This window comes from Ancylobacter aquaticus (assembly GCF_004339465.1).
In the GTDB taxonomy this organism is placed as follows: Bacteria; Pseudomonadota; Alphaproteobacteria; order Rhizobiales; family Xanthobacteraceae; genus Ancylobacter; species Ancylobacter aquaticus.
Genome location: NZ_SMFY01000003.1, coordinates 517,271 through 559,343, shown reverse-complemented (window position 1 = coordinate 559,343; position 42,073 = coordinate 517,271). Strand labels below are relative to the sequence as shown.

40 protein-coding genes (1 of these 40 only partly in view) are annotated in these 42,073 nt (G+C 67.9%); 22 read left to right on the top strand and 18 right to left on the bottom strand.

What is annotated here, in order from left to right; translation table 11 throughout:
- Window positions 1-303: 303 nt before the first annotated feature.
- Together EV667_RS18555 and EV667_RS18550 are read right to left on the bottom strand one after the other, a co-directional pair.
- Window positions 304-507: a DUF1737 domain-containing protein gene (locus EV667_RS18555; protein ID WP_131836807.1), complete on the bottom strand. Its 204-nt coding sequence runs from the start codon at window positions 505-507 to the stop codon at window positions 304-306.
- 26 nt (window positions 508-533) lie between these two features.
- Window positions 534-1,433, bottom strand: a complete 900-nt coding sequence (locus EV667_RS18550) for an HpcH/HpaI aldolase/citrate lyase family protein (RefSeq protein ID WP_131836806.1) — start codon at window positions 1,431-1,433, stop codon at window positions 534-536.
- A 107-nt stretch (window positions 1,434-1,540) separates the two neighbouring features.
- Between EV667_RS18550 and EV667_RS18545 the strand changes: the two genes are divergently transcribed.
- The 5 genes from EV667_RS18545 (at window position 1,541) to EV667_RS18525 (ending at window position 6,460) form a co-directional block, all read left to right on the top strand.
- A complete protein-coding gene (locus EV667_RS18545; RefSeq protein WP_131836805.1) occupies window positions 1,541-2,713 on the top strand; it encodes an NAD(P)/FAD-dependent oxidoreductase in 1,173 nt (390 codons plus the stop codon).
- Between the two features lie 519 nt (window positions 2,714-3,232).
- The gene (locus tag EV667_RS18540; protein ID WP_131836804.1) at window positions 3,233-3,541 is read left to right on the top strand and encodes a DUF2849 domain-containing protein; all 309 of its coding nucleotides are present in this window, start codon (window positions 3,233-3,235) and stop codon (window positions 3,539-3,541) included.
- A gap of 24 nt (window positions 3,542-3,565) precedes the next feature.
- Complete coding sequence (locus EV667_RS18535; protein ID WP_131836803.1) at window positions 3,566-5,221, top strand: nitrite/sulfite reductase; 1,656 nt, start codon at window positions 3,566-3,568, stop codon at window positions 5,219-5,221.
- Window positions 5,208-5,720: a DUF934 domain-containing protein gene (locus EV667_RS18530; RefSeq protein WP_131836802.1), complete on the top strand. Its 513-nt coding sequence runs from the start codon at window positions 5,208-5,210 to the stop codon at window positions 5,718-5,720. Before EV667_RS18535 ends, EV667_RS18530 begins: the two co-directional genes overlap by 14 nt.
- A complete protein-coding gene (locus EV667_RS18525; RefSeq protein WP_131836801.1) occupies window positions 5,717-6,460 on the top strand; it encodes a phosphoadenylyl-sulfate reductase in 744 nt (247 codons plus the stop codon). The genes EV667_RS18530 and EV667_RS18525 overlap by 4 nt, the downstream gene beginning before the upstream one ends.
- Window positions 6,461-6,555: 95 nt before the next feature.
- Here the strand turns inward: EV667_RS18525 and EV667_RS18520 are convergent, their stop codons facing one another.
- Complete coding sequence (locus tag EV667_RS18520) at window positions 6,556-7,350, bottom strand: SapC family protein (protein ID WP_131836800.1); 795 nt, start codon at window positions 7,348-7,350, stop codon at window positions 6,556-6,558.
- A gap of 649 nt (window positions 7,351-7,999) precedes the next feature.
- Here EV667_RS18520 and EV667_RS18515 point away from each other — a divergent pair.
- The 3 genes from EV667_RS18515 (at window position 8,000) to cysW (ending at window position 10,874) form a co-directional block, all read left to right on the top strand.
- On the top strand, window positions 8,000-9,031 hold the full coding sequence (locus EV667_RS18515; protein WP_131836799.1) for a sulfate ABC transporter substrate-binding protein: 1,032 nt from the start codon (window positions 8,000-8,002) through the stop codon (window positions 9,029-9,031).
- 155 nt (window positions 9,032-9,186) lie between these two features.
- Window positions 9,187-10,041 carry a sulfate ABC transporter permease subunit CysT gene (gene cysT / locus EV667_RS18510; protein WP_207907807.1) on the top strand — a complete coding sequence of 285 codons (855 nt, stop codon included), beginning with the start codon at window positions 9,187-9,189 and terminating at the stop codon, window positions 10,039-10,041.
- Window positions 10,038-10,874: a sulfate ABC transporter permease subunit CysW gene (gene cysW / locus EV667_RS18505; RefSeq protein WP_131836797.1), complete on the top strand. Its 837-nt coding sequence runs from the start codon at window positions 10,038-10,040 to the stop codon at window positions 10,872-10,874. The genes cysT and cysW overlap by 4 nt, the downstream gene beginning before the upstream one ends.
- Before the next feature lie 28 nt (window positions 10,875-10,902).
- Here the strand turns inward: cysW and hisE are convergent, their stop codons facing one another.
- Entirely contained in the window at window positions 10,903-11,340 is a 438-nt protein-coding gene (hisE, locus tag EV667_RS18500) for a phosphoribosyl-ATP diphosphatase (RefSeq protein ID WP_131836796.1), read from the bottom strand.
- Window positions 11,341-11,568: 228 nt separating this feature from the next.
- Between hisE and EV667_RS18495 the strand changes: the two genes are divergently transcribed.
- Together EV667_RS18495 and EV667_RS18490 are read left to right on the top strand one after the other, a co-directional pair.
- Window positions 11,569-12,858 carry a D-alanyl-D-alanine carboxypeptidase family protein gene (locus EV667_RS18495; RefSeq protein WP_245516255.1) on the top strand — a complete coding sequence of 430 codons (1,290 nt, stop codon included), beginning with the start codon at window positions 11,569-11,571 and terminating at the stop codon, window positions 12,856-12,858.
- A gap of 66 nt (window positions 12,859-12,924) precedes the next feature.
- Window positions 12,925-14,067: a CobW family GTP-binding protein gene (locus tag EV667_RS18490; RefSeq protein ID WP_131836795.1), complete on the top strand. Its 1,143-nt coding sequence runs from the start codon at window positions 12,925-12,927 to the stop codon at window positions 14,065-14,067.
- An 18-nt stretch (window positions 14,068-14,085) separates the two neighbouring features.
- Here EV667_RS18490 and EV667_RS18485 read toward each other — a convergent pair whose 3' ends face one another.
- The 4 genes from EV667_RS18485 to EV667_RS18470 form a co-directional block, all read right to left on the bottom strand.
- Window positions 14,086-14,715, bottom strand: a complete 630-nt coding sequence (locus tag EV667_RS18485; RefSeq protein WP_131836794.1) for a CAP domain-containing protein — start codon at window positions 14,713-14,715, stop codon at window positions 14,086-14,088.
- Window positions 14,716-14,845: 130 nt separating this feature from the next.
- Window positions 14,846-17,377 (bottom strand): DUF3772 domain-containing protein, encoded by a 2,532-nt coding sequence (locus tag EV667_RS18480; RefSeq protein ID WP_245516253.1) that lies wholly within the window; start codon window positions 17,375-17,377, stop codon window positions 14,846-14,848.
- Window positions 17,378-17,547: 170 nt separating this feature from the next.
- Complete coding sequence (locus tag EV667_RS18475) at window positions 17,548-18,189, bottom strand: GNAT family N-acetyltransferase (RefSeq protein ID WP_131836792.1); 642 nt, start codon at window positions 18,187-18,189, stop codon at window positions 17,548-17,550.
- Between the two features lie 280 nt (window positions 18,190-18,469).
- Window positions 18,470-19,309, bottom strand: coding sequence for a trypsin-like peptidase domain-containing protein (locus EV667_RS18470; protein ID WP_245516251.1), 840 nt, complete (start codon window positions 19,307-19,309; stop codon window positions 18,470-18,472).
- 327 nt (window positions 19,310-19,636) lie between these two features.
- On the opposite strand from EV667_RS18470, the gene zapE reads away from it, so the two are divergent.
- The 6 genes from zapE (at window position 19,637) to lpdA (ending at window position 28,924) form a co-directional block, all read left to right on the top strand.
- A complete protein-coding gene (zapE, locus tag EV667_RS18465) occupies window positions 19,637-20,857 on the top strand; it encodes a cell division protein ZapE (protein WP_131836791.1) in 1,221 nt (406 codons plus the stop codon).
- An 83-nt stretch (window positions 20,858-20,940) separates the two neighbouring features.
- Complete coding sequence (locus EV667_RS18460; RefSeq protein WP_131836790.1) at window positions 20,941-21,663, top strand: DUF1003 domain-containing protein; 723 nt, start codon at window positions 20,941-20,943, stop codon at window positions 21,661-21,663.
- Between the two features lie 178 nt (window positions 21,664-21,841).
- Window positions 21,842-22,807: a malate dehydrogenase gene (mdh, locus tag EV667_RS18455; protein ID WP_131836789.1), complete on the top strand. Its 966-nt coding sequence runs from the start codon at window positions 21,842-21,844 to the stop codon at window positions 22,805-22,807.
- A 328-nt stretch (window positions 22,808-23,135) separates the two neighbouring features.
- The gene (locus tag EV667_RS18450) at window positions 23,136-26,117 is read left to right on the top strand and encodes a 2-oxoglutarate dehydrogenase E1 component (RefSeq protein ID WP_131836788.1); all 2,982 of its coding nucleotides are present in this window, start codon (window positions 23,136-23,138) and stop codon (window positions 26,115-26,117) included.
- An 86-nt stretch (window positions 26,118-26,203) separates the two neighbouring features.
- Window positions 26,204-27,460 carry a 2-oxoglutarate dehydrogenase complex dihydrolipoyllysine-residue succinyltransferase gene (gene odhB, locus EV667_RS18445; protein WP_131836787.1) on the top strand — a complete coding sequence of 419 codons (1,257 nt, stop codon included), beginning with the start codon at window positions 26,204-26,206 and terminating at the stop codon, window positions 27,458-27,460.
- Between the two features lie 63 nt (window positions 27,461-27,523).
- Window positions 27,524-28,924 carry a dihydrolipoyl dehydrogenase gene (lpdA, locus tag EV667_RS18440; RefSeq protein ID WP_131836786.1) on the top strand — a complete coding sequence of 467 codons (1,401 nt, stop codon included), beginning with the start codon at window positions 27,524-27,526 and terminating at the stop codon, window positions 28,922-28,924.
- Between the two features lie 87 nt (window positions 28,925-29,011).
- On the opposite strand, the gene EV667_RS23095 is transcribed toward lpdA, so the two are convergent.
- The 3 genes from EV667_RS23095 to EV667_RS18430 form a co-directional block, all read right to left on the bottom strand.
- The gene (locus EV667_RS23095; protein ID WP_280960232.1) at window positions 29,012-29,134 is read right to left on the bottom strand and encodes a hypothetical protein; all 123 of its coding nucleotides are present in this window, start codon (window positions 29,132-29,134) and stop codon (window positions 29,012-29,014) included.
- 111 nt (window positions 29,135-29,245) lie between these two features.
- Window positions 29,246-29,680 carry a VOC family protein gene (locus EV667_RS18435; RefSeq protein ID WP_131836785.1) on the bottom strand — a complete coding sequence of 145 codons (435 nt, stop codon included), beginning with the start codon at window positions 29,678-29,680 and terminating at the stop codon, window positions 29,246-29,248.
- 7 nt (window positions 29,681-29,687) lie between these two features.
- On the bottom strand, window positions 29,688-30,680 hold the full coding sequence (locus EV667_RS18430; protein WP_131836784.1) for a tyrosine recombinase XerC: 993 nt from the start codon (window positions 30,678-30,680) through the stop codon (window positions 29,688-29,690).
- A 186-nt stretch (window positions 30,681-30,866) separates the two neighbouring features.
- Between EV667_RS18430 and EV667_RS18425 the strand changes: the two genes are divergently transcribed.
- From EV667_RS18425 to EV667_RS18405, 6 genes are all read left to right on the top strand, one after another.
- Complete coding sequence (locus EV667_RS18425; RefSeq protein ID WP_165901647.1) at window positions 30,867-31,577, top strand: class I SAM-dependent methyltransferase; 711 nt, start codon at window positions 30,867-30,869, stop codon at window positions 31,575-31,577.
- 115 nt (window positions 31,578-31,692) lie between these two features.
- Window positions 31,693-33,963 (top strand): primosomal protein N', encoded by a 2,271-nt coding sequence (locus tag EV667_RS18420; RefSeq protein WP_245516250.1) that lies wholly within the window; start codon window positions 31,693-31,695, stop codon window positions 33,961-33,963.
- A gap of 234 nt (window positions 33,964-34,197) precedes the next feature.
- Window positions 34,198-34,353, top strand: coding sequence for a DUF5993 family protein (locus EV667_RS22630; protein ID WP_165901646.1), 156 nt, complete (start codon window positions 34,198-34,200; stop codon window positions 34,351-34,353).
- A gap of 10 nt (window positions 34,354-34,363) precedes the next feature.
- Window positions 34,364-34,978 (top strand): disulfide bond formation protein B, encoded by a 615-nt coding sequence (locus tag EV667_RS18415; protein ID WP_131836782.1) that lies wholly within the window; start codon window positions 34,364-34,366, stop codon window positions 34,976-34,978.
- A gap of 206 nt (window positions 34,979-35,184) precedes the next feature.
- On the top strand, window positions 35,185-35,478 hold the full coding sequence (locus tag EV667_RS18410) for a hypothetical protein (RefSeq protein WP_131836781.1): 294 nt from the start codon (window positions 35,185-35,187) through the stop codon (window positions 35,476-35,478).
- Window positions 35,479-35,481: 3 nt separating this feature from the next.
- Window positions 35,482-36,426, top strand: coding sequence for an AEC family transporter (locus tag EV667_RS18405; protein WP_131836780.1), 945 nt, complete (start codon window positions 35,482-35,484; stop codon window positions 36,424-36,426).
- A 12-nt stretch (window positions 36,427-36,438) separates the two neighbouring features.
- Here EV667_RS18405 and EV667_RS18400 read toward each other — a convergent pair whose 3' ends face one another.
- The 7 genes from EV667_RS18400 to sdhA form a co-directional block, all read right to left on the bottom strand.
- Window positions 36,439-37,695, bottom strand: coding sequence for a glycerophosphodiester phosphodiesterase family protein (locus tag EV667_RS18400; protein ID WP_131836855.1), 1,257 nt, complete (start codon window positions 37,693-37,695; stop codon window positions 36,439-36,441).
- 79 nt (window positions 37,696-37,774) lie between these two features.
- Entirely contained in the window at window positions 37,775-38,443 is a 669-nt protein-coding gene (locus EV667_RS18395; RefSeq protein WP_207907804.1) for a DUF2161 domain-containing phosphodiesterase, read from the bottom strand.
- Window positions 38,444-38,465: 22 nt separating this feature from the next.
- A complete protein-coding gene (locus tag EV667_RS18390; RefSeq protein WP_131836778.1) occupies window positions 38,466-39,182 on the bottom strand; it encodes a spermidine synthase family protein in 717 nt (238 codons plus the stop codon).
- Between the two features lie 87 nt (window positions 39,183-39,269).
- Window positions 39,270-40,139: a tRNA glutamyl-Q(34) synthetase GluQRS gene (gene gluQRS / locus EV667_RS18385; protein WP_131836777.1), complete on the bottom strand. Its 870-nt coding sequence runs from the start codon at window positions 40,137-40,139 to the stop codon at window positions 39,270-39,272.
- A 7-nt stretch (window positions 40,140-40,146) separates the two neighbouring features.
- Entirely contained in the window at window positions 40,147-40,761 is a 615-nt protein-coding gene (locus EV667_RS18380) for a LysE family translocator (RefSeq protein WP_131836776.1), read from the bottom strand.
- A 65-nt stretch (window positions 40,762-40,826) separates the two neighbouring features.
- Window positions 40,827-41,609: a succinate dehydrogenase iron-sulfur subunit gene (locus tag EV667_RS18375; RefSeq protein WP_131836775.1), complete on the bottom strand. Its 783-nt coding sequence runs from the start codon at window positions 41,607-41,609 to the stop codon at window positions 40,827-40,829.
- Window positions 41,610-41,630: 21 nt separating this feature from the next.
- Window positions 41,631-42,073, bottom strand: partial view of a succinate dehydrogenase flavoprotein subunit gene (gene sdhA, locus EV667_RS18370; protein ID WP_131836774.1) — the 3' end only. 1,396 nt of this gene lie beyond the right edge of the window; only the last 443 of its 1,839 coding nucleotides appear in the window; its start codon lies beyond the right edge, outside the window; it ends in the stop codon at window positions 41,631-41,633.

Sequence of the window (42,073 nt, the reverse complement as noted above, 5' to 3'; positions counted from 1 at the left end):
CGCCAAACCCGCCGTTGCGGTGGCGCCGCGTCGATGGGCGCTTTATAGGGGCACCCCCCCAGAACTGTCAACGCCCTTTTTCAGAAAAATGACAGGTTCACGACCTTGTTGATAAACCCGTCGCAAAAGGGAATAAACACTTACCTTTCAATTGGTTAGTCTTGCTGTCCCAGTTTTCCGCCGGCCCCATTGCTCCTCCCCGGCCGGTGATTTTCCCTTCTCGCCGGCCGGCCGCGCCGGCCCTCAAAACCGGGCCGAAAGCCGGCAGATCCAGCATCCGCAGGCCCCCGCGCCCCCGGGGCGTCAATGGTCGGAGAGCACCACCTCCTCGTTCCATTCGCCCTCGACCTCTTTGACGATCGCCTGGCCGCAGATCACCCGTCCCTTCACCGGGTCGAAGGTCAGGGTCGGGTCGCCCTGCAACTGCCAGCCCTTGTTGAGCGCGGCCGAAACGCGCTTGCAGAAGGCCTGGTCGTCCGGTCCGGTGAGATAGCGATAGAGCTTCATGGACATCTCTTCCTCAGTTCCGCTGTTCAGTTCCGCCGGTCGATCGCATCGGCGAGTGCCACCGTCTTGCGGGCGATGTCGGCATGCATGCGCTCCACCATCCGTCCCTCGACCTGCACGACACCCTTGCCGGCATGCTCCGGCCGGTCGAACAGCGCGATCAGCGCCCGCGCTGCCTCCACCTCTTCCTGCCGGGGCGAGAAGGCGGCATTGCAGGGGCCGATCTGGTCCGGGTGGATCAGCGTCTTGCCGTCGAACCCCATATCGGCGGCTTCCCGGCATTCGCGCGCAAAGCCGTCGACGTCGCGAAAATCGTTCCACACCGCATCGAGCACGCCGACCCCGCCGGCGCGGGCCGCCAGCACGCAGTGGGAGAGCCAGCTCGCCATCGGCGCGCGCCCGGGCACGATGCGGGCGCCGGTTTCCTTGGAGAGATCATTGGTGCCGAGCGCCAGCACGGCGAGCCGGCTCCCCGGGTTCTTCGCCGCCAGCGCAATGTCGAGCGCCCGCAGCACCGCGATCGGCGTCTCGATCATCGCCCACACCCGCAGCGAAGGTGCCGCGCCCAGCGCCTCCAGCGCGCGGCCCACCAGCAGCAGCGTCTCGGGGTCGTCCACCTTGGGCAGCAGCACCGCGTCGGGACCCTCCTCCTTCGCGCTGGCGGCGGCGATCATGGCGAGGTCCTGCGTGAACCAGGGTGTGTCGACACCATTGGTCCGCACCACCACCTCGCGCGGGGCGAAGCCGCCCTCGCCAAGGGTCGTCGCCACGCGCTCCCGGGCCTGCGCCTTGGCATCGGGCGCCACCGCGTCCTCGAGGTCGATGACAATGGCGTCGGCGGGCAGGCTGCGGGCCTTCTCCAGCGCGCGCGGGTTCGAGCCCGGCATGAACAGCACGCTGCGGCGCGGACGGACGGGTGTGGACATGATTCGCTCGGCTCATTGGCAGGAAAGAGCGAAGAGCCTATCCCGCTCACTGGCGGGCTGCCAATCGGGCGCCGGTGCCCGGTCGCGCCGCCTTACGGGTCAAGGCCATGGACGAGACTTACGACGTGCTCATTGTCGGCGGCGCCATCATGGGTGCCGCCTCCGCCTATTTCCTCACCCTTGATCCCGCCTTTCGCGGCCGCGTCGCCGTGGTCGAGCGCGACCCCAGTTTCGCGCAGGCGTCCACCGCCCTGTCGGCCGCTTCGCTGCGCCAGCAATTCTCGATTCCCGAAAATATCCGCATGTCGCTGTTCGGGCTGGAATTCCTCCGCAGCGCGAAGGAGCGGTTCGGAGCGGACACCGATCTCGCCTTTCACGAGGGCGGCTATCTCATCCTCGCCTCGGCCGCCGGCCTGCCGATCCTCGCCGCCAATCACCGCACGCAGCAGGCCGAGGGCGCCGACATCGCCCTGCTCGATCCTGCCGCGCTGAAGGCCGCCTTCCCCTGGCTGAATGTGGACGATCTCGCTGCCGGCGCGTTTGGTCGCTCGGGAGAGGGCTGGTTCGATGCGCACGCTTTGCTCGCTTGCCTGCGCAGCGCGGCGAAGGCGCAGGGAGCGCATTTCATCACCGGCGAGGTGGTGGGGCTCACCCGCGAGGGTTCCCGCATCACCGGCGCGACGCTGGCGGATGGGCGCCGGCTCGGCTGCGGCGCGCTGGTTAATGCCGCCGGGCCGCAGGCGGGGCGCGTGGCGGCGATGGCCGGCATTCCCCTGCCGGTGGAGGGAAAGAAGCGCTGCGTCTTCGTGGTGCATTGCCGTACGCCGATCGCGAAGCTGCCGCTGTTGGTCGACCCTTCCGGCTTCTATATCCGCCCCGAAGGCGCCTACCAGATCTGCGGCGCGCCGCCGGCGGAAGACAACGACCCCGACGCGGCCGGCGATTTCGAGGTCGATTGGTCGGTGTTCGAGGAAACCATCTGGCCGAACCTCGCCCACCGTATCCCGGCGATGGAGGAACTCAAGGTCGTGCGCGCCTGGGCCGGGCATTACGAGATGAACCTGCTCGACCACAACGCGGTGATCGGCCCGCACCCGGAAGTGGCGAATTTCTACTTCATGAACGGCTTTTCCGGTCACGGCCTGCAGCAGGCCCCCGCCGCCGGCCGCGCCATCACCGAATGGCTGGTGCATGGCCGCTCGCTGTCGCTCGATCTCGACGTGTTCTCCTATGAGCGCATCGCGAGCGGCCGCCCGCATGCGGAACTGAACATTATTTGAGGGGGTGGGGGCGGGGCAGCCTCCAGTCCCATCGGGGCTATCGTCATCCCGGACGGCCGCAGGCCGATCCGGGATCGTGTGCCAGCGCATCGAACGGCCGGGATGACGGGGCGGAGAGAGGTGTGCCCGGGGCACGAGGCGGCCGGTTTCACGACGCGGGCGGCATGGTTTTCCCTGGGTCCCGGATCGTCGCCGCGCTGCGTGCGGCTTGTCCGGGGAACACGCCGCGCAACGCTGGGGAATGAGCGCCCCGTTTCCCGGACGCCTGCAGCGCCAGCGGGGGGCGATACGGGACCCAGCGCAAGACTCCTCGGCGGATGTCTCTTACCCGAATGTCTCCGGCTGACGCGTTTGCGAGCACGTCGTCGCCACAAATGGCTCCAAACGCCCGCCCGAAAAATCCACGCCGCCGAGCGCCGCGCTCCTAATTACACGTCATTTTTGTGCATTTATTCCTTTTGTACGTTCTAAATTGGTGTGATATACGAATACCCCGACTACCCACAGGGATTAGCCGACATGGCCGCGCCGCAGCAGCAGAAACTGAAGGTCAATGGCCCCGTCGCCGTCACCGCCAACCGTCTAACCGACGGCGCCGTGGTGTGGCGCACGAAGGCCGGCGGCTGGTCGGTCGAGCTGGCGGACGCCGCTGTCGTGACCACCGCCGATGCCGCCCTCGCTTTGCTCGCGGAAGCCGGAAAGCGTGATCTCGATGCCGTCGGCCCCTATGTGGCGCCGGTGCTGGTGGGCACGGATGGCGCGCTCGCCCCGGGCAATCTGCGCGAACGCATCCGCGTCGCAGGCCCGACTTTTGAACTGCCCCATTGAAGACGCACAAGGCCCGCCCCGCCCATGTATGCCTATGATGAATTCGACCGCGCCTTTCTGGCCGAACGTGTCGCCGAGTTCCGCGACCAGGTCGGCCGCCGCCTGTCGGGCGCGCTCTCGGAGGACGAGTTCAAGCCGCTCCGGCTGATGAACGGCGTCTATCTCCAGTTGCACGCCTATATGCTGCGCATCGCCATTCCCTATGGCACGCTGAGCGCCGCGCAGTTGCGCCGCATGGCGCATGTCGCGCGGGTCTATGATCGCGGTTACGGCCATTTCACCACCCGGCAGAACATCCAGTTCAACTGGATCAAGCTCGACGAGCTTCCCGAGGCGATGGCCGCGCTGGCCGAGGTTGGCGTCCACGGCATCCAGACCTCGGGCAACTGCATCCGCAACGTCACCACCGACCAGTGGGCCGCCGCGACGCCGGAAGAATGCGACGACCCGCGCATCTGGGCGGAAATCCTGCGGCAATATTCGACCCTGCACCCGGAATTCACCTACCTCCCGCGCAAGTTCAAGATCGCTGTCACCGCTGCTGGTCACGACCGTGCGGCGATCAAGGTGCACGATGTCGGCCTGCGCCTGCACCGCAATGAGGCCGGTGAGCTCGGCTTCGAGGTGCTGGTCGGCGGCGGTCTCGGCCGCACGCCTTTTGTTGGCAAGTCGATCCGACCGTTCCTGCCGGCACGCGAACTGCTCAGTTACATCGAAGCCATCATGCGCGTGTACAACCAGTACGGGCGCCGCGACAACATCTACAAGGCGCGCATCAAGATCCTCGTCCACGAGATCGGCGCCGAGGAATTCTCCAAGGCGGTCGAGGCCGAATGGGCGGCGATCCGCGACGGGGCGCTGCACCTCACCGACGAGGCCATCGCCGATATCCGCGACCGCTTCATCTATCCCGCCTTCGAGACGCTGGAGAACGAGCCGGCCGAACTCATCGAGGCGCTGGCCGACCCGCGCTTCGCCACCTGGCACCGCAATTCGGTGCACACCCACAAGGTGCCCGGGCACGCCATCGTCACCATTTCGCTGAAGCCCGTCGGCGCTCCTCCCGGCGACGCCACGGCGGACCAGATGGACGTCGTCGCCGACCTCGCCGAGCGTTACGCCTTCAGCGAAATCCGCGTCGGACACGAGCAGAACCTGTGCCTGCCGCACGTAGCGCAGCGCGATCTGCCGGCGCTGTGGGCCGCGCTTGACGCCGCCGGCCTCGCCACGCCGAACGTCAACCTCGTCAACGACATCATCTCCTGCCCGGGACTGGATTACTGCGCGCTGGCCAATACCCGCGCCATTCCGGTGGCGCAGGAGATCGCCAAGCGCTTCGCCGATCTCGACCGCGCCCGCGGCGTTGGCCGGCTCCACATCAATATCTCCGGCTGCATCAATGCCTGCGGCCACCACCATGTCGGCCATATCGGCATTCTCGGCGTGGAGAAGAACGGCCAGGAATTCTTCCAGATCACCCTGGGCGGGCGTGCCGACGAGCACGCCCAGCTCGGCACGCTGCTGGGGCCGGCAGTGTCCTATGAGCAGGTGCCCGGCCTCGTGGAAGACGTGGTCGACACCTATATGGAGCTGCGCGCCGGGCCGCATGAACTCTTCATCGACACCGTCGCCCGCCTCGGCGTCGAGCCCTTCAAGGAGCGCGTTTATGCCGCTCATTGAAAAGGGTGAGATCGTCGCCGACGCCTATGTCCGCGTGGCGGATGACGAGGCGCTGCCGGAAGGCGCGCCGGTGCTCATCGGCATCGACCGCTTGCTCTCGGAGGCCGAGGCGCTGAAGGGCCGGCAGGCTCCGGTCGGAATCATCTGGCCGAACAACCGCCCGATCGCCGAAATCGAACCGTATTTGCCCCAACTGGCGCTTATCGCGCTGAACTTCCCCTCCTTCCGCGACGGGCGCGCCTACAGCCAGGCGCGGCTGCTGCGCGAGCGGCTCGGCTGGACCGGCCCGCTGCGCGCTATCGGCAATGTGCTGCGCGACCAGTTCCTGCTGATGGAGCGCTCCGGCTTCGACCAGATCGAGGCGGTGAAGCCCGCCGATGCCGAGGCCTTCGACGAGGCGACCCACCGCTACACCGTGTTCTACCAGCCGGCCACCGATGCGCGCCCGAGCCTGCTGCGCCAGCGCCTCGGCCGCACCATTGCGGGAATACGTTCATGAGCTTCCAGCGCCCCGGCCTCGATTTCACTCCCGCCACGCCCTGCACGGATGAAGTGGGCGGGCTCGCCTGCGCGCTGGTCGATGCCGGCCCGGTCGAGATTATCGAGGCCGCGCTGCGCACGGTCGGGGCCGGCCGGCTCTGCCTGGTGTCGTCCTTCGGCACGGAATCGGCCGTGCTGCTGGCCTATGCGGCAGAGGTCGACCGCTCGATCCCGGTGGTGTTTCTCGACACTGGCTGGCTGTTCGAGGAAACGCTGGCCTATCGCGACATGCTCACCGCCCGCCTCGGCCTCACCGATGTGCGCAGCCTCCAGCCGGACGCGGCGCGGGTGGCCGCGCTCGATGGCGGGCGCGACCTTTGGTTCACCGACCCCGACACCTGCTGCCGCATCCGCAAGGTGGAGCCTCTCGCGCGGGCGCTGGACGGTTTCGACGGCTGGTTGAACGGGCGCAAGCGCTATCAGGGCGGCCTGCGCGCCTCCATTCCGGTGGTGGAGCGCGACGGCGTGCGCCTCAAGTTCAACCCGCTCGCCAATCTCGACCGCGCGGGCGTGGAAGCCGCGCACAAGGCGTTCGCCCTGCCGGACCATCCGCTGGTGGCGAAGGGCTTCGCCTCGGTGGGCTGCATGCCCTGCACCAGCCGCGCCGCCGAGGGCGAGGATTCCCGCGCCGGCCGCTGGCGTGGCAAGGCCAAGACCGAGTGCGGCATCCACACCCTGCTGAACACCGTCGGGAACTGAGCCGGCCCGTTCCCCTGGCTCAAGCCATGGCAAGCGGCCACGGGCGCAGGCCTGCCCTCGCCCCGCGCAAACGCCGGGCGAGGGGGTTACGTCGCTCAGGCGGCAGCGACGGCCTGGGAGGCCTTCGCGGCGGAGGCATCCACCAGCGCCTGCCAGCCGAGCTGCGAGGCGAGATGCAGCACGACGAGGTCGGTCCAGCCTTCGGCATGGAACCTCGCCACCACCTCCGCCGGCAGCGCGCGGAAAGCCGCCTCGTCCACCATGCGGAAACCGTTGACGGTCGCTTCGGGGGGCGGCGCGGCGGCGGAATCCCTCCTGGCGTGATAGTTGATCCGCACCGAACGATCGACCAGCAGCTTGTGGTCCAGCAGCGCCTTGCCGAAGGCGGCGATCCGCACGGCCTCTAGCCGATAGCTCTCGCAGAACGCCATCGCCGCCTGGCTCGTCGCCGTCGGCCGGCCGGCCGTGTCGAAGAACGCGTCCACATCCTCCCCCGACGCCCCGTTGACGACGCGCGGAGAAGCGCTGTCCACCGCCAGCATCGGCGCCCCGCCGCTCGCATTGGTCATGGGCACGAAGGGGTAGCGGCGCACATAGCCGGGCACATAAGTTCCCGCCCGCCACTGGCCCTCGCCATCGACGAACAGGTTGCGCCCGGCCGCCACGCCGAGCACCGCGAGCGGGGTAGCGGCGGCGTCGGGCGCAAAGACGATGGGGTAGTGACGGCTCGCCGGAGCGAATTCGCTGGCCACCAGCGGCACCACGGCGGTGTCGGCGGCGAAGCGGAAATCGTGCGCCCGGCGCAGCCCGAACGTGCCGTGTTCCTGGCTGCGCAGCAGCATCGGGTTCCGGTAGAAAAGCGGCAGGGTGGCAGCGGTACTGGGTGGCATCGGGGTTTCCTCACGTCACAATCGTTTATGGGCCGGGCATCCGGCGGGCGGCGAGGGCATCAGCCGGCACGATACGCCCGCCAGGGCGCCCCCGCGAGGCGAATGGCACACCATCGGGCGGGCGGGGCGCGACGTGCCCAGGCACCGCTAGGCTTGGCGGATGAAAACCCTCGGTAGCTGAAAGGCTCAATAGCTGAAACGACGGCGGAATTGAACCGTGATGTCGCCCCGCCGAATGAGGATCGCAACGGTCTTGTCGATACCGGCGACGAGGCGGCGGTCAGGTTCCGGCCGAGCGCGTTGACGACGCCGAGGTGCCCGGCGGGGTGGAGGACACCCTCCCGACCTGCGGCGACAGCTTCCCCCCTCGGTCGAACGCCTCGTCCCGGAATTCGCCCGCCCGCCTGGTTCTCGCCTTGCGGGGCAGAGCCGCACGCCGCGCGGTGGCTTGTCGGGGTCCCGCCCCCGGCACCTCCCCGTCTCAGCGCCGCCCGACAGCGCCGACGATTGGAGCCGCCCACAGCGCAGCCAACAGCCCCCGGCTGTTTTCTAGTAAATCGGTAGATTTAATGTTGACCCTGTCTGCCGGCTGTGAAAACCTCTCCCCATCGCATTCACCAGCGCCACCGCGCTGCCGGAGAAATCGCCCATGTCCTTCCCTTTCAAGCCCGTGGCGAAGGCCGCGCTCTTTGCCGCGTTCGTCGCCGCGCTGGCAGCACCGATCGCACTGGCGCCGGCGGCCCGCGCCGCCGATGTCACGCTGCTCAACGTTTCCTACGACCCCACCCGCGAGCTCTACGCCCAGTTCAACAAGCTGTTCGCCGCGCGCTACAAGGCCGACACCGGCAAGAGCGTCGAGATCAAGACCTCGCATGGCGGTTCGGGCAAGCAGGCGCGCTCGGTGATCGACGGGCTCGACGCCGACGTCGTCACCCTGGCGCTGGCCTATGACATCGACGCCATCGCCGACCGGGGCTTCCTGGCGCAGGACTGGCAGAAGCGCCTGCCGGACAATGCCTCGCCCTACACCTCGACCATCGTTTTCCTGGTGCGCAAGGGCAACCCGAAGGGCATCAAGGACTGGGACGACCTCGCAAAGCCGGGCGTGCAGGTCATCACCCCCAACCCCAAGACCTCGGGCGGGGCACGCTGGAACTACCTCGCCGCCTGGGCCTATGCGCTGAAGACCTACGGCTCGGAGGAGAAGGCCAAGGAGTTCGTCGGCGAGCTCTACAGGCACGTTCCCGTGCTCGACACCGGCGCGCGCGGCTCCACAGTCACCTTCACCGAGCGCGGCGTCGGCGACGTGCTGCTCGCCTGGGAGAACGAGGCCTTCTTGTCGAAGAAGGAATTTGGCGACGACAGGTTCGACATCGTCGTCCCCTCGCTCTCCATCCTCGCCGAGCCGCCGGTCGCCGTGGTCGACAAGAATGTCGCGCGCAAGGGCACGGGCGAGGCCGCCGAAGCCTATCTCAAGCTACTCTACAGCAAGGAAGGCCAGAAGCTGGCCGCCGAAAACTTCTACCGTCCGCGCGACCCGGACGTCGCCAAGGACTATGAGAAAGTCTTCCCCAAGGTCGATCTCGTGACCATCGACGACCCGGCCTTCGGCGGCTGGCGCAAGGCGCAGCAGACCCATTTCGCCGATGGCGGCGTGTTCGACCAGATCTATTCCAACTGACGATGTGACGGGCCGGCGGGGCCGGCTTCCGCCGCCCCCAGCGTCCGCGACCAAACGAACCTCCAAGGCCGTGCCGCAGGGCACGGCCTTCGCCGTGAAAACCACCCGCCCGGAGCGCCGCCTTGAGCGACATCACGCTGGACCGAACCACCTTCGTGGGAAGCCCTCCCCCGCCCGTCGCGCAGCGGGCCCGGAGCGTCGTCCCCGGCTTCGGCCTCACATTGGGGCTGACGCTGCTCTGGCTGTCGCTGGTGGTGCTCATTCCGCTGGCGGCACTGTTCCTGAAGACCGCCGAACTGTCGCCGGATCGGATCTTCGCCATCCTCACCGCGCCGCGCACGCTCAACGCGCTGAAAATCTCCTTCGGCCTGTCGCTTGCCGCCGCCAGCATCAACCTCGTGCTCGGCGGCATTATCGTCTGGGTGCTGGTGCGCTATGACTTCCCCGGCCGGCGGGTGCTCGACGCGCTGATCGACATCCCCTTCGCCCTGCCCACGGCGGTGGCCGGTATCGCGCTCACCACGCTCTATGCCGAAAATGGCTGGATCGGCGCCCTGCTGGCGCCGCTCGGCGTCAAGGTCGCCTTCACCCCGCTGGGCATCCTCATCGCGCTGATCTTCATCGGCCTGCCCTTCGTGGTGCGCACCGTCCAGCCGGTGCTGGAAGACCTCGACCACGATCTCGAAGAAGCAGCGGCCACGCTCGGCGCCGGGCGCTGGACCACGGTGCGGCGCGTCATTGCCCCAGCGGTGTTGCCGGCCTTCCTCACCGGCTTCGCTCTCGCTTTCGCCCGCGCGGTGGGCGAGTACGGCTCGGTGATCTTCATCGCCGGCAACCTGCCGAACGTATCGGAAATCGCCCCGCTGCTCATCGTCATCCGGCTGGAGGAGTTCCGCTACGCCGACGCCACCGCCATTGCCGCGACGATGCTGGTGGCGTCCTTCCTGCTGCTCTTCGTCGTCAACGGGTTGCAGCGCTGGTCGCGCAGCCGCACCGGGAGGCTGGCATGACCCCCGCGCCCATCCGCGACGAGCCCGCTCTGGTGCGCGGCATCCTCATCGCTCTCGCCGTCCTCGTCATCGGCCTGTTCATCCTGCTGCCGCTGGTCAATGTCTTCGCCCAGGCCTTCTCCAAGGGCTGGGAGGCCTATCTGGCGGCGCTGGTCGAACCCGACGCGCTGGCGGCGGTGCGGCTCACCTTGCTGGTCACGGCGCTCTCCCTCACGGCCAACACCACGATGGGGCTGGTGATGGCATGGTCGCTGACGAAGTTTGAATTTCGCGGCAAGAGCCTGCTCATCACGCTCATCGACCTGCCCTTCTCCGTGTCCCCGGTGGTGGCCGGCCTGGTCTTCGTGCTGCTGTTCGGGGCGCAGGGTTATTTCGGCGAATGGCTGATCGACAATGGCTGGAAGATCATCTTCTCCTGGCCGGGCATCACGCTGGCGACGATCTTCGTCACCTTCCCCTTCGTCGCCCGCGAGTTGATCCCGCTGATGCAGGAGCAGGGTACGATGGAGGAGGAAGCCGCCGTTACGCTCGGCGCCGGCGGCTGGCGGGTGTTCTCGCGCGTCACCCTGCCCAATATCAAATGGGCGCTGCTCTATGGCGTGCTGCTGTGTAACGCCCGCGCCATGGGCGAGTTCGGCGCCGTCTCGGTGGTGTCGGGCCACGTGCGCGGCGAGACCAACACCATCCCGCTGCAGGTCGAGATCCTCTATAACGAGTACCAGTTCCAGGCGTCTTTCGCCGTCGCCTCGCTGCTGGCTTTGCTTGCCATCGTCACGCTTCTGGCCAAGACGCTGCTGGAGGCCCGCCTCGGCCGCAGCGGCGGGCGCCACTGAACCAATCCCCGCGAGCGCAGGCAAAAAATCAGGCGCGCTTGCCGCGGGTCGCCGCTGCCGGCACGACAGGACCGCCCGCCGCGCCGGGTCCCTCGGACGCGTCCCAGAGCAGGGGCGCCGCGCCCTCATGCAGTGGCAGGCCGATCCCGGCCCGGCGCTTGGGCAGCTTTTCGGCCATGCCGAGCAGTTTCTCGCGCCGACGCATTTCCGCCCACACATCGTCCGGCTCGATGCCGAGTTCGACCCACAGGACGACCAGATTGTAGAGTAGATCAACGCTCTCGCGCACGGTGGCGGCGCGGTCGCCGACCACAGCGTCGAGCGCCACCTCCACCGCCTCCTCGGCCACCTTCTTGGCCATCGCAGCCCGGCCCTTGCGGAACAGCTTCTCCGTCCGCACCGAAGGGTTGGTGCCCTTCCGTGTCGCGGCCACGGCGGCGTGCAGGCGGCGGATCGCATCGCTCATGCTGGATCGCTCATGCCAAATCACTCATGTCGAATCACTCGTGAAGCGATTCTAGAACCATTTACGTGAAGCCTGTGCGGCAGCCCGTGGGTCGGATGGCGCCGGTGTGATCCGTCGGCCGGGCTTTGCCTTTTGCGCCGCCGCGGGGTTCGGGTTATGCAAGGGGCGAGATACCTTCTCGGGCCGGCCTTGGCCCGCCGTCCCCGGTTTGAAACGGATATTGGAAGCGTGCTGAACCTTTCCCTGTTCCGCCCCCGCCGCGCCTGGCTCGTGGCCGGGCTTGTCGGCGCCGCACTGCTCGCACCGCTGACGGCGCGCGCCACGCCGGCGCTGGTCATCGAGGTCGACAGCGGCAAGGTGCTGCTGGCGGAGGATGCCACCAAGCCGTGGTACCCCGCCTCCATCACCAAGCTGATGACCGCCTATGTCACCTTCAAGGCCATCCGCGCCGGCCGGCTGACACCGGAGACGCTGATCACCGTCTCCAACTACGCGACGACCCAGAAGCCCTCCAAGATGGGCTTCAAGGCCGGCACTCAGGTGACGGTCGACAATGCCCTCAAGATGATGCTGGTGAAATCGGCCAACGACATCGCCGTGGTGCTCGCGGAAGGCGTCAGCGGCAACCTGCCCGCCTTCATCGACGAGATGAACGCCACCGCCGCCGAACTCGGCATGACCGGCACCCATTACGCCAACCCGAACGGCCTACCCGACCCGGCGCAGGTCTCGACCGCGCGCGACCTCGCCATCCTCGCCCGCGCCATATTCCTCAATTTCCCCGAACAGGCCGACCTGTTCCGCATTCCGGCGATCAAGGTCGGCCCGGCCGTCATCCGCAGCTACAACAAGCTGATCGACCGCTATCCCGGCGCCGACGGGATGAAGACCGGCTTCATCTGCGCCTCTGGCTTCAACCTGGTAGCCAGCGCGACGCGCGGCAACCGGCATCTTCTCGCCGTCGTGCTGGGCACCGAGTCCGGCAAGGCGCGCACGGAGGAGGCCGCCCTGCTGCTGGAGCGCGGCTTCCAGCAGTCCGGCAATGTGTTCGGCTCGCTCGCCCCGTCGGTGGATTCACTGCGCAATGAGAGCGGCCCGCCGACCGACATGCGCGCGCAGGTCTGTGGCGGCAAGCGCAAGAACACCGCCTCGGAAGCCGATGATGACAGCGGCCCGGCGCCCACCGGCTATGTCGCCGCCGGCATGGCCCGGCTCGACGGCACCGTCACCGGCGCCAGCCTGCTGCAGAAGCTGCCGCCCTCCATGCCCCCGGTCGAAGTGTTCGTCGGGCCGTTCCCCAGCGCAGAGGCGCTCGCCGCCGCCTACCCGCCGCCGCCCGCACCGAAGAAGCAGACGGCAAAGAAGCCGGCCGGCAAGAAGGGCCAGACGACGGCGATCATCGACCCCGCCGATCCCGCCGCGCCGGCCCCGAAGCCCAAACCGAAACCCAAGCCCAAGCCTGCGTCGAAGCCGGCGTCCGGGCCGGCCAACCTCGCCGTTCCTCCCCCGCCGCAATAGAGCGGGCGTGTTGCTCGCGGGCGCGAACGCGGCACCGCCGGGCCGCGCCCGAACAGGATTTCGCTCATGAGCGAGGCGACCCACCTCCCCCCGGAACCCATTCCGGTCACGTTGCTCACCGGCTTTCTCGGCGCCGGCAAGACGACGCTGCTCAACGCCCTGCTGCAACAGCCGGGCATGGCGGACACCGCCGTGCTGATCAACGAGTTCGGCGAGATCGGGCTCGACCATCTCCTCGTCCAGCATTTCGACGACGCCACCGTGCTGCTCGCCTCCGGCTGCCTGTGCTGCACCATTCGCGGCGACCTGTCCGAGGGGCTGGAGCAGCTTTTGCGGCGCATGGACAATGGCGCCATCCCGCCCTTCCACCGCGTGCTGATCGAGACCACCGGCCTCGCCGACCCGGCGCCGATCCTGCACGTCCTGATGATGCACCCCTATCTGGTGATGCGCTTTCGGCTGGACGGCGTCGTCACCGTGGTCGACGCGGTGAACGGCCTCGGCACGCTCGACGCCCACCCGGAATCCGTCCGGCAGGCGGCCATTTCCGACCGTATCGTGCTCACCAAGACCGATCTGGTCGACACGCCCGAGCGCGAGGTCGGCCTCGCCGCGCTGCGCCGGCGCCTTGCGCGCCTGGCGCCAGGCGCCCCTGTGCTCAATGCGGCGAAGGGCGAAGCGACGCCCGAGGCGCTGCTCGGCGCCGGACTTTACAATCCCGCGACCAAGATCCCCGACGTGTCGCGCTGGCTCGCCGACGAGGCGGTGACGGCGGCGGAGGAGGCCTCGCGCGCCCACTCCCTGAACGGGCATGTCCATGACGAGAACCGCCATGACGAGCGCATCCGTGCCTTCACCGTGGCCACCGACGCGCCGGTCTCCGCCGCCGCCATCGACATGTTCCTGGAGTTGGTGCGCGGCACCCATGGGCCCAAGCTCTTGCGGCTCAAGGGCATCGTGAAGCTGGCCGAGGACCCCGAGCATCCCCTCGTGCTGCACGGCGTCCAGCATGTGCTGCACCCGCCGAGCCAGCTCGCCGCCTGGCCGGACGACGACCGGCGCACCCGGCTCGTGATGATCGTGCGCGATGTCGAGCCGGCGGTGATCCGCCGGCTGTTCGACGCCTTCATGGGCTTGCCGGCCATCGGCCAGCCGGACGGCGTCGCCATGACCGACAACCCGCTCGCGCCGGCCACGCTCCGGCGCTGAGCCACGAGCACCGGCGGGCTATTGGCTCGGCAGCGGCGCGCCGTTGAGCAGAACCTGCGTGCTGCCGGCCGCCGGCGGAGTGGCTGTCGCTCCGGCGGGGCTCGCGGCCGCCTCGGCGGCTTCCGCCCTCGCATCCGGCACGGCGATCACCATCGCCCAGTAGACGCTGTACTTGCTGCGCGGCGAGCGAACGGCGGCGATGCCGAGGCGGGTAGCACCCGCGAGCAGCATGTTCTTGTTGTGGGAGGGCGAATCCCGCCAGCCGGAAAACGCCTCGGCCAGGGTGTGATAGCCGGCGCCCACATTCTCCGCCGCCTTGAGTCCGCTGAACCCGCCCACCTTCAGCCGCGTGGTCAGTCCGCGCCCGCCAATATTGTGCGAGAGCTTGTCCGCCGACGCCATCGCCTTGGCCTGTCGCTCGGCGACGTTCATCAGCACGGGGTCGATCGTCACCGCCGGCAGGCCGCGCCCGCGCCGGTAATCGCTGATCAGCGCGGCAGCCGCCTGCGGGTCGAGCGCGCCGCCCTTCGCGATGTTGGCATAGAAGGTCTCGTCCACCGGCAGGGTGGTGGGCCCGGCGGCACAGGCCGCGAGCATCAGGGGCACCAGCAGCAGACCGGCAAGGCGCTTCAACAGCAAGGTGGACATGCGCGACTCATCTCAAGGAGGAGCGGATAAGGCACGGTGCGAACCGGACCCGGCCCGATTGAATCCGCCCGGATCGGTAAACCAATCCTTAACGCGCCCCCGGCGAGCGGAGCGTCCCGCGAATTTTACCCTAGGCGTCGTCATCTCCGGCCGCCGGTTCGTCGCCGATCGGCCCGCCGCGATAGATGGCCCACGGCGTGTAGGGAATGCCGATCTTCGCCGTCTTCAGCCGGTCCAGCACGGCGAAATGCAGATCGCTCTTCACGGTGAGCGCATAATCGACATTCGCCACCACGCAGCGCAGCTCGAATTTCAGATAGCTGTCGCCGAACGCCATCAGGAAGACGCGCGGCGGCGGCGAGCGCAGCACCTGCGGGTGGTCGCAGGCGCAGCCGATGAGGATGTCGCGCACCTCGTCGGCATCCGCGTCATAGGCGACATTCACCGCCACGATCACCCTGCCGCTGGTGTTGGCATGGGTGAAATTCTTCACCATGCCGGTGATGAGGTCGGAATTGGGGATCAGCACCGCCGCGCGGTCGAAGGTCTCGATCTCGGTCGCGCGCACGCTGATGCGGCGCACATAGCCCTCCTCGCCCTTCACCGCGATGGTGTCGCCGACCCGGATCGGCCGCTCGGCCAGCAGGATCAGGCCCGAGACGAAGTTCGAGACGATGGATTGCAGGCCAAAGCCGATACCGACCGAAAGGGCACCGGCGACCAGCGCGATGTTCTCCAGGTTCAGCCCGAGCTGCCCCATCGCCATCGCGCTCACCGCGATGAAGCCGATATAGCCGATGATGGTGGCGATGGAATTCTGCAGGCCCTGGTCGAAGGCGGTCCTGGGCAGGATCGCCACCGCGAACCAGCGCTGAACGGCCCGGGCGATGACGATGCCGATCACCAGGAACAGCAGCGCGCTCAATATGTCGCCGAGCGCGATGGTCGAGCTGCCGATGGTGAAACCAAGCGTGACGCGGCTCGCCAGATCGGCGAAATCCGAGGTGGAGGTGCCGAAAGTGCCCACCACCACAATGACGATGCCGATGATCGCCACCGCCTTCAGGACGCCGGCAACGAGCACCGAGAGCAGTTCGAGGCTGGCCGGCCTGATGCCCAGCGTCTTCGCCGCGTGGCGCGCCCTCGGGCCGGTGGCGAGGGAGTCGATGAACAGCGCGTTTATCAGCGCCACGACGAGATAGAGCGCCCCCGCCATCACCACGCCGATCAGCGTGCGCGAGGACAGGAAAGAGGCGATGCTGACATAGCCTGTGATCAGCGCGCCGAGGATGGCGAGGTTCAGCACCCAGAAGGGAAACTTGATCCAGTTCAGCAGGGAGGACGAAGGGGCGTCGCGGCCATCCTCGGCCTTGCTGTCCGGAATCTTGCTGTCCGGGATTTTGCCGTCCGACGCCTTGGCCTCGTCCTCGTCATTGTCGGCGGACAGCGCATTGAGGGCGCGCATGGCGCGCGAGGCCACCACGACGAGGCAGAGCGACATCGTCGCGCTGGTCGCGACCGAGAGCGGCACCGGCACCACCAGCGCGCGGTGTACCGCGCCGAGCACCACCGCGATGCCGAGAATCCACAGGCCGACCGCCGCATGGCGGTAGATCAGCCGGACCATGTCGTCCGAGAGCGGCACCACGCGGCGCTGCGGTTCCCCCGGCGCCAGCGCGCCGTCGAGCAGCCCGCGCCCGACGGCGAGGATGTAGACGGCGAGCAGAACGCCCTGCGCGATCTCGTTCACCCGGGGCGGCAGCAGGTCGAAACTGTTCAGCAAGGCCAGCACGGCACTCACCGCCAGCGGCGCCGCTGCCATGCGCAGCAGGGCCACCAGCGCTGAAAGCCCGCATGCCCTCAGACGCGAGAGCGGCTCGCCCTCGGTGCCCAGTTCGGCACGGTGCAGCGGCCGCGCGAGCATGTGGCGCGCCAGGAAAATGAGAGCGACGATCACCAGCGCGCCGAAGGCCACCGCGACCTGCCCGAGAAACGGCATGCGCGCATTGGCATAGGCCGCCCAGTCGCTCAGCAGGTAATTGATGCCGCGCAGTTCCACCGGCACCGCCGCGGCGGCCTGCAGCCAGAGCGACGGATCGAGCACGCTGTAGGAGCGTGCGAGCAGCGTATCGGTAAACAGCGCCCGCCGTCGGCTGGTGATGCGATCGGAGAGCTGGTCCGCCCGCACCTTCAGCAGCTTGGCCTGCTTGAGCACGCCGTCGAGTTCGGTGGCGCGGGCGGTCAGCGCGTCGCGCTCGGAGGTGATCGAGCCGTCTTCCGGCGCCGCATCCTCGGCCGGCTTGGGGCCGATTTCCTTGACGCGATGATTGAAATTGGCGAGCAGCGGCTCCAGCAGGGCGATGCCGGCGGTCAGATCGGTCCGCACCGGGTCCAGCCGGTTGCGCAGATCGTCGAGGTCGATCGAGCGCAGCCCGTCGCGCCCCAGCGCCGCCTCCACGCCGTCGACAATGGCGCGCTGCCCCTCCAGCTTCTGCTGCACCTGCACCTGTTCGAGCGGTGCCTGTGCCCAGCCGACGCTGGCGCTGGCCAGCAAGGCCAGCGCCATGAGCACCGCCAAAAAGAGAGGCGCGACGCCCAGCAGCGGGCGGCGGCGCCGCCCGAAGGCGGACAGCGCGGCGGCGCGGGTCGGGGGCGTCGGCAAGCGGAAGATGGGATACCGGGAGCTGGGATACATCGTGCCGGGCGGATTGGAGCCAGTGGCCGACCTGTCTCAGTCCCGATCAAGGCCAAGTCAAGGCCGGGTCAAGGTCGAGGTGCTACCGAGGGCGGCCGCAACGGCGCACGCGGCCCGCCCGCTCCCGGCGCTCGGCATCAGTTGCCGCGCAGATGCGGCGGCAGCATCCGGCCCTGAAGGGCGGAGGCGGAGGACAGCACGGCGAAGATGTCGCCGATGAATTCGCGGGCCCGCGAGAAGAAGGTGGCGCGCGGGGCGCGCATGCGCCCGACCGTTTCCTCGTCGTCGAGCTGGAGCTCGGCCGCGTGGTGGACGGCAAGATTCCGCATCGGCCCGTTATTGGGCAGGAACACCACCTGAAGTTCTTCGATTCCGCGATTCTGCGCCAGCAGCACGAGATGACGCATGAGCGCGGAACCGATGCCCTTGCCCTGAAAGGGCCGCTCGACGCTGAACGCCGCCTCGGCCGCCGCCGGCTTTCCCAGCCGCGTGCCCAGCGGGTGAAGCTCCGCAACCGCCCGCAACTCGCCGTCCACGAAATAGCCGATGGCGCTCGCCTCGCCGGAGACCAGCCGGGTCGCGTGGCGGGCGAGCGCGCCATCGGAAACCACACCGCCGAAGCGCATGAAGCGGCTCAGCGGATCGAGCCGCAGCAGATGCGCCAGTATCACCTCGCGTTCCGCCGGCACCAGCTTGCGGATATGGCCTGGGAGCCTTGCCATCGCCGCCGGAGGCGCGACAGATGGTGCGGGAGACGAAGGGGCGGCGGACGGTGTCATGGGTTCGGTCTCGACGGGACCGCGATCATTGTTGCGGCGCAGCAAAAATATGCGCGTCGCACCATGAGACAACTCCGGCATCTGCATGGCTCGCATGCGGCGGCGCAAGCCACGCCCCACCTTACGCCGTAACCGCCGCCGCGCCAATCAAGGACCGGCAAGCGAGCCGGCCTCGACATTCACGACGAATTTCACACCGAGGCGCCCATCGCGGCTCGCTGCCGAGGAACGATACCGGGTCGGCGGTGCCGATCTATCCGCGACGGTCAGTCGGCGACGATCAGCGGCTGGCGCTCAGCGTGCGGGCCCGCGTCACCACCTCGGTGATCGCCTCGCGCAGGGCGCCATCGGCGGACAGGCCGAAATTATAATGGCTCATCGAGAACGGACCGACCTTGCCGGGATGGGCCGAACGGAAGCCGACATAGAGCCCGAGAAACACCCCGTCCGGCGACAGCATGGCCGCACCGGAGACGCCACCTTCAGCGTCGCAGTCGATCGCCACTTCGCGCACGCCGCTCGACGCCGTGGTCGTGACCTTGCGGGCCTGGCAACTCTGCAGCGAATAATCTTCCTGGCCGCCGCTCCTCGCCGCCGCCGCCAGCACGATATTTCCCGGTACCTGCATCGTGCCTGGCATGTAGGGCTTCACGCCCTTCACCGGCCCGGCGAGCGGCACCACCGCCCAGTCCTTTACTGCCGGCTGGCCATAGGGCTCGCGGGCGCCGCACACCACCTTGTCGACATCGACCGACACCTTCTGCCGGTTGCCGCCGGCAGTGGTCTCGAACGTGCAATTGGCGCCCCGCCCGCGCGGCTCGCCGCCGGGGGTGAACAGCACGTGCGAGGCCGTCACCAGCACATTATTGGCGCCGACCAACTGGCCGGTTCCCACCGCCGACCCGCAGCGCACCACACCGGTGGCGCCGAAGCGCGAGGCCATGGCAGCGGGCGACAGGCCGGCGACGCGGGAGTAATCGTCGCGGCTGAGCCGGTCGTCGCGGTCGATGATGATGGCGGAGGAAGGCAGGTTGGCGGAGGTCGAGGCCTTGCGCTCCACCGCTGCCGCTGGCGCGCTGTACGCGACGATCCCGCACGCCAGCATCAATGCTACGGTCATGGCCCTTACCGGGGCCTTTCCGCCTAGATCGCCAAAGCCCCGCACCCGCATTCCGGTCTCACCTGCTGGAGAAGCACGGGGAGTGTGCCGGCAGGAAGGCGAGCGCGTCAAGGCAAACAAGGAATAACGCGGAACCCTTCCCTTCGGTTCCCGTCTATCTGCCATGCATTTTCTGCGGAGATCGTCGCGGCTTCCCGCCACAGTCCGCCTCGCCGGCGGCACGCCGACCGAGCGGGAGCGGACTTTCCATCGGTAGCCTTTCGCAACGCTTGCCGCAACGGCCAGCTAGCGATAAGCGTGCGCTGCAACATTGCGGGGTGGCCCAATATGGCGGAAACGGTGGCGGCGGAAGCGGGCGGATCGGTGCTCGCCGCACGATATGTCGCCCGCATGGCGGCCGGCGACATCACGCCCGATGCCGGCCAGGCTCGTGTCGTCGGCGCCCTCGCGAGCCTGGAGCAGCGCATCGCGTCCCGCCGGCTCGCCCGCAAATCCTCGGCGCTGGGCTGGCTGTTCGCCCGGCGCGAGGACGCCATCCCCCGCGTGCGGGGCCTCTACATCCACGGCGCCGTCGGGCGCGGCAAGACCATGCTGGTCGACCTGTTCTATGAGAGCGTGGCGGTGCGCAAGCGCAAGCGGCGCGCGCATTTCCACGAGTTCATGGCCGATGTCCACGCCCGCATCTTCCAGGTGCGCAAGGACATGAAGGAAGGCCGGGTGAAGGATGGCGACCCCATCGCCCCGGTCGCCGCCGCGCTCTACGAGGAAGCGTGGCTGCTGTGCTTCGACGAGTTCCACGTCACCGACATCGCCGACGCGATGATCCTCGGCCGCCTGTTCGAGAAGCTGTTCGATCTCGGCGTGGTCATCGTCGCCACGTCGAATGTCGCCCCCGACGACCTCTACAAGGGCGGCCTCAACCGGGCGCTGTTCCTGCCCTTCATCGCGATGATCGAGCAGCACATGGAAGTGGTGCGGATCGAATCGCCGACCGACTACCGCATGGAGAAGCTCGGCGGCGCCCGCACCTGGTATGTGCCGGCGGCGCACGAGACGATGGCCGACATCGACCGCGAGATGGACAAGGTCTGGCATCGCATCGCCGGCATTGATGGCGGCGCCCCCACCCACCTCGCCTCCGGCGGGCGCACCATCCCGGTGCCGCGCGCCGGCGGCGGCGCCGCCCGCTTCACCTTCGCGGATCTGTGCGGCGTGCCGCTGGGCGCCACGGACTATCTGCGGCTCGCCCGCAGCTTCCACACGCTGGTCATCGACCACATTCCCCAGCTTGATCAGGACACGCGCAACGAGGCCAAGCGCTTCATCACGCTGATCGACGAATTGTACGAGAAGGGCGTCAAGGTAGTGGCCTCCGCCCCCGCCGAGCCCGAGCAGCTCTATCTCGGCACCGAGGGCGCGGAAGCCTTTGAATGGGCGCGCGCCGTCTCGCGCCTGCACGAGATGCGCTCGGACGACTACATCGCCCGCCCGCATGGCCGGGGCGATTCGCACGCCAGCGGCAACACCACCGGCCTCGTCGAGACCTGAGCGGAGGGTTGCATGGCGGCCCGGCCCTTCCAACATGCACAAGACGCCCGCCACGCGGACGGCACCCTCACGGACGCTCCGGCATGAGCAGTCATTCCCACCATACGCACGAAGCGCCGCCCCATCACAGCTGCGCCCTCACCGGGGCCATCGTTTCCCCGCGCGACGGCCTGCGCCTCGACATGCTGCGGCCGGGCCTCGCCGATCACATCCGGGCGCTGCACCCCGGCATCGCGCCCGATGCCTATATCTCGCGCAAGGCGCTGGCCCGGGAGCGCAGCGCCTATATCGCCGAAACGCTCAGGGCCGAGCGCGGCGACCTCAGCCAGCTCGACCACGATGTGATCGCCAGCCTCGCGGCCAACGACATCCTCACGGAGAATATCGAAGACGAGATCGAGAGCGGCCGCACCCTCGGCGAGCGCGCCGCCGACGCCATCGCCTCCTTCGGCGGCAGCTGGACCTTCATCATCTCTTTCGTCGTGTTCATCAATCTCTGGATGGCGGTCAGCATTGCCGGGCTGATGGGGATGTTCGATCCCTACCCGTTCATCCTGCTGAACCTCGTCCTGTCCTGCGTTGCCGCCCTTCAAGCGCCCGTCATCATGATGAGCCAGAAACGTCAGGAGGCGAAGGACCGGCGACGCTCCGAGAATGATTACCGCGTCAATCTTAAGGCCGAGCTGGAAATCCGCCATCTGCACGAGAAGATCGACCACATGCTCACGCGGCAATGGGAGCGTCTGGCTGAAATCCAGGCAATCCAGATCGAACTGATGGAAGAACTCGCCGGTCGGCGCCGTTAGGACCACCGCCTGCGCCTCCGATGTCATGTATTTCGTATACCAGTACTTTCTCCGAAAGTCGTACTCCCACGCATTTACCTCAACGGCCTTCATCGCTTGAACCATGCGGCGATAAGGTCTATCGGAACCCCGGCGCGGCGGAGCGCCGCACCCTCCCCTCGGAAAGTCAGGAAATCTCATGGCTCGAGCAAAGATTGCACTGATCGGGGCTGGCCAGATCGGCGGTACTCTCGCCCTTCTCGCAGGCCTCAAGGAACTTGGCGACGTCGTGCTTTTCGATGTGGCCGAAGGTATCCCGCAGGGCAAGAGCCTCGACATTGCCGAAGCCGCGCCGGTCCTCGGCTTTGACGCCGCGCTCTCGGGCGCCAATGGCTATGAGGGCATTGCCGGCGCCGACGTGGTGATCGTGACCGCCGGCGTGCCGCGCAAGCCCGGCATGAGCCGCTCCGATCTCCTCGGCATCAATCTCAAGGTCATGGAGCAGGTCGGCGCGGGCATCGCCCAATACGCCCCCGACGCCTTCGTCATCTGCGTCACCAACCCGCTCGACGCCATGGTGTGGGCGCTGCAGAAGGCCTCGGGCCTCCCCACCCACAAGGTGGTCGGCATGGCCGGCGTGCTTGATTCTGCCCGCTTCCGCTATTTCCTGGCCGACGAGTTCGACGTGTCGGTGGAGGACGTCACCGCCTTCGTGCTGGGCGGCCATGGCGACGACATGGTGCCGCTCGTGCGCTATTCCGGCGTCGCCGGCATCCCGCTGCCGGACCTCGTCAAGATGGGCTGGACCAGCCAGGAGAAGGTCGACGCCATCGTCGAGCGCACCCGCAAGGGCGGCGGCGAGATCGTCAACCTGCTCAAGACCGGCTCGGCCTTCTACGCCCCCGCTGCTTCGGCGATCGAGATGGCGACCTCCTATCTCCGGGACAAGAAGCGCCTGCTGCCCTGCGCCGCCTATCTCACTGGCCAGTACGGCATCGACGACCTCTATCTCGGCGTGCCGGTCATCATCGGCGCCAATGGCGTCGAGCGGATCGTCGAGATCGAGCTGGATGCCACGGAACGCGCCATGCTCGACAAGTCGGTCGCCTCGGTGAAGGAACTGGTCGGCGAGTGCCAGAAGATCGCCCCCGGCCTCGGCGCCTGATCAATGCCCGGCCTCCGGCGTGGGCGCAGCGGTGCCCCTGTCGCGAGGACGTGAACGGCCTTCGGGCCGATTATGGGCGGCGGGAGGGTCCCGCCGCTGGTGCCGGGAGCGCCGCTCCCGTTATGGCTTATGCGTGATGAACGGCGTTTTCGCATCCCCGTGCCGCATTCCTGCGGCATTCCCGAGGTGAATACGCGACCTATATAAAGCCTAACCGACTTTCGCTTCGCGTTGCGGGGCACCGCAGTGAGCCCGGGGCACCGGCCTCGGGCGCTCTTCGGCAAGAAAGCACTGCCACCGGACCCGAACGGTCCCCCAGGAGCCGACGATGTCGCGCGCGGACGTGAACGAGACCTTTCTCAATACCTCCTTCCTTTACGGAGCCAATGCGGCCTGGATCGAGGACCTCTATGCCCGTTACGAGGCCGACCCGAATTCGGTGGATGCCGAGTGGCAGGCCTTCTTCGCCGGGCTGAAGGACGCCCCGGCCGATGTCGAGAAGAGCGCCCGTGGCGCCTCCTGGAAGAAGGAGGGGTGGCCGATCCACGCCAATGGCGAACTTGTCTCGGCGATGGACGGCCAATGGATCGAGGTGGAGAAGGCGATCGGCCGCAAGGTCGAGGCCAAGGCGAGCGAGAAGGCGCAGAAGGCCGGCGTTGAGCTGACCACCGCCGACGTGCAGCAGGCCACCCGCGATTCCGTCAAGGCGCTGATGATGATCCGCGCCTACCGCATGCGCGGCCACCTCCATGCCAAGCTCGACCCGCTGGGTCTTGAGCCGGTGCGCGCTGCGCCCGAGCTCGACCCCGCCTCCTACGGCTTCCGCGAGGCCGATCTCGACCGGCCGATCTTCATCGACCATGTGCTCGGCATGGAATTCGCCACCGTCCGCCAGATGGTCGCCATCCTCCAGCGCACCTATTGCGCGACGCTCGGCGTCGAGTTCATGCACATCTCCTCCCCCGAGGAGAAGGCTTGGATCCAGGAGCGCATCGAGGGCCCGGACAAGGAAATCACCTTCACCCGCGAGGGCAAGCGCGCCATCCTCAACAAGCTGGTGGAGGCCGAGGGCTTCGAGAAGTTCCTCGATGTCCGCTACACCGGCACCAAGCGCTTCGGTCTCGATGGCGCGGAGAGCCTGATCCCCGGGCTCGAACAGATCATCAAGCGCGGCGGCAATCTCGGCGTGAAGGAGATCGTGTTCGGCATGGCCCATCGCGGCCGCCTGAACGTGCTCACGCAGGTGATGGGCAAGCCCCACCGCGCGCTGTTCCACGAGTTCAAGGGCGGCTCCTGGGCACCCGACGAGGTCGAGGGCTCCGGCGATGTGAAGTACCATCTCGGCGCCTCCAGCGATCGCGAGTTCGACGGCAACCAGGTCCACCTGTCGCTCACCGCCAACCCCTCGCATCTGGAAATCGTCGACCCGGTGGTGCTCGGAAAGTCCCGTGCCAAGCAGGATCTGCTGCGCGACACCGAGCGCACCCAGGTGCTGCCGCTGCTGCTGCATGGCGATGCCGCCTTTGCCGGCCAGGGCGTGGTGGCGGAATGCCTCGGCCTGTCTGGGCTGAAGGGACACCGCACCGGCGGCTCGATCCACTTCATCATCAACAACCAGATCGGCTTCACCACCTATCCGCGCTTCTCGCGTTCCTCGCCCTACCCGTCCGATGTGGCCAAGACCATCGAGGCGCCGATCTTCCACGTGAATGGCGACGACCCCGAGGCCGTGACTTTCGCCGCCAAGATCGCCACCGAATTCCGCCAGCGCTTCCGCAAGCCGGTCGTGGTGGACATGTTCTGCTACCGCCGCTTCGGCCATAATGAGGGCGACGAGCCGGCCTTCACCCAGCCCTTGATGTACAAACTCATCAAGCAGCACCCGACCACGCTGGAGCTGTATTCGCGCAAGCTGGAAGCCGAAGGCGTCATCGCGCCCGGCGAGATTGACGCCATGCGCGCCGAATGGCGCTCCAAGCTCGACATCGAACACGAAGCCGGCCAGGCCTACAAGCCGAACAAGGCTGACTGGCTCGACGGTCGTTGGGCCGGCCTGAAGGCGGCCGCCGCCGAGGACGACCCGCGCCGCGGCGTCACCGGCGTCGATTTCGACGAGCTTCGCACGATCGGCGAGCGCATCACCACCGTGCCGGAGGGCTTCCACGTCCACCGCACCATCCAGCGCTTCCTCGATTCCCGCCGCAAGGCGATCCTGCAGGACGGCGCCGGCATCGACTGGTCGACCGCGGAGGCGCTCGCCTTCACCTCGCTCCTGCTCGATGGCCACCCGGTCCGGCTCTCCGGCCAGGACAGCGAGCGCGGCACGTTCTCTCAGCGCCATTCGGTGCTGATCGACCAGGAGACTGAGGAGCGCCACACCTCGTTCAATCATGTGCGCGAGGGCCAAGCCCATTACGAGGTCATCAACTCGATGCTCTCGGAAGAGGCCGTGCTCGGCTTCGAATATGGCTACTCGCTGTCCGAGCCGAACGCGCTGACGATTTGGGAAGCCCAGTTCGGCGACTTCGCCAATGGGGCGCAGGTGGTCTTCGACCAGTTCCTGTCGTCCGGCGAGCGCAAATGGCTGCGTATGTCGGGCCTCGTCTGCCTGCTGCCGCACGGCTATGAGGGCCAGGGGCCGGAGCACTCCTCCGCCCGTCTGGAGCGCTTCCTGCAGATGTGCGCCGAGGACAACATGCAGGTCGCCAATCTGACGACGCCGGCTAATTATTTCCACGCCCTGCGCCGCCAGCTCAAGCGCGACTTCCGCAAGCCGCTGATCCTGATGACGCCGAAGAGCCTGCTGCGCCACAAGCGCGCCGTCTCGACGCTGGCGGAATTCGGGCCGCAGACCACCTTCCACCGCGTGCTGTGGGACGATGCCGACCGCAACTTCGCGGCCGCCCTGCCGGCCGAGGCGGTGAAGCTGAAGCCGGACAGCGAAATCCGCCGTGTCGTGCTGTGCTCGGGCAAGGTCTATTACGACCTCTACGAGGAGCGCGAGCGCCGGGGGCTGGACGACGTCTACATCATGCGCGTCGAGCAGCTCTTTCCCTTCCCGCTCAAGACGCTGGCGCAGGAGATCGGCCGCTTCAAGCAGGCGGAAATCGTCTGGTGCCAGGAAGAGCCGAAGAACCAGGGCGGCTGGGCCTTCGTGCAGCCCTATCTCGAATGGGTGCTGGAGCAGGCCGGCTCCGCGTCTTCTCGGCCGCGCTACACCGGCCGCCCGGCCTCCGCCGCCACGGCGACGGGGCTGATGTCCAAGCATCTCGCGCAGCTCAAAGTGTTCCTGCAGGACGCCCTGGGCTGAGCATCGCGACGATTAGTAAGACCTGAGTTCGCAAGACCCGAGGGAGTGCCGGCCCCGCAGCCGGCAAACGGTGAGGAAGAACGAGCATGGCCACCGAGATCCGCGTTCCGACGCTGGGCGAATCGGTCACCGAGGCAACCATCGGCAAGTGGTTCAAGAAGGCGGGCGACACCGTCGTCGCCGATGAACCCATTGTCGAACTGGAGACCGATAAGGTCACGATCGAGGTGCCCGCGCCCTCGGCCGGCGTGCTCTCGGAGATCATTGCCAAGGACGGCGAAACGGTCGGCGTTGGCGCGCTGCTCGGCTCCATCGGTGAAGGCTCCGGCGCGGCGAAAGCCGCTCCCGCCGCCGCTCCGGTCAAGGCGGAAGCTCCGAAGGCCGAAGCTCCGAAGGCGGAAGCACCCCCGGCCGACGCCCCGAAGCCGGCTCCGGCCGCGGCCGCGTCTTCCGGCTCCAATGGCCCGGCGGTCGCCAAGCTGGCTGCCGAGAGCGGGCTCAACCCCGCCATGCTCGCCGGCACCGGCAAGGATGCGCGCGTGACCAAGGGCGACATGCTCTCGGCGCTGGCCGCCGGCGGTTCCAGCCCCGCAGCCGCGCCGGCCCCCGCTGCCGCCCGCGCCCCCTCAAGCGCCGATGACGCCTCGCGCGAAGAGCGCGTGAAGATGACCAAGCTGCGCGTCACCATCGCGCGTCGCCTGAAGGAAGCCCAGAACGCCGCGGCCATGCTCACGACGTTCAACGACGTCGACATGTCGGCGGTGATGAACCTGCGCACCCAGTACAAGGACGTGTTCGAGAAGAAGCACGGCGTGAAGCTGGGCTTCATGGGCTTCTTCACCAAGGCGGTGATCCAGGCCCTCAAGGACGTGCCGGAAGTGAATGCCGAGATCGACGGCACCGACCTCGTCTACAAGAATTACTACCACATTGGCATCGCCGTCGGCACCGACAAGGGCCTCGTGGTCCCCGTGGTGCGCAATGCGGATGAGCTGTCCATCGCCGGCATTGAGAAGGCCATTGCCGGCCTCGGCCGAAAGGCTCGCGACGGCAAGCTCGGCATCGAGGACATGCAGGGCGGCACCTTCACCCTCACCAATGGCGGCATCTACGGCTCGCTGATGTCGACCCCGATCCTCAACGCCCCGCAGTCCGGCATTCTCGGCATGCACCGCATCGAGGAGCGCCCGGTGGTCGTGAAGGGCCAGATCGTCGCCCGCCCGATGATGTATCTGGCGCTGAGCTACGACCACCGCATCGTCGACGGCAAGGGCGCCGTCACCTTCCTCGTCCGCGTCAAGGAAGCCCTGGAAGACCCGACCCGGCTGGTTCTGGATCTGTAATCGGCCGGCACTTTTCCTCAAGGGCGGCCGGCAGGGGCCGGCCGCTCCTCAATGGGTAGCATCATGTCCTACGATCTTGTCGTCATCGGCACCGGCCCCGGCGGCTATGTGTGCGCCATTCGCGCCGCCCAGCTCGGACTCAAGGTCGCGGTGGTCGAGAAGCGCGCGACCTTCGGCGGCACCTGCCTGAACATCGGCTGCATTCCCTCCAAGGCGCTGCTGCACGCCTCGCACCGCTTCGAGGAAGCCGCCCACAGCTTCGCCAAGATGGGCATCAAGGTCGGCACCCCGACGCTGGACCACGCGGCGCTGCTCGGCTTCAAGGACCAGGCGGTGGAAGGCAACACCAAGGGCGTCGCCTTCCTGATGAAGAAGAACAAGATCGACACCTTCCACGGCACGGCGAGCATTCCCACCCCGGGCAAGGTCGATGTCGCCATGGCGGATGGCTCGCAGCAGACGCTGGAGACCAAGGCCATCGTCATCGCCACCGGCTCGGATGTGGCCAGGCTCCCCGGCATCGAGATCGACGAGATCCGCATCGTTTCCTCCACCGGCGCCATTGCGCTGGAAAAGGTGCCGGGCAAGCTGCTCGTCGTCGGCGCCGGCGTCATCGGGCTGGAACTCGGCAGCGTGTGGCGGCGCCTCGGGGCTGAGGTCACGGTGGTCGAATATCTCGACCGCATCCTGCCCGGCATGGACAATGAGGTCGCCAAGTCGTTCCAGCGCATCCTCGAGAAGCAGGGCGTGGCATTCAAGCTCGGCGCCAAGGTCACGGGCGTCGACGGCTCGGGAGAAGCGCTCAAGGTCTCCGTCGAACCCGCCGCCGGCGGCACCGCCGAGACGCTGGAGGCCGATGTGGTGCTCGTTGCCATCGGCCGCGTCGCCTACACCGAAGGCCTCGGCCTGCAGGCGCTGGGCGTCGAGACCGACAAGCGCGGGCGCGTCGTCACCGACCATTATTACCGCACCAGCGTGCCCGGCATCTTCGCCATCGGCGACGCCATTGCCGGCCCCATGCTGGCCCACAAGGCCGAGGATGAGGGCGTGGCGCTCGCCGAGTTGCTCGCCGGGCAGGCCGGGCATGTGAATTACGACGTCATCCCCGCCGTGGTCTACACCTTCCCGGAGGTCGCTTCGGTCGGCAAGACCGAGGAAGAACTCAAGCAGGCCGGCATCGCCTACAAGGTCGGCAAGTTCCCCTTCCTCGCCAATGGTCGCGCCAAGGCGAATGACGAGACCGACGGCTTCGTCAAGATCCTCGCGGATGAGGCGACCGACCGCGTGCTCGGCGCCCACATCGTCGGCGCCGAGGCCGGCGAGATGATCCATGAATGCGCCGTGCTGATGGAGTTCGGCGGCTCTTCCGAGGACCTCGCCCGCACCTGCCACGCCCATCCCACCCGCTCCGAAGCGGTGAAGGAAGCCGCGATGGCGGTGGAAAAGCGCGCCATCCACATGTGAGGGCGCGGCGCTGGCGCCCCCCGCACAAAAAGCGGCCCGGAAGTCACCTTCCGGGCCGTCTTTCAACGAGGGGGAGAATGGGGCCGGTCAGGAACCCTTGACCTCGGTCTTGGTCTGTTTCGCCGCATGCGCCGGGCATTCCGCGAAAGCGGTGCCAGCTACTGCGGTGGTAAAGGCAAGTGCGCAAAGAGCGGTCACGAGACGCTTCATCGATTGGTCTCCTCTGGAAGGTCCAATGGGAAGAAGTGTCTCCCAGCTTCCCCAAGGTGAAAACCCCCTTGGGGTTCCCCCGCACCGTCTGGCCGCCGTTTAACGGCCGGATCACGCATCCGTGTAGGTCACGGCCTCTATTTTCCAGCCATCGGGGTCGAGCAGGAACGCGGCGTAGTAGCCGTCGCCATAGTGCGGCCGCAGGCCCGGCCCGCCGGAATCCCGCCCGCCCGTCTCAAGCCCGGCGGCGTGGAACGCCTCTACTGCCCGCCGGGTCGGCGCCATGAAGCACAGGTGGAAGCCCGGCGGCGGCGTGATCGCGTCCGCCCGATGCTGGATCCAGAACGGCGCCGCGCCCGGCGTCCCCTCCGGCGATGGCAATTCCCCCTCCGGCCCCCAGCAGGCGGACTCGCCTTCGGGTTCGGCATGGGAGGAGACGCGCACAAAGCCGAGCGGCGCCAGAACCGCGTCGTAGAAGGCGAGCGACCGCGCATAGTCGCTAACCCCGATCGACATGTGCTCGATCATCGGCTGAATGGGGGTCATCGCGTCCTCATGTCGTCGTCGCGCGCGGGTGCGCCGCTTTCCACGCCGCCATCAGCGTCGCCGTGTCGACCGCGGCATAGATCTGCGTGGTGGACAGCGAGGCATGGCCAAGCAGTTCCTGAATCGAGCGCAAATCGCCGCCACGCCCCAGCAGATGGGTGGCAAAGGAATGGCGCAGCGCGTGCGGGGTGGCGCTGTCCGGCAGGCCGAGCGCGCCACGCATGCGCTCCACCGCCAATTGCACGATGCGCGGCGAGAGCGGCCCGCCCCTCGCGCCGCGAAACAGCGGGGCCGTCGGCTCCAGGGCGTAGGGGCAGGCGCGGGCATAGGCGTCGATGGCCTCGATCACCGACGCCAGCACCGGCACCATGCGGGTCTTGCCGCCCTTGCCGTGGACGAGAATCTGGTCGCCACGCCCCGGCGCGGGCATGTCGCGGCGCATCAGCCCCAGCGCTTCGGAAATGCGCAGGCCGGAGCCGTAGAGCAGCGCCAGCACCGCCGCGTCGCGTGCCAGAATCCACGGCTCGCGCGCATCCCCCGCTCGCGTCGCCGGGTCGGCCAGTGCCCGCGCATCGGCCATGCCCAGCGGGCGCGGCAGGGTGCGGGGAACGCGCGGTCCGCGCACGGCGGTGAGCGCGCCCACCTTGCCCAGCCCCTCGCGCTCCAGATGCCGGCCGAAGGAACGGGCGGCGGCGAGAAAGCGCATCTGCGTGCGGGCCTCGATGCCCTCGGCGCGCCGCGCCGCGATCACCGCCCGCACGTCGCGCGGCTGCATCCGGGCGAGATCGGCCATATCGGGAAGATGACCAAGGTGGCGCGCCAGCACGCCGAGAAAGGTCCCGACATCCCGCGCATAGGCCTCGCGGGTCTTTGGCGAGAGCCTCCGCTCATGGCCGAGACGCCCGAGCCAGCCAGCGAGTGCCGTAGCCACATCCGGCGCCGCGCCGGCCAGCAGCCCGCGCTCGGCCCGCTCTGCCCTTTGTGCGTCCGTACTTGCCATGGCCTCTCCTCCGAACCCGGGGACATTCTTGGCAAGGGCGCGGTTAAGATTCGCCTTACCGGCTGCGCGGTTGCCCCGCCTCGACACAGCCGTACCACCCCGTTACGCTGCAACGCCTTCCCTCCCCCAACGCCATCATCTTTCCCATCGTCACACAAGCGTGGCCCTATCTTCAGGAGTCTTCCCGTGTCTTACGATAGCTACGTCGAGTGGAAGGGGTGGGACGGCGACAACTTCTCCAGATATGGCGCCAGCGAAGCGCTCTTTTACAACGCCGAGTTCGGGCATGTCGTCGACAGGACCAGAGGCGTTCAGCCGCGCGTGATTGAAATCGGTTTCGGCAATGGCTCCCTGCTGGGCTGGCTCCGGGACAATGGAGCCGTTGCCACAGGCATCGAGGTCCAGGATGAACTGAAGGAAAGGGCGCGGCAGGCCGGCTTCGCTGTCATCGACACGCTCGCGGAGGTGCCCGATGACAGCGTCGACATGGTCGTGGCCCTGGATGTCTTTGAACATGTCCGCTACCCCGACCTGCAACGCCTGTGCGAGGATATCCGTCGCGTCCTGAAGCCGAACGGCTATCTGATCGCACGCTTCCCGAATGGCGACAGTCCGTTTTCGATGCGTTTCCAGAATGGCGATGCGACCCATGTTCTCTACATCGGCGGCGCCCTGATCGCAGGGCTGATGAGCACAACGGGCTTCTCGGTCGACTCTCTCCGCGCGCCCTCCGAAGTACCAGTGGGCGTGAAGCAACACCTGATACACACCATCAAGTGTACCATGCGTTATCTTTTCCTGACATATGTCAGGCTCGCCTTCATGGGACCGGCAACGCCGAATACGTTTGCATTCAATTATATGCTTGTTGCGCGCAAGAAAGCAGCTTTGTCCTAGTGTCGGCAGTGTCTCAAGACACTACCCTAGTGTCCGACCGCGACAATAGGATGGTGGGGCCGGGATAAGGGCGGTGCGATCACGCGCGGGGCGGCACACCGTGCCGCGATGCGCTATGAAGTCTCTCGCCATGCTTGCCCCCGCCGATTCCCCCTCCCTGTTTCCCGCGCCGACGCGCGTGGTGGACGTGCTGCTGCCGCTTGCTATCGGCTCGGCCTATTCCTACCGCGTGCCGGAGGGCATGGAGGTAGCGGTGGGCGATATCGTGGTCGTGCCGCTTGGCACCCGCACCACGCTCGGCTGCGTCTGGCCGCGCCGGGACGATGCCGAGGTCGATACCGCCAAACCCGATACCGCCAAACCCGCCCCGGCCAAGCCGGTCGACCCCGCCAAGCTCAAGTCGATCCAGCGCCGGTATGACGTGGCGCCGCTGAACGCGCGGATGATCGCCTTCATCGAGTGGATCGCGGAGTACACCGTCACCCCGCCTGGCATGGTGCTGCGCCTTGCCCTGCGCCATGACGAGAGCGCCGGCATCGCCCGCGAGCGCATCGGCGTGCGCCTCACCGACCATCGCCCTGAGCGGCGCACCAAGGCACGTGAAAAGGTCATCGCTGCGCTGGAGGACGGGTTTGTCCGCGCCAAGAGCGAGGCGGCGAAGGAGGCCGGCGTGTCGCCCTCGGTAGTGGATGGGCTGATCGACGACGGCGCGCTGGAGACGGTGGTTCTGCCGCCCGAGCCCGCCGCAGAGCCGCCGGACCCCGACCACGCGACGCCGGAGCTGCTGCCGGCGCAGGCGCAGGCTGCCGCCCGGCTGGTCGCCTCGGTGAAGGCGCAGACCTTCCAGCCCTTTCTGGTCGACGGCGTCACCGGCTCGGGCAAGACCGAGGCCTATTTCGAGGCGGTGGCGCAGGCCATTCGCCAGGGTCGGCAGACGCTGATCCTGATGCCGGAAATCGCCCTCACCCAGGCGTTTCTCGACCGTTTCGCCCGCCGCTTCGGTGTACGCCCGGCGGAATGGCACTCGGCGGTGTCGACCAAGCGGCGCGGGCGGATCTTTCGCGGCGTTGCCTCGGGCGAGGTGTCCGTGGTGGCGGGCGCCCGTTCGGCACTGTTCCTGCCGTTCCGCGACCTCGGGCTCATCCTGGTCGATGAGGAGCACGATAGCGCCTACAAGCAGGAGGACGGCGTCCACTACCACGCCCGCGACATGGCGGTGGTGCGCGCCCGGTTGGAAGGGGCAACCATCGCCCTCGTCTCCGCCACACCCTCGATCGAGACCGAGGTGAACGCACGGCGCGGGCGCTATACCCGCCTTGCCCTGCCGGAGCGTTTCGCCGGCACCAAGGTGCCCCGGCTGGAACCCATAGACCTGCGCCGCGAAGGCCCACCGCGCGGCCAGTGGATCGCCCCGCGCCTCGCCCGCGAGATGGAGCGCACGGTGGAAGCCGGCGGGCAGGCGCTGCTGTTTCTCAACCGGCGCGGCTATGCCCCGCTCACCCTCTGCCGCGCCTGCGGGCACCGCATCAGATGCCCCTCCTGCTCCTCGTGGCTGGTCGAGCACCGTTTCCGCCGGCGGCTGGAATGCCACCAGTGCGGCTATGCCATGCCGGTGCCGAACGAGTGCCCGAACTGCCACGAGCCCAATGCGCTCATCCCCTGCGGCCCCGGCGTCGAACGCCTGCACGAGGAGGCGGCGAAGCTGTTTCCGCAGGCGCGGCTGCAGGTGCTCTCCAGCGACCTCGCCGGTGGGGTGGAGCGGCTGCGCGCCGAGCTAAGGGCGATCGAGGATGGCGCAGTCGACATCATCATCGGCACCCAGCTCGTCGCCAAGGGGCATAATTTCCCGGGCCTCGCCATGGTCGGAGTCATCGATGCCGATGTCGGCCTCGGGCACGGCGATCCCCGCGCCGCCGAGCGCACTTTCCAGCTGCTGCACCAGGTCGCCGGCCGCGCCGGGCGGCACGAGGTGGAAGGGCGCGCCTTTCTCCAGACCTACATGCCCGAGCACCCTGTGATGCAGGCGCTGGTGGCCGGCGACCGCGACGCCTTCTACGACCGCGAGATCGCCATCCGCGAGGAGGCGCATCTGCCGCCCTTCGCCCGGTTCTGCGCCCTCATCGTCTCGGGCACCGATTCCCACGCCGCGCAGGCCCATGCCCGCGCGCTGGCCGCCTGCTCGCCCGTCACCGACAAGGTGCGGGTGCTCGGCCCGGCCGAGGCGCCGCTGGCGCTGATCCGGGGCCGCCACCGCTACCGGCTGCTCGCCCGCTGCGAGCGCAGCTTCGACCTCTCGGCCTATGTCCGCGCCTGGATGGCGAGCGCCCCGCGCGCCGGCGGCAGCTTGCGAGTGGATATCGACATCGACCCCCAGAGCTTCGTCTAGAGCCCTTTCCGATCAGGGGAAATCATCTGATCGAGGAGAAAATGCTCATTCATCAATAAGCTGGACCATTTCGTGGTTGCGAAAGTCGGTCAACTTTCGCGGACAATGGCTCGAGCAGGGCAGGCCTCGTGCCGGCCGGCGGCGCCTGCCGCGTTGCGTCGTGACTTCGCGTCCCACTCCTGCTTTTGTGGCGGCGGCGGTAGCATTTACCGGCCCGGAAGAGCGAGCGGCGTCATGATGGGCCTTCCTTTCTTCGGATTCTGCGTTGCCCTGGCCTTCGCGGCAATGGGCCGAAGGGCTCTCGCCGTCGCCGCCGGGCTGGTGTCGATCGGCGTGCTGCTGGCGCTGTTCAAGCTGCACGTCACCTCCGCGCTCGACATCGCGCTGTGAGGGCCGCGCCATGAACAAGCCGACCATGGGGACAGAGGATGCCCCCGGCCTCCTGACCCCGGACCTTTCCCGCCTGCTCAATGCGCTCGGCCTCCTTGCCATCGGCGCCGTGCTGCTGGCCGCTTTCTACGACCAGTTCATCGGCGGCGAACTGCCCTGCCCGCTCTGCCTCCTGCAACGCGCCGGCTTTGTCGGCGTCGGCGTGGGTCTGGCGCTGAACCTTAAGTTCGGCCCGCGCCCGAGCCACTATGCCATCGCCATGCTGTCCGCGCTTGCGGGCGACGTGGTCGCCGTGCGGCAGATGCTGCTGCACATCGTGCCCGGCTCGGGCAGCTTCGGCGCGCCTTTCCTCGGCATGCATTTCTACAGCTGGGCGGCACTGCTGTTCATTGTCATCGTCGGCGGCTGCGCGCTGCTTCTGCTGTTCGACCGGCAGTTCGCCCCCGTGCCCCGGGTCTACCGGCTCGGCGGGCTGGCGCTTTTCGCCTTCGCGCTGATCGCCCTGCTGGCCCTTGGCAATGGCGTCTCCACCGTGCTGGAATGCGGCGGCGGCCTGTGCCCGGACGACCCGAACAGCTACCTGATGTTGGACGACGAGCCTCCCGCCGCGGCGCCGGCGCCCTGAGAGCGGGTGTGGAAGACCGCCCGGGCCGAAGGCTTCACCACCATTGACGAAGGCTCGCGCGGCGCCTAGCTTCCCGGCCATGATGATCGCATCGACGATGAAGGCGCGAATTAGCGCGGGACGGCGAATTCGCCGCCCGGCCGACAGGTTCGGCCGGGTTTCCTGACGCACGCCTTCCCGATTCCTCGTCATCATCGGACGCTCCCATGACTGCCGGTCTTTGCCGCCATCGCCTCGTCGTCGAGGCGGATGCCCATCCCAATCTCATGCTCCGCCTGCTGGAGCCCTTTGCCATCCACGATGTCCAGCCCACCCGCATCCGGCTCGACGGACCGGCGGATGGAAAGATCGACCCGGCCCATCTCGGCACGCTGCGGGCGGAGATCGCCTTCGTCGCGGCTCCTGAAATCGCCGAGCGCCTGTGGGCGCGGATCGACGTCATGGTGCCGGTGCGGAACTCCCATCTCGTGTCGAGCGCCTCGGGCGAGATCGCGGCCTGATCGATGCTGACCCAGCTCGGCGCCATCGCCCTTGTCGTGGCGCCGGTCTTCGGCCTCATCGGGCTTGGCTTCCTCGCCTCGCTCTCCGGCCATCTGCGCGAGCGTGCCGCCGAGGGCCTGTCCGAATATGTGTTCGGGCTGGCGGTGCCGGTGCTCATCTTCAAGACCCTGGCCGAGGCGGAGTTGCCCCGGGAGGGCCAGCCCTGGGGCTACTGGATCGCCTATTTCACCGGCGCCTTCCTGGTCTTCGCCCTCGGCATGGTCGCGTCAAAAAAGCTGTTCGGGCGCGGCCATCTTGAATCGGTGATCCAGGGTTTCGCCTCGGGCCAGGCGAACACGGTGTTCGTCGGCGTGCCGCTCATCCTCCAGGCTTTCGGGCCGGAGGGGGCGGTGCCGCTGTTCCTGCTCGTCGCCGTCCATCTGCCGATCATGATGGTGCTGGCCACGGTTCTGGCCGAAGGCGCGGCGGCCGGCGTCTCGGTGACCACGTTCAAGCGGCTGGGTCGGATGCTGACGCTCAACCCGATCCTGCTCGGCATCTATGCCGGCGGCATCGCCAAGCTCACCGGCTATGTGCCGGGCGGGGTGTTCAAGCAGACGCTGGACATGCTCGCCGCCTCCGCCGTGCCCTGCGCGCTGGTCTCGCTCGGCCTCGCTCTGCACCGCTATCCCATTCGCGGCGACATAGGCCCGGCGCTCCTCATCTCGACGCTGAAGCTCGGCGTGCACCCCGCCATCGTCTACGCTCTCACCCGCGTTCTGCCGATGCCGCCGGTCTGGGCGGACGTGGCGGTGGTGTTCGCCGCCATGCCCTGCGGCATCAACGCCTATCTGCTGGCCCATCGCTACAAGGTCGGCATCACCGCCTCGGCCAGCGCCGTTTCCCTGTCGACAGCGGCAAGCCTGTTCACCGTGACGATCTGGTTCCTGATCCTGGGCGTGAGCTGAGCTACGCGCCGCTCAGTTCAGCTTCATGCAGTTGGCGTAGAAGGTGGTGGTCGCCGGCCAGTCCGAGAACACGCCGATCACGCCGATATCGCGGGCGAGCACATCGAGCAGCGCCAGCGCATCGCCGTCGCGGTCGATCACCGGCTTGACCGACTGGTAGTAGTAGCCGCCGCCCGTGTCGAGCGGGCCGGAACGCTCCAGCGACCAGCCGATGAGGCCGAGCCCCGCCTTCTTCGCCTCCTGCGCATAGACGGAAGGCACGATCCTGCCGTCCTTGTGCGTCACCATCATCCACAGCGGCGGGGCGAGGATCTTCACGCCCTTGTCGGCCAGTTCCTGCATGGAGGGCTGCCAGGTCTCCGGCTTCATGTTGTCGAAGCCCGTGCTCCCCTCGTCACGCCCGTCGAGATAGACCGCCTGGGCGCCGAAGGCCGGCTCGGCCTTGAGCCAGTAGAGCACGTCGTCGAGGCGGAAGGACTGGGCATAGACATCGCGCGGGTCGACGCCGGCGGCCTTGTACTCGTCGATCATCTGCTGGGCGTAGTTCTCCTGGCTGTAGCCGCCCTCGAAGGGCATGGCGACCTCGGGGGTCTTCAGCTCCGGCGTGAACTTCAGGCCGAGCGCCTTCACCAGCTCGATATACTCCTTGTGCGAAATCAGCGTCGCCCGGTTCACATAGAGGTCGGTGCGCCAGCCCGGCGTGCCGTCCATATAGTCCTGCGCCGTCACCCCGCGCGGGTTGAACCCGTCCATCTTCGGCCGCAGCGATTTGAACTCGGCCAGCGTCAGGTCGCTCGTGCAGCACTTCGCGCTCGCCTTGCGCCCGGTGGCGTGGTCGGCCGGCTGGAACCCTTCCGAGCATTTCGCCGCGAGTTCCGGCCGGGCGAGAATGTCGGTCGTGGTGTGCAGGTCGCACTGGGCATGGCGGCACACCAGCTCGCGGTCCTTCGTGAAGGCGACGTCGCATTCGATCACGCCGGCGCCCATGCGCGCGGCGGCGATGTAGCCCTCGCGCGTGTGCTCGGGAAACTGCAACGGCGCGCCACGATGGGAGATGGAGAAGTTCTTCGCCGTGAACGGACCCTTGCACTGGGCCAGTTGGTCCTTCAGTGCCCCGTCCTTCATCTGGTCGACGAGATAGAAGGGGCGCGGCCCGATCTCGATGCTGCCCATTTCGGCCACCGCCGGGGCGCCAATCGCCAGCGCGAACAGGGCCGTGGCGAGGGTCCGGAGGGTGGAACGCAAAGGCGCGCGCAAAGCGAGGAACATGGACACGGCGTTCTCCTGTCGGCTCGGACGGTACGTCTTGGCTATCCCCGGCCGGTGACAGGGGTTTGACGCAGGCTCGCTAAACGGACGGTGGGTCGACCGCCTGCGGCCAGCGCATCAACGCCTCCTGCCCCGCCGGGGTGAGAGCATAGACGCCCCGCTCGGTGCGGGCGAACCAGCCATAGACATTGTCGAGCAGGATCTTTCCGGCATCCGGCGCACGCGGGCGCAGGTCGCGCGGGCGCGCCGGCCCCGCTGCCAGCGCCGCCGCGCAGGCCAGCGCCTGCTGGCGATAGGCGGTCATGATCGGCACCCGCGAGCCGCCCCCCACCGCCGGGTCGCCCTGCCGCCGCCTGTGCTCGGCCACCAGTTTCGACCGCCGGCGCGGGTCCTTGCGCGGCATCGGCGCGTCCGGGGCGACGAGAATGGTCACGTCCCCCGCCGGCGACACCACCAGCATGCCGAACCCCAGTCGGCGGCAGAGATTGCGGAAGCGCGAATCGCTCTCGCGCCCGCCTCCGCGCAGCGAGGCCCGAGCCGCCAGCCACACTTCGTCGCCAGCGCCGGCCCGGTGCACCGCCTGCAGCACCAGCTCCAGATTGAACGTGAGCTTCAGTTCGCCGATCACCACCACCGGCGTCTCGTCGTCGGAGAGCGCGACCAAGTCGCAGCCGCCGATCTCCCCCTTCACGGTGAAGCCGCGGTCTTCGAGAAAGCGCTTGATCGGCAGATAGAGCGTGGTCTCCAGGGTCGGTACTCCGGGCTCGAACTCAGGAACGGCGCGGCGCGCGCGGCGCCGTCGGAGAACTGCTTCCCACGCGCTTCTCGGCCAGCCAGATGACATGGCGGGCGCCGCTCTTGCCATGGGCACGCACGCGGGCTTCTTCCACCGCGAAGCCGGCCCGGCGCAGGGCTGTCGTGAAGCCGCTGTCCGGCGCCGAGGACCACACCGCCAGCACCCCGCCCGGGCGCAGCGCCGCCCATGCCGCGCCGAGCCCTGCGGGGCTGTAGAGCCCGTCATTGGCCGCCCGTGTCAGCCCGCCCGGCCCGTTGTCGACATCGAGCAGGATGGCGTCATAGGCGGCCCTGCCCTCGCCGATCAGTCGGGCGACATCGCCCTCGAACAAAGTGACGCGCGGATCACTCAGGCTGTCGCCGAAAATCTCCGCCATCGGCCCGCGCGCCCAGTCGATCACCGCCGGCACAAGCTCCGCCACCACGATCCGCGCGTCGTCGCCCACCTCGCCCAGCGCGGCGCGCAGGGTGAAGCCCATGCCGAGCCCTCCGATCAGCAGCACCGGCGCGGGGCGGGCGCCGAGGCGGGCGCAGACCAGCGTCGCCAGCGCCTTCTCCGAGCCGCTGAGGCGGCTGTTCATCAGTTCCGTCGCCCCGGCCATGATGGAGAACTCGTCGCCCCGGCGCTTGAGGCGCAGTTCACCGAAGCCATCGGGCACTTTGGCGGTATCGAGCAGGGTCCAGGGAATCATCGGGCGTCTCGTCGCGAAGCAGCCCCTTCGGTACCGCCGATCAGGCCCACCGGGCAAGGACGCCCGCGCGGGACGAGCGCCTCCGCGCTAGAACCCCGCCCGCCGCCGCACCTCGGCAGGCGTCATTCCCTCCGCCCGCAGCGCGGCGAGGCTTTGCGAGCCGATGGATTTCGACAGCTTGCACCCTTCTGCGTCCAGCAGCAGGGCGTGGTGGGTATAAAGCGGCGCGGGCAACCCCAGCAGCACCTGCAACACGCGGTGGACCGAAGTCGCCGCCTTCAGGTCCGCCCCGCGCACGACATGGGTGACGCCCTGCAGCGCATCGTCGACCACCACGGCGAGGTGGTACGCGGTCGGCACCTCCTTGCGGGCGAGGATCACATCGCCCCAGGCGAGCGGATCGGCGGCAACCCGCTCCGCCGCGCCGCTGGCCGCGTCGATCTCCCGCCAGCCGAGCGGCCCGGTCATTTCCACCGCCCGCGCCACCGCCTGACGCATGTCGAGGCGGAACGCATGGGGCTCCCCCGCCGCCACCCGGCGGGCCCGTTCCTCCGCGCCCATAGCGCTGCGGGAAAAGGGAAACAGAGGCGCCCCGTCCGGGTCGCTCGGCCAGCCCGGCCGGCCCGCCACCACGCGGCGGATGTCGCCCCGGCTCTCGAAGCTGGCATAGACGAGGCCCAGCGCGTCGAGCCGGGCCAGCGCCGCTTCATAGTCGGCAAAATGTTCGGATTGCCGGCGCACCGGCGTCTCCCACTCCAACCCCAGCCAGCCGAGGTCCTCGAAGATCGCCGTCTCGAAGTCGCGCCGGGAGCGGACAGGATCGATATCCTCGATCCGCAGCAGCAGGCGCCCGCCGCCGTCTCGCGCCAGCGCGTCGTTCAGCAGCGCGGAGCGCGCATGGCCGAGATGCAGCAGGCCATTGGGGCTCGGCGCGAAGCGGAAGACGGGTGACGCCATGACGGGCTCAGCGCGCCGCCACCACCGCGACGCCCGCGCCCACCATCACCCCGCCGGCTGCCCGGTTCACCCGGCGCACCACGGTCGGCGTGCGCAGCAGACGGCGCGCGCGGCCGGCAAGAACGACATGGCCGCCCACGACCACCGCCTCCACGACGAGAATGATGGCGGCAAGGCTCGCCAGTTGTCCGGTCGTCAGGGAGGACCCGACCACATTCGGCAGCAACGCCACATAGAAAAGCGGCATCTTCGGATTGCCGAGATTGAGCGCGACGCCGGTCGCAAACACCGGCAGCAGTCCGCGTCGCTCTACGGCGGGCTGCTGCGCGGGCACCACGGGTTCCGCCCGCCAGAGACGCACCCCCATCCAGACGAGCCAGGCGGCACCGGCATAACGCAGCGCCGTCATCACCCAGCCCATCTCCTGCGCGATGAGCGACAGGCCGAAGGCGGCAAGGGTGAGGAAGATAAGCACGCCGGCCACCGTACCGGCCCCATAGGCGATGCCTGAGGCCGCGCCATGCGACAGGGTGCGCGCGACGATGGTCATGTTGTCAGGCCCGGGACTGGCGGCGAAGACGAAAAAGGCCGCCGCGAAGGCGAGCAGCGTCGAGAATTCCATGGCCACCGTCCCGATCCGAGCCGCATCCGGGCGCAAGGTTAGCCGCTTCGCCGCGCCCCGTAAGCTCAGAACTGGCGCGCCACCATCATCTTCTTGATTTCGGCGATTGCCTTGGCCGGGTTCAGCCCCTTCGGGCAGGCCTTCGCGCAATTCATGATGGTGTGGCAGCGATACAGCCGGAACGGGTCTTCGAGGTCGTCGAGCCGGTCGCCGGTGGCCTCGTCGCGCGAATCGATCAGCCAGCGATAGGCCTGCAGCAGCGCGGCGGGGCCGAGATAACGGTCGCCGTTCCACCAATAGCTCGGGCAGGAGGTGGAGCAGCAGGCGCAGAGAATGCACTCATACAGCCCGTCCAGCTTCTCGCGGTCGCCGCGCCCCTGCCGCCATTCGCGTTCCGGCGCCGGCGTCTCGGTGTGCAGCCACGGCTCCACCGAGGCGTGCTGGGCGTAGAACTGCGTCATGTCAGGCACGAGGTCTTTCACCACCTGCATGTGCGGCAGCGGGTAAATCTTCACCGCCGAGGCGTCCACCTCGTCCATGCTCTTCAGGCAGGCCAGCGTGTTGGTGCCGTCGATGTTCATGGCGCAGGAACCGCAGATGCCCTCGCGGCAGGAGCGGCGGAAGGTCAGCGTCGGGTCGATCTTGGTCTTGATCCAGATCAGCCCGTCCAGCACCATCGGCCCGCAATCGTCGCGGTCGACATAATAGGTGTCGACATGCGGGTTCTTCCCGTCATCCGGGTTCCAGCGGTAGATCTTGTACTCGGTCAGCCGGTTGGTGCCGGCCGGCTTGGGCCACACCTTGCCTTCGACAAGCTGCGAGTTCTTCGGAAGCGTGAGCTGGACCATGGCGAGCGATCGTTCCCCGGCTCAATACACCCGCTTGCGCGGTTCGATGTACTGGATGTCGTTCGACAGCGTGTAGGTGTGCACCGGCCGGTCGTCGAGGCGCACGGTCTGCGTCTCGAAGTCCATGAAAGCCAGCGTGTGCTTCATCCAATGGGCGTCGTCGCGATCGGGATAATCCTCGCGCGCATGGGCGCCGCGGCTCTCGGTGCGGGCGGCGGCGCTTTCCATGGTCACGCTCGCCTGCGCGATCAGGTTGTCATATTCCAGCGTCTCGATGAGATCGGAATTCCAGATCAGCGAGCGGTCGGTGACGTCGATGTCGCTGGTGCCGGCAAACACGTCGGCGATCAGCTTGCGGCCCTCTTCCAGCACCTCGCCGGTGCGGTAGACCGCGCAATTGTTCTGCATCACCTTCTGCATCGACAGGCGCAGCTCGGCGGTGGGCGTGCCGCCATGAGCGTTGC

Bases quoted from the DNA above. Each gene is read 5' to 3' on its own strand.
- EV667_RS18555 (WP_131836807.1), bottom strand. From the start codon at position 507: ATGAAGCTCTATCGCTATCTCACCGGACCGGACGACCAGGCCTTCTGC.
- EV667_RS18550 (WP_131836806.1), bottom strand. From the start codon at position 1,433: ATGTCCACACCCGTCCGTCCGCGCCGCAGCGTGCTGTTCATGCCGGGC.
- EV667_RS18545 (WP_131836805.1), top strand. From the start codon at position 1,541: ATGGACGAGACTTACGACGTGCTCATTGTCGGCGGCGCCATCATGGGT.
- EV667_RS18540 (WP_131836804.1), top strand. From the start codon at position 3,233: ATGGCCGCGCCGCAGCAGCAGAAACTGAAGGTCAATGGCCCCGTCGCC.
- EV667_RS18535 (WP_131836803.1), top strand. From the start codon at position 3,566: ATGTATGCCTATGATGAATTCGACCGCGCCTTTCTGGCCGAACGTGTC.
- EV667_RS18530 (WP_131836802.1), top strand. From the start codon at position 5,208: ATGCCGCTCATTGAAAAGGGTGAGATCGTCGCCGACGCCTATGTCCGC.
- EV667_RS18525 (WP_131836801.1), top strand. From the start codon at position 5,717: ATGAGCTTCCAGCGCCCCGGCCTCGATTTCACTCCCGCCACGCCCTGC.
- EV667_RS18520 (WP_131836800.1), bottom strand. From the start codon at position 7,350: ATGCCACCCAGTACCGCTGCCACCCTGCCGCTTTTCTACCGGAACCCG.
- EV667_RS18515 (WP_131836799.1), top strand. From the start codon at position 8,000: ATGTCCTTCCCTTTCAAGCCCGTGGCGAAGGCCGCGCTCTTTGCCGCG.
- cysW (WP_131836797.1), top strand. From the start codon at position 10,038: ATGACCCCCGCGCCCATCCGCGACGAGCCCGCTCTGGTGCGCGGCATC.
- hisE (WP_131836796.1), bottom strand. From the start codon at position 11,340: ATGAGCGATGCGATCCGCCGCCTGCACGCCGCCGTGGCCGCGACACGG.
- EV667_RS18490 (WP_131836795.1), top strand. From the start codon at position 12,925: ATGAGCGAGGCGACCCACCTCCCCCCGGAACCCATTCCGGTCACGTTG.
- EV667_RS18485 (WP_131836794.1), bottom strand. From the start codon at position 14,715: ATGTCCACCTTGCTGTTGAAGCGCCTTGCCGGTCTGCTGCTGGTGCCC.
- EV667_RS18475 (WP_131836792.1), bottom strand. From the start codon at position 18,189: ATGACACCGTCCGCCGCCCCTTCGTCTCCCGCACCATCTGTCGCGCCT.
- EV667_RS18470 (WP_245516251.1), bottom strand. From the start codon at position 19,309: ATGACCGTAGCATTGATGCTGGCGTGCGGGATCGTCGCGTACAGCGCG.
- zapE (WP_131836791.1), top strand. From the start codon at position 19,637: ATGGCGGAAACGGTGGCGGCGGAAGCGGGCGGATCGGTGCTCGCCGCA.
- EV667_RS18460 (WP_131836790.1), top strand. From the start codon at position 20,941: ATGAGCAGTCATTCCCACCATACGCACGAAGCGCCGCCCCATCACAGC.
- mdh (WP_131836789.1), top strand. From the start codon at position 21,842: ATGGCTCGAGCAAAGATTGCACTGATCGGGGCTGGCCAGATCGGCGGT.
- EV667_RS18450 (WP_131836788.1), top strand. From the start codon at position 23,136: ATGTCGCGCGCGGACGTGAACGAGACCTTTCTCAATACCTCCTTCCTT.
- odhB (WP_131836787.1), top strand. From the start codon at position 26,204: ATGGCCACCGAGATCCGCGTTCCGACGCTGGGCGAATCGGTCACCGAG.
- lpdA (WP_131836786.1), top strand. From the start codon at position 27,524: ATGTCCTACGATCTTGTCGTCATCGGCACCGGCCCCGGCGGCTATGTG.
- EV667_RS23095 (WP_280960232.1), bottom strand. From the start codon at position 29,134: ATGAAGCGTCTCGTGACCGCTCTTTGCGCACTTGCCTTTACCACCGCA.
- EV667_RS18435 (WP_131836785.1), bottom strand. From the start codon at position 29,680: ATGACCCCCATTCAGCCGATGATCGAGCACATGTCGATCGGGGTTAGC.
- EV667_RS18430 (WP_131836784.1), bottom strand. From the start codon at position 30,680: ATGGCAAGTACGGACGCACAAAGGGCAGAGCGGGCCGAGCGCGGGCTG.
- EV667_RS18420 (WP_245516250.1), top strand. From the start codon at position 31,693: ATGAAGTCTCTCGCCATGCTTGCCCCCGCCGATTCCCCCTCCCTGTTT.
- EV667_RS22630 (WP_165901646.1), top strand. From the start codon at position 34,198: ATGATGGGCCTTCCTTTCTTCGGATTCTGCGTTGCCCTGGCCTTCGCG.
- EV667_RS18415 (WP_131836782.1), top strand. From the start codon at position 34,364: ATGAACAAGCCGACCATGGGGACAGAGGATGCCCCCGGCCTCCTGACC.
- EV667_RS18410 (WP_131836781.1), top strand. From the start codon at position 35,185: ATGACTGCCGGTCTTTGCCGCCATCGCCTCGTCGTCGAGGCGGATGCC.
- EV667_RS18405 (WP_131836780.1), top strand. From the start codon at position 35,482: ATGCTGACCCAGCTCGGCGCCATCGCCCTTGTCGTGGCGCCGGTCTTC.
- EV667_RS18400 (WP_131836855.1), bottom strand. From the start codon at position 37,695: ATGTTCCTCGCTTTGCGCGCGCCTTTGCGTTCCACCCTCCGGACCCTC.
- EV667_RS18390 (WP_131836778.1), bottom strand. From the start codon at position 39,182: ATGATTCCCTGGACCCTGCTCGATACCGCCAAAGTGCCCGATGGCTTC.
- gluQRS (WP_131836777.1), bottom strand. From the start codon at position 40,139: ATGGCGTCACCCGTCTTCCGCTTCGCGCCGAGCCCCAATGGCCTGCTG.
- EV667_RS18380 (WP_131836776.1), bottom strand. From the start codon at position 40,761: ATGGAATTCTCGACGCTGCTCGCCTTCGCGGCGGCCTTTTTCGTCTTC.
- EV667_RS18375 (WP_131836775.1), bottom strand. From the start codon at position 41,609: ATGGTCCAGCTCACGCTTCCGAAGAACTCGCAGCTTGTCGAAGGCAAG.